This window comes from Pseudoflavonifractor capillosus (genome assembly GCF_016899775.1).
In the GTDB taxonomy this organism is placed as follows: domain Bacteria; phylum Bacillota; class Clostridia; order Oscillospirales; family Oscillospiraceae; genus Lawsonibacter.
This window is the reverse complement of the sequence record NZ_JACJJE010000013.1, coordinates 1-55,184: the sequence shown is the minus strand read 5'-3', so window position 1 is coordinate 55,184 and position 55,184 is coordinate 1. Positions and strand designations below refer to the sequence as shown.

The following is a 55,184-nucleotide window of genomic DNA, read 5'->3' as shown; positions in this document are numbered from 1 at the left end:
CGGGCCAGGGTGCTCTTTCCGGCCCCGGCGGGGCCGTCGATGGCGATGCTTCTCTCTTGCATAACTGTATCCGCTCCGTTTGAGTTGTTCATTCTTTTTCTTGTAAGAAAAAGAATCAAAAAGAACTTTTGGGCGAAACTGCGTTTCGCCGCCTGATCTTATAAGCTTTTTTGTGTGTAGGGCTCCACGACCTCAGCACGCCTTACAAGGTTTCGCCCTGCGGGGCGAGTGACTTTCTGGGCGGCCAGAAAGTCACCAAAGAACCGCCAAGGAGCCGCTCAGGATGGGCGCTCATGCGCCCATATTCGCGGCCCCCTGGACCCCGATTTACGAGGGGCCTCTCCTGTCAAGTCCCATAAAATTTCCGGCGCGCAAAATCAGGAATACCTGCCTGCGCTTCAATCCGGGCCCACTGGGGCCCTAACGCAGAGGAGATGAATTTCGTCTGCGCTTCAAGGACTGCACCTGAGCTCCCCAACCATAGGTCCTGATACAAAACTTGACGCAGGGGATAACACACCGGTCCGCCCATTGTCCCATTCGATCAGAACAGAAGAAACAGAAACGATCTTGCAAAACAAAATTTTGCGTCCCAAAGTTCTTATGGTTACTTTTCTTTCAAGAAAAGCAACGCGCCCTCGCCGGCGGCGCGGCCGGTGGCCCAGGCGATCTGGAGGTTAAAGCCCCCGGTGTAGGCGTCCACGTCGATGAGCTCCCCGGCCAGAAACAGCCCGGGTATTTTCTTAGAGGCCATGGTCTTTGGGTCGATCTCCCCCACCTTGATTCCTCCGGAGGTGATGATGGCCTCGGCGATGGGCCGGGGCCCCTTGATGGGGATGGTGAGCCCCTTTAAGGTCTCCAACAGGCGGCGGCGCTCCCCTTTTGTCACGTCGTGGGCCTTCCGCTCCGGCGGGATGCCGGACAGCTCCAGCACCACCGGAATCATCAGCCGGGGCACCAGCGCCCCCGCCACGTTCTGCATGTCCTTGTTGGCGTTCTCGGACAGCTCCCGCACCAGACGGGCATCCAGCTTCTCCTCATCCAGGGCGGGTTTCAGGTCGATGACCGCCCTGTAGGCGTCCTTCCCAAAGTCCCGCAGGTGGGCGCTGGCGCTGAGCACCAGAGGGCCGGACAGGCCGAAGTGGGTGAACAGCAGCTCCCCTTGTTCCTGAAACTGGACCTTGTTCTTCCGGTTCTTCACTTTCAAAACCACATTTTTCAGGGCGAGTCCCTGCATGCGCGGACACAGATCCCCCTCCGCCTCCAAAGGCACCAGGGAGGGCTTGACGTCCACCACCGTGTGGCCCAGCTCAGCCGCCATGGCGTACCCGTCCCCGGTGGAGCCGGTGGCTGGATAGGAGGCGCCGCCGGTGGCAAGGATTACCGCCTTACAGAGATGCTCCCCCTGCTCTCCGGCCACCCCGCACACCGCGCCATCCTCCACAAGGATGTGCCGGGCCCGGTCTTGAATGACCCGCACCCGGCTGCGGCGGAGGGCATGGAACAGGGCGTCAATGATGTCGGCCGCCCGGTCAGACTCTGGGAACACCCGGTTCCCCCGCTCCACTTTCAGGGGGACTCCCTCCCTTTGAAAGAAGTCCTCCACCCAGGCGGGGGGTGTGCGGGTCATAGCCCCGTAGAGAAAGCGGCTGTTCCGGGGCATGCTGTCCAGCACCTCCTGGACAGAGCAGTGGTTGGTCACATTGCACCGGCCCTTGCCGGTGATATACAATTTCCGCCCCAGCTTCGGGTTGCGCTCCAGCAGCGCCACACTGGCCCCGCCCTGGGCGGCGGTGAGGGCCGCCATCATACCGGCGGCCCCTCCCCCAATGACAATGATATCGGTCATGGTCTGTTATTCCAGCGTCTTTTCGTATACGCCGTACTCCTCCCAGATCTTCTCCAGGGTCTCGAAGGTCTTGGACAGGTCCTCGTTCTTCTTCCGGCTCACCGCCACCAGCAGGGCGTTTACCAGGCTCAGCGGCGCCACCAGGGAGTCCACGAAAGAGGCCATGTCGCTGCGGGCCTTCAAGGTGTACTGGGCGATGGAGGCCAGAGGGGACACCTCGCTGTCGGTGATGGCGATGGTGGTGGCCCCCCGGTCCCGGGCGAAGCTCATGGCCTGGACCGCCCGGCTGGAGTACCGGGGGAAGCTGATGCCGATGACCACGTCCCCCTCCCCAACCCGGAGCAGGCTCTCCAGCACCTCGCTGACGGTGTTGGCGGAGATCATCACCACATTGTCAAAAATCAAATTGAAATAGAAGCCCAAAAAGGTGGCAATGGAGGCCGAGGACCGCAGGCCCACAATGTAGATGCGCCGGGCCGCCACAATGGCGTCGGCCGCCTTGTCAAAGCTCTCCCGGTCAATCTCCTCCAGAGTCAGCCGGATCTTGTCAATGTCCGACTGGAGGACCATATCCAGTACGTCCTGATCCCCCATGCGGTCGTTGGCCACCTCGATGCGCTGTACCGACGTGAGCCGGTTTCGGATCATTTTTTGCAGGGACCGCTGCATGCTGGGATAGCCGTCATATCCCAGCTCGGCGGCAAAACGGACCACGGTGGACTCGCTCACATTGACCCGCTTCCCCAGCTTGCTGGCCGTCATAAAGGCGGCCTTGTCATAGGATTCCAAGATATAGTTGGCGATCCGCTTCTGCCCCTTGGAAAAAGTATCCATGTTTTCGTGGATCAGCGCCAAAATATCCCGATTCATCTGCAATCATCTCCTGACGGAGCTCCCGGAGCGGGAGCCATTCTTTCCTTCCTGCCCTATGATAACGGGTTCCAACAAAAAATGCAAGTCAATTTTGCAGGATTTTCACCATCTCTTGCAAAATCGTCTTGCATTTTCGTTAAATCTTTGGTTTTCCGCCCAGAAGAGCCAGCTCCTCCGCCGTCAGGGGCCGCCACTGGCCCGGCTTCAGGCTTCGGTCCAGCCAGAGGTCTCCCTCCCGGATGCGCTTGAGCCGCGTTACCTCAAGGCCGGCCAGGGCGCACATGCGCCGCACCTGCCGGTTTTTCCCCTGGCGGATGACCACCGACAACTGGGTGACCTCCCCCGAGGTCCGTCCCCGCCGCACCCGGGCGGGGATCAGGGGCTCCCCATCCAGCTCCATGGGACCGGCGAGAATGGGCAGGGCCCGGTCCACATCCCCGGTGACCCACACCAGGTACTCCTTCTCCACCTGGTGCCGGGGGTGGAGCAGCTGGTTGGTCAGCGCCCCGTCGTCGGTCATCAGCAGCAGGCCCTCCGAGTCCAGGTCCAGCCGCCCCACCGGCCACACCCGCCGGCCGCAGCCGGACGCCAGGGCGGCCACCGTCTTTCTCCCCTTTTCATCCGACAGGGTGGTCACATAGCCCCGGGGCTTATAGAGCATCAGGTATGTACGCGCCTCCCCCAGGCGGAGGGGGACGCCGTCCACCTCCACCCGGTCCCGGTCCAGATCTGCCCGGTCTCCCAACTGTGCGGGAACTCCGTTCACCGTCACCCGCCCCGCCGTGATCCAGGCCTCCGCTGTCCGGCGGGAGGCCAGTCCACAGGACGAGATCAGTTTTTGCAGCCGCTCCTCCATGGGACCGCCTCCTTCTCCTATCACACTCTGTTCCAATTCAGTTCAAAAACCAGCCTAGCAGGCGCTGAAGGGGGTTCTGCGGCTCTGCCAGATCGCGGGGCACAGCCGCTGCGCATATCAGGGGGACCTCCCCCACCTGGACACCGTTGACATAGCCCCGCAGGACGCCCACCTGGGTCCCCGCCGCCGCCGGGGCGGTGAGGGACGTCCGGGTCAGCTCCAGCTCCGTCTCCAGCGTCTCCCCCTCCAGCAGGGGCCAGGACAGGTCCTCCGCCGCCTGGACCGGGACCAGGGGGACCAGGCTGCCCGACACGGGCAGGCTCCCCACCGTCTCCCCTGCCTGAACCCCGGCTGCCAGAGTACAGGAGGAGAAGCCATAGTCAAAGAGAGCGGCGTGGTCCGCCCAGTCGTCGGGGTCGTTGAGGGTGACGGCGATGAGGGTCATCCCGTCCCGCCGGGCCGCCGACACCAGGGTCCGCCCGGCCTTCTCCGTAAAGCCGGTCTTCATCCCCACACAGCCCTCGTACCGCCACAACAGCTTGTTGTGGTTGGTAAAGGTGCGCCCCTCCAGGGTGATGGTCCTGGTGGACACCATCTGGGCCAGATACTCGTTGTCCAGACAGACCCGGGCCAGCAGGGCCATATCCCGGGCGGAGGAGTAATGTCCCTCGTCGTTGAGGCCGTTTGGGTTGGCAAAATGGCTGTTGGTCATACCCAGCTCCTGGGCCTTGGCGTTCATGCCGGCCACGAAGTCCTCCACGCTCCCCCCGCAGAAACGGGCGATGGCCAGGGCCGCGTCGTTGCCGGAGTGCAGGAGCAGCCCATACAGTAAAGTCTCCAGCTTTACATGCTCGCCAGGCTTCAGGTAGAGGGCAGAGCCCTCAGTGCGGGTGTCCTCCGCCTGAATGGTCACTACGTCGTCCAGACTCTTTCCGGACTCCAGGGCCACCAGGGCGGTCATCAGCTTGGTGATGCTGGCAATGAGCCTTGGCTCGTCCGCGTTGTGCTCATAGAGCACCCGGCCGCTGCCGGCCTCCATCAAGATGGCGGAGGAGGCCGAAGTCCCCACCGCCTGGGCCGCCGGGATCTGGGTCAATACCAGAAGGAATGCAAGGAAAATCCCTTTCCAGCACTTCAAATTCCCATCGCCTCCTGCATTTCGGAGATATGGGATCAGCTTGCCCGGAAGCAGGAGCTTTCTTGCTCAAAACAGGATGGAAAGTATTTCCGCCTTACGCCAGTTCGTCCTCCTGGGCTTTCTTCTCCTGCTGCTTCTCGATGAAGTCGGTCACCTTGTCCACCACCTCGGGAACTGCGTCCACGATCCGGTCCACCGTGGTGATGGGCCCGGGCGCCACCGGGAGCAGACGCACGCTGTCCCCCCGGATGATCAGGAAGGCCACCGGCTCCAGCCGGGCGCTGGCGCCGCTGCCGCCGCCGAAGTTTTTGGGCTGCTCCGGCTTCTGGCTCTTGGTGACAAAGTCGCTCCCCCCGCTGGCGATGCCGAAGGACAGGCGGGAGACCGGGATCAGGGTCACATCCCCCGTCTGGATGGGGGTGCCGATGATGGTGTTTGCGTCCACCATGGTGCGGATCTTCTCCATAGCGGTGCTCATCAGGTCATTTAACGGGTGCTGCTGTTCCATTGTTTAAGCCGCCTTTCTCTGCCGCGCCTGCGCGGCCTTCTCTTGTTTTCGTACATCCAAAAAGATATTCAGACACCTGGGGCCATACCGCAGGCCCAGCCACAGAAGCTGGCTGGCGGTGAGGGACAGGGAGGCCGTCCCATACAGGGCGGGCTCCCGCCGGTCAAAGTCCAGATCCACGTGGACCCGTCCGTCCCGGATGTGGAGAACCTGCACCGCCGGCTGCCACACCGCCCCCAGCAGGGCGTTGATCTGTCCGTACCGCTCCGCCGCGGATGCCGGGTCCGGTCCCCCCGCCACGATCTCCAGCTGGAGCACGTCCACCTGGAGCCGCCGCCGGAAGGCGTCGGCACCCTCCAGGGCCACGGGGAGCAGCCGCCTGACCAGCCGAAACACCCCGCTCGGGGACAGAATCGGCGGCTTGGGCTCCTCCGGTTTTGAGGGCCTCGGCTGCTGCTTCGCCTCCTTAGGCTTTTCCGGCTTTTTCTCCTTCTTCCAGGGGTAGAGCCGCCACTGAAAGGCCCCCAGGCGGAACCACACGCCCACCTCCTGCCGGGTGTACGTCCCCCGGAAGCCCAGGCGGGTTCGCCCCAGCAGGGCCAGCGCCGCCAGAACGGCCAAGAAAATTCCCCAGATCATGGGGTACCTCCCCCCGCCGCTTCCGGAGGCGTCTCGCCGGCCTCCTCGGCCTTTAGCTTGGCCACCGCCTCCTCCAGCTTCAGGGTCATCTGGTCCCCCTCCTGAGTGCCGCTGGGGAGCTCAGGCAGCTCCTCCAAACTGCTCAACCCGAAGGAGCGCAGGAAGGTCTTGGTGGTCCGGTACAAAATGGGCCGGCCGGGCACCGCCAGGCGGCCGCTCTCCTCAATCAGGTCCCGCTCCAGCAGCAGACCCACGGTGTAAGAGCTGTCCACCCCCCGCACCTGGTCCACATAGGCCCTGGTCACCGGCTGGTAGTAGGCGATGATGGCCAGCACCTCCAGGGCGGGCTGGGACAGCCGGGCGGGCTTCCGGCTCTCCAGGGTTTTCCGCACGTAGTCGGCGTATTCCGGAGCAGAACACAGCTGATAGCTGGCGTCCAGCCGCAGCAGGCGCAGCCCACGGCGCTCATAGCTGTACTGGTCCATGAGCCGCTGGGCCACCGCGTCCAGGGTGGGCCGGTCGGTCTCCAGTCCCAGGCACAGCCGCTCCACCCCCACCGGCTCCCCGGCGGCAAAGAGCACGGCCTCCAGAGCCGCCTCCATCTCTTTGAGTTCCACGCAGCAAACCTCCTCCCGGTTATTCTGCCCCGTTCGAGGGGGCGGTAACCTCCTCCGGTCCGCTCTCCCCTGTACTGGTGACGGTGCAGTCCTCCGCCGTCCCCGCCAGGCGCAGCCGCCTGGCCTTGCACAGCTCCAGCACCGCCAGGAAGGTGGCCACCACCTCCGAGCGGCTGCGGCTGCCCCGGAACAGGCTTCTGAACCGGGTCACCCCCAGATGGAGCAGCCGGTTTAAAATTTCCATGGCCTTCTCCGCCACCGGGTAGGGCTCCCGGCCCACGATGCCCTGGAAGGCGGACACCGGCGGAGGCAGCTTGTGGTCCGACCGGGCCAGCACCGCCAGCATGGCTTTTTTCAGGTCCTCCTTGGGGTGGACGTAGCGGTACTCCTTGTTGGGCTGGAGGGGCTCCGGCTCCTTGGTGAGGAAGTCCCGGCCGTAGGTATACCGCTGGTCCAGCTGTGGGACCACCTCTTTGATCTTCAGGTAATTCTCGTTGCGCTGGTGGGCCTCCAGGGTGGCGATGAGCTGCTCCATCTCGCTCAGCGCCTCCTCGTCGTGGATGGACAGGAGCATCCGGGTCTTGATATACAGCAGCTGGGAGGCCATGGTGACAAACTCACTGGCCACCTCCAGGTCCAGCTCCTTGCGCTGGTCCATCCAGGCCAGATACTGGTCCAGAATCAGGGAGATCTGGATGTCCTTGATCTCCATTTTATTTTTGCTCAGCAGGTGGAGGATCAAGTCCAGAGGACCTGTGAAGTCCTCCAGGTCCTCGGTCCTGGCCTTGACCACCCGCTCCAGATGATAGATGGGACTGTCCAATCTTTCGCCTCCCGGCCTTGATTATCCTCAGAAGAAGTTGTATACGATGAGAGAGAAGGGAAACTGGGTGATCTCGCACATCCCCTGGAGTACCCAGGCCATGGCCCGGTACAGGGGGCCCCCGAAGAAGCCCATCCAGGCCAGCAGCACCACCGCCACAATGAGATAGCGCTCATAGCGGAGCACCCACCGGTAGGCCCGCTCCGGCAGGAACATCTCCACAACCCGGGAGCCGTCCAGCGGCGGAATGGGGATCAGGTTAAAGAGTCCAAGCCCCACATTGAGCACCGAGAGCTGGCAAAGAAACAGCAGGAGATAAGCCACAGGGCGGTTGGCCGGTCCAAAGTGGAACAGCAGGGAGCCAATCCCCAGGGAGACCAGGGCCAGTACAAAGTTGGACAGAGGGCCGGCCAGGGCTGTAATGGCCATTCCCTTCCGCGGCTCCCGGAAATTCCGGGGGTCCACCGGCACCGGCTTGGCCCAGCCCACTCCCACAGCCAGCAGGAGGAACAGACCGATCCAGTCCACATGAGACAGGGGGTTCAGGGTGAGCCGCCCGTTGAGCTTGGCGGTGGGGTCCCCCAGCTTGTAGGCCGCCAGGCCGTGGGAGAGCTCGTGGATGGTGAGGCAGATGAGGCAGGCCACGCCGCTCATCACAAACAGCAGCATGCTCAGCCAATCCATATGGTGTAATAATCCGGTCAGTGCGCCCATAGCGAGGTACCTCTTTGAAATGGAAAAGCTAGGCCTTGTTTGAAAATTGGAAATGTGCCCGACGGTGAGGGATTTTTTCGCCAGACAAGGCGATTTGACGCGGCAATACTTTGTGTATTGCAAGGAAAATCAACGCAGTATGGCGGAAAAAGACCCGCCGTTTGGGTATATTGACATTTTTCAAACATGGCCCAGATGAAAACAGAGCCGTCTCCGGCTGTGCCCCGGGATGACGCCGTGCGCATTGGGACGCGCACCTCGGCTTCTCCGGGGCGATGCAGTAAAATTTATTATACCAAGTTCCATAGGAATTGACAAGTGCGGAGTGGACCTGTCCCGGCGCGGGGAACCTTTTGCGGTCTGAATCGGTCGCCTGCAGGGGCTGTGGGAGGAAAAAACTCATTTCCCCTCTTTTCAAACGGCGGCTTTTCCGGTATAATAATAACCCTGCGATCGAGACACTTTACAGCGTTACCGCGTTAAACAGAGGAACTGGGAAAGGAATGTTATGGAAGAACAACTGACCAAAAAATACGGCCTGCCCACCGCCATTGCCATGGTGATCGGCATTGTCATCGGAAGCGGAATCTTTTTCAAAGCGGAAAAAATCCTCACCGCAACCGGCGGCGATCTGAAGACGGGAATACTGGCCTGGCTGCTGGGCGGGTGCATCGCCATTGCCAGCGCCTGCGCCTTCGCGGTGATGGCCACCCGCTATGAGAAGGTGGGCGGCGTGGTGGACTACGCCGAGGCCACCGTGGGTGAGGACTACGCCTATTACCTGGGCTGGTTCATGGCGGCGGTGTACTTCCCCTGTCTCACCAGCACCCTGTGCTGGGTGTCCGCCCGGTACACCTGCGTCCTGCTGGGCTATGACATTTTGAGCGGCCCCTGTCTGGCCATCACCATGCTCTACATGGCCCTGGTATACTTTATGAACGCCACCGCCCCCAGGCTGGCGGGCAAGTTCCAGGTCTCTCTCACCGTTATCAAGCTGGTGCCCATCCTGCTCATGGCAGTCATCGGCACTGTAGCCGGGCTGCGCTCCGGCCTGATTGTGGAGAACTTCACCGCCGCCGCGGCAGCGGATGCGGTGGAAAGCCCCCTCTTTGCCGCGCTGGCGGCCACCTCTTTCGCCTATGAGGGCTGGGTCATCGCCACCACCATCAACGCGGAGATCAAAAACGCCAAGCGCAACCTGCCCCTGGCCCTGGTGTTCGGCGTGGGCGCCATCATGCTCATCTATCTGTTCTACTACGTGGGCATCGCCGGGGCGGTCCCCAACTCCGTGATGATGGAGAATGGGGAGCAGGGCGCCCGCATCGCCTTCTCCACCATCTTCGGCCCGGTAGCCGGAACGGGGCTGTTTGTGTTTGTGGTTCTCTCCTGCCTGGGCACCTGCAACGGCCTGATGATGGCCTGCACCCGAGGTTTCTACTCCATCGCCGCCCGGGGCCGTGGCCCCAAGGCGGAGCTGCTCGCGCAGGTGGACCGGTACACCAACATGCCCAACAACGCCGCCTCGGCGGGACTGGTCATGTGCGCCTTCTGGTGCTGCTACTTCTACTTCGGCGCCCTTCTCAATGAGCTGGGCCCCTTCCGGTTCGACTCCTCTGAGCTGCCGGTGATCACCCTGTACGCCATGTATATCCCCATCTATCTGCTCTTTATGAAGAAGGCCCGGGACGAGCGCCCCTTCCGCCGCTTCGTCCTCCCCGCTCTGGCGCTGATTGGGGCGGCGTTTATGATCCTGGCCGCCATTTTCTCCTACAAGATGGACTGCGTCTACTATCTGCTGGTGTACGCGGTGGCCATGGCGCTTGGTTGGCTGCTGGACCGAAAGAACCACAAACAATAGAACACATGAAAAAGCCGCGGACTTTGAGTCCGCGGCCTTTTTTACAGTGTATCCTCCTCCGCCCGGTCCAGGGCCTCGTCCACATCGAAGGGCGGGGCGTCGGCGTAGGAGGGCGCCGGATTTTCTTCCGGAGGCGGGGCCTCCGGCTCCGGGGGCTGGGAGACGATGCCCTGGCGGTACTGCATCTCCTGCCACTGCTCCTTGGTGATGAGGAGCTGCCGGGCCTTGGAGCCCTCGAAGGGGCCCACGACCCCCTTCTCCTCCATCTGGTCCACCAGACGGGCGGCCCGGGCGTAGCCCAGCTTCAGCCGCCGCTGGAGCATGGACACGGAGGCCTGGCCGGTCTCCAGCACCACCTCGATGGCGGAGTTGATGAGCTCGTCGTACTCCTCCTCCCCGTCCACGGGGCTGGAGCCGCCCACCCCCTTGGAGGCCTTGTCCTTCTCGGCAGCGTGCTGCTCGATCTCCTGCATGACCTGGTCGTCGTACTGGGCCGAACCGCTGTTCTGCTTCACGTAGTCCACCACGGCGGCCACCTCCTGGTCGGAGATGAGGCAGCCCTGCACCCGGGTGGGCTTTCCGGAGCCCAGGGGGAAGTAGAGCATGTCGCCCCGGCCCACCAGCTTCTCCGCGCCCTGGGTGTCCAGGATGATGCGGGACTCCATGGCGGAGGCCACGGCGAAGGCGATGCGGCTGGGGATATTGGCCTTCATCAGGCCGGTGATCACGTCGGCGGAGGGCCGCTGGGTGGCGATGATCAGGTGCATGCCGCTGGCGCGGCCCATCTGGGCCACCCGGCAGATGGACTCCTCCACCTCCTTGGCGGCCACCAGCATCAGGTCGGCCAGCTCGTCGATGACCACCACCACCTGGGGCATGGTGTCCATCCCCTCGGTCTTGGCGGCCTTGGCGTTGTAGGAGGCCAGGTCCCGGACCCCCACCTCGGCGAACATACGGTAGCGCTTCATCATCTCGGTCACCGCCCACTGAAGGGCGCCGGCCGCCTTCTTGGGGTCGGTGACCACCGGGATGAGCAGATGTGGGATACCGTTGTAGATGCCCAGCTCCACCATCTTGGGGTCCACCATGATGAGGCGGACCTCCTCGGGGCTGGCCTTATAGAGCAGAGAGATAATGAGAGAGTTGGTGCACACCGACTTACCAGAGCCGGTGGTGCCGGCGATGAGCAGATGGGGCAGCTTGGCGATATTGCCCACGATGCACTTGCCTCCGATGTCTTTGCCCACGGCGAAGGACACCTTGCTGGGGCTGTCCTGAAACTCCTGGGAGCTGAGGACGGTGCGGATGTTCACCGGGGAGACCAGCTTGTTGGGCACCTCGATGCCCACCATGGATATCTTTCCCGGGATGGGGGCGATGCGCACTCCCGAGGCCCCCAGGGACAGGGCGATGTCGTCGGACAGGTTGGTGAGCTTATTGAGGCGCACCCCCTGGTCCAGCTCCAGTTCATACCGGGTGACCGAGGGCCCCCGAGTGACGTTGACGATGTTGGCGTCGATGCCGAAGGAGTGGATGGTGTCGGAGAGCCGCTGCTTGTTGGCGTTGAGCTCCACCAGGGCCTCCCCTCCCAGCTCCCCCTTCCCCTCCTGGAGCAGGTCCAGAGGGGGGTAGTGGTAGGGGGGCGGCTCCTGGGCCATTCCCGCCTGAATGTGCTCCGCCATCTCCTGGGCGGCCTGCTCCGCCTCCGCCTTCTCACTCTTGGCACTCTTGGGGACGGCGGGCTCCCGGACGATCTCCGGCATGGGGGGAGGCGGCGCCTCCACAGGGGCGGAGACCGCCGGCGCGGGGGCGGGCTCAGCCGCGGCATAGGCGGAGATGGGATTGGACTCCTGAGGCTCCGGCTGCGGGGCCTGGGCGCTTAAAAAGGCAGGGGTGGGATTGGCCTCCTCCGGCTCGGGCGCGGGCTCCGGCTGAGGGGCGGGAGCGGCGCTCTGGGGCTCCGGGGGCACAGCCGCCCCTCCGGTGAGAATCTGGTCCGGGGTGGGTACCCTGGGCCTGCGGTCGAAGAAGTGCTTCTTCTTCTCCGGGGGCGGAGGGGGCTCCTTGCCCACCAGGGGGCCGTCGTCCACCGGAATGTCAATGTCCGGCGCCTCCGCCCGCCGTCCGGAGGTCCGGGGTGCGGGCTGGGGCACCCGGACCACCGGGCGCTCCGGCGGGTCCTGGGGCTCGTACTCATACCGGGGGCGGCTGAAAAACCAGTCGGCCACGTCCACAATGGTGCGGTTGAAGGCCCCCAGGCCCAGCATCAGCAGGGCCAGCACAAAGACCACCGCCGCCCCCACCCGGCTGAACACCTGGACAAAGGCCTGTCCCAGCACGCCGGAGAGCACGCCGCCGCTGGACAGGGCCTCTCCGCTCTGCCACAGGGTCTGAGCCAGGGAGGCGTCCCAGGGCAGGCTCTCGGCGATCACGCTGTGGACCACGCAGGAGAACATCAGCGGGAGCATCAGGGCGCAGAACACCCGCAGGCGCACCGGGCGGCCCCGGTGAAAGGCCAGGATGAAGCTGGCGAGCAGCAGAGCCGGCGGCATCAGCCAGAAGCCGTAGCCGATCAGGCCCTTGATGAGCCCGCACAGGGCGTCGATGAACAGGGCCTGGATGTGAAAGCAGCCGAAGATGGTGAAGATGGCCAGCAGCAGGCAGATACCCGCCCCCACCTCCCGGCGGAAGGGCCGGTGGGCGGGCGCGGGGGGCTGCTTGCGGCTGCGGGAGGAGCCGCTCTTGGATTTGGATGAGGAGGAGGCCGTCCGCCGCCCTCCCGACGAGGACGAGGCGGAGCGGCTCCCTCCGGTCTTCTTTTGTGACGTTGCCATAGCGTTTGAGATCCTTTCTCAGGAGATCGCGGTCACGCCGCGGGGACCAGGGTGACGTTCAGGAGGCTGAGTATCAGGAACACCCCGCCCGCAATCCAGCAGTAGTAGGCGAAGGCCCCGAATTTGCCCTTGGAGGCCAGCAGGTTCACAAGGCCGATGGAGAAATAGCCCACCACGCCGGCGATGACCATGCCCAGCAGATACTTGGGCAGCAGGGCGGTATCAATGGAGCCGGCCTGGACCACATCCACCACTTCTAAAATGGTGGCCCCCAGCACGGCGGGCAGGGACATGAGGAAGGAGAAGCGGACGGCAAACTTCCGGTCCAGCCCCAGGGCCATTCCGGCGGCGATGGTGCTGCCGGAGCGGGACAGGCCGGGCAGAGTGGCAAAGCCCTGGGCCACGCCGATGAGCAGGGCGTCCAGCAGCGTGGTGTTCCGGGCGTTCTTGCGGCCCTTGGCCATGCGGTCCGAGGTGAAGAGCACAACGCCGGTGAGCAGCAGGATGCAGCTCACCGCCGCCGGGTAGTTGCCCACGGCCTCCACCTTGTCCTTGATGGGCAGCACCAGGAACAGGGGCAGGGTGGCCACGATCAGCAGCAGAATCTGCCGCCGGGCGGCGGGGGGCTCTCCCCGGCTGGGGGTGCGGGAGAACAGATCCCCAAAGAAGCGGAAGAACTCCAGGATCATCTCCCAGATGTCACGCCAGTAGTAGACGCACACCGCAATCAGGGTTGCAAAGTGGAGCAGGATGTTGAACAGGTTGTCCGGCTCGCTCATTCCAAAAAAATGCTGAAACAAGGTCAGGTGCCCGGAGCTGGAGATGGGCAGAAATTCCGCGACGCCCTGGATCACGCCCAGGACGACGACCATGATGTACGACACAGTGCAGGTACCTCCGTTATGGTAGTTTTCAAAAATGGACGCTGTCATATATATTAGCACATCACATCGGAGAATACCAGCATTTTTCGGAAATCTTAAAGAAGGTGCACTCCGGCCGGCCGCCCCTCACCGCTCCCCCGCGGCCCGGTATTCCCGGGGCGTACAGCGGTAGAAGCGCCGGAACTGCTTGGCGAAATTGCTGGGGCTGCCGAACCCGCAGGCCAGGGACAGCTCTGAGACGCTCCGCTCCGGATGGCGCAGCAGCAGCTCCGCCCCCTGCGTCACCCGGTATTTCAGCAGGTACTGGATCGGGGAGCACTGGATGGTCTTTTGAAAGCAGCGCAGGCACTCCCGCTCCCCGATGTCGGCCGCCCGCGCAATGTCCGACAGGGTGAGCTCCCTGGCGTAGTTCTGATGGATGTACTCCAGCATTCTCCGCATGCGCAGGTTGTCCAGGCTCTGCCCCGCCCCGGGGCGGTCCATTTGAGGCTGAAAGGTCTGAATCAGCTGAAAGGTGAGGCGGGACAGGCAGTCCCGTACCAAAAACTCATAGCCGTCCGGCTCGCCCTCCATCGCCTCGAAGGCCCGGCGAAAGCTGTCCGCCGCCTCCCGCTCCCCCTCCTCCGGGAAGAGAAAGCCGGTGAAGGCGGGACAGCGGATCAGCGGGTCTATGTACCGCCGGGCAAATACGGAGTGCTCGCCGCCGGTGAGCAGGGACGGGTGGAACACCAGAGAGCGCAGCTCGCAGAAGTCCGGGGCCCTCCCGGCGTGGAGCATATTGGAGTTGACCGCAAAGAGATCGCCCGTCCGGAGCAGGACGGTCTCCGACGCCGTTCTCCACTCCAGCGCTCCTTCCTGTACATAGAGGAGCTCCAGCTCCTCGTGCCAGTGCCATGGAATCCCGTCCCTCTGCTGTCCGGTGTAGCGGGCGGAGTAACCCGCGCAGGGAAACTCCAGCGTCCCGTGGGGCTGAAGCTCCTTCAGCCCCCGGTCCAGATTCAGCCCGCACTCCTGAAGCGCCATGCGGCACACCCCCGGTCTCCGCCAAACTTGGCGGTTTTCTTATATTATAAGTCCAAAATTGAATTGATTCAAGGCCGCTTTGTCGGTATGATGTGAAAAGCAACATTGACAGGAGGCAATCCGATGTTTCATCTGCTTTTAGGAATCATCTATCTCGCGTTTGTCAGCCTGGGCCTGCCGGACTCCCTGCTGGGCGCGGCGTGGCCCAGCATATATCCGGAGTTCTCCGTCCCGGTCTCCTATATGGGAGGGATCTCCATGATCATCGCGGCGGGCACCATCGTCTCCAGCCTGCAGAGCAGCCGCCTGACCGCCTGCTTTGGCACAGGGCGGGTGACCGCCTTCAGCGTGCTGCTGACGGCGGCGGCCCTCTTCGGCTTCTCCATCAGTCGCTCCTACCTGGAGCTGTGCCTGTGGGCGGTCCCCTACGGCCTGGGGGCGGGCTGTGTGGACGCGTCTTTGAACAACTATGTGGCTCTCCACTACGCCAGCCGCCACATGAGCTGGCTCCACTGCATGTGGGGGGTGGGGGCCTCCCTCGGCCCAGCCATTCTGGGCCTGGCCCTCTCCGGCGGCCAGAGCTGGAGCATGGGGTACCGCTCCATTGCGGCCCTTCAGATCCTTCTGACGGCCGTTCTCTTCCTCAGCCTCCCACTCTGGGGCCGTGCCCCTTCGGCCGGAGACCAGGACGGCCCCTCCCCTGCCCCGGCGGCCCGAGCCCTCTCTCTGTCCCAGATCGTCCGGATTCCCGGGGCAAAGGAGGTTATGCTCACCTTTTTCTGCTACTGCGCGCTGGAGCAGACCACGGGGCTCTGGGCCAGCAGCTATCTGGTGCTGCAGTGGGGGCTCTCCTCTGAGACCGCCGCCCATTTCGCCAGCCTGTTTTTCATCGGGATCACGGTGGGGCGGGCCCTCAGCGGGTTTTTGACCTTAAAGTGCTCAGACGCCCAGATGGTGCGCCTTGGGCAGGGCGTCGTCCTGGGCGGCCTCATCCTGCTGCTTCTGCCTCTGGGGGAGCGGGCCGCACTGCCGGGCCTGATTCTCATTGGGCTGGGCTGCGCTCCCATCTACCCTTCCATCATCCACGCCACCCCCGAGCACTTCGGCCCGGCCTGCTCACAGGCCATGATCGGGGTTCAGATGGCCTCCGCCTACGTGGGCACCTGCCTGATGCCGCCGTTCTTCGGCCTGCTGGCCAATCACATCGGCGTGTCGCTGCTGCCGGGATATCTGCTGGTGATTCTGGCGCTGATGGCCGCCAGCCATGAGGGGCTGCTGCGGCGCACCGCAGGCCGGCCGGCCGAGTCCGCCGCCTGCTGATCCAATCAGAAACCCGCCGCCCGCGGTGAGAGGGGTCCTCCAAAATCGGAGCCCCTCCCCGCGGGCGGCGGGTCTGTATTTCTGTATTGTTGATGCTCAGTCAGACAACAGAATCCGGTCGTTATCCAGGTCCTTCCCGGCCCCGGCCCGGAAACGCTCCAGAAGGTCGTTCACCGTCATGCCGGCGCGCTCCTCCCCCTGGACGTCCAGGACAATGTGCCCGGAGTCCATCATCAGGGTGCGGTTGCCCAGCTCCAGGGCGTTTTTCATATTGTGGGTGACCATGAGGGTGGTGATGCTGTGCTGGGACACCACGTCCCGGGTGATCTTCAGCACCTTCTCCGCCGTCCCCGGGTCCAGCGCCGCCGTGTGCTCGTCCAGCAGCAGCAGCTTGGGGGGATTCATGGTTGCCATGAGCAAGGTCAGGGCCTGGCGCTGTCCGCCGGACAGGAGGCCCACAGGCTGACGCATCCGGTCCTCCAGCCCCATGTCCAGCAGGGCCAGCCGGTCCTGAAACCGCTTCCGGTCCGCCTTCGTCATGGGGGAGAACCACCCGCCGCTGCCCGCGGCCAGGGCCAGATTCTCCTCAATGGTCATGTGGGGGGCTGTGCCCCGCATGGGGTCCTGAAACAGCCGGCCGATCTGGCGGCTGCGCTTGTGGGCGGGCAGATAGGTGATGTCCTGCCCGTCCAGGGCGATGGAGCCCTCGTCCACATAGAAGTCCCCGGCGATGGCGTTGAACAGGGTGGATTTGCCCGCCCCGTTGGAGCCCACGATGGTGACGAAATCCCCCGCCGCCAGCTGGAGAGACAGGCCGCTCAGGGCCTGCTTCTCGTTGACGGTCCCGGGGTTGAAGGTCTTGGCAATGTTCTGGATTACCAGCATATCCATGTCACTCACCTCTCCTTCCCGCCAGCGCGCGGCGCTTCTGCATCTGGAACGCGGCCCACCGGCGCACTGCCGGAGCGGCGATGGCCACCCCCACGATGACGGCGGACACCAGCTTCATGTAGTCCGCGGGCACGTTGAACCGCAGGGCGGCGGCGTAGATGAACCGGTAGATGATGCTGCCGGCCACCACGCCCAGCACCCGCCGGGTCATGGAGCCCTTGCCGATGAGGGTCTCCCCGATGACCAGGGCGGCCAGGGCCAGCACCACCATACCGGTGCCGCTGTTCACGTCGGCGAAGGTGCTGTACTGTGCCACCATGGCGCCGGACAGGCCGGTCATGGCGTTGGCCACGCACAGGCCCACAGTGATGGTGAAGTTGGGGTTGATGGAGGAGGCCCGCACCATGTCCGCATTGTCCCCGGTGGCCCGGATGGACAGGCCCAGCCGGGTGCCCAGAAAGAGGACCATCAGGGCGCACAGGGCCAGCACAATGATGGCGGTCACCGCCAGCTCATACCAGCTCCCAGCGAAGCCGGCGTCCTTGGCCATGGTGTAGATGGTGTCGGTCTGGAACAGGGACTGGTTGCTCTTGCCCATGACCATCAGGTTGATGCTGTACAGGCCGATGTTGGTGACGATGCCAGCCAGGATGGAGGGCACCGCCAGCTTGGTCTGCAAAAAGGCGGTGATGAACCCGGCCGCCGCCGAGGCCGCCATGCCGGCGGGCAGGGCCAGGATGGGGTGTCCCGCCAGACACATCATGGCGGACACGGCGCTGCCCAGCACAAAGGCGCCGTCGGTGGTCATATCGGCAATATTCAAGATGGAAAAGCTGAGAAACAGGGCCAAGGCGATGGGGGCGTAGAGAAATCCCGCCTCCAGCGCGGCCTGAACAATGGTCAGCACAGTGGAACGCTCCTCTCAATCAAAACAGGCCGCTACCCCCCGCCGGCCGGCGAGGGGTAGAGACGGCTTTTTCAAAATCCCAATCAGTCCTGGGTGGTCTGGACCTCCACCACCTGGGAGCCCATGTCCTGGAACAGGGAATAGTCCAGGCCCAGCGTGGCGGCGGTGTCGGTGTTTACGGTGATAATGTCGCCGGACACGGTGACATACTCGGGGAACTCCCCGGTCTGGAGGACCTCCAGGGCCAAATCGGCGGTCTGGGTGCCCAGATCGGTGTAGTTGACGCCGCAGGTGGCGAAAGCGCCGTTGCGCACGAAGGAGTCGGCCCCGGCGTAGTGGGGGATGCCCGCCTCAGCCAGGATGGGGGCGATGGCCAGCTCGGTGGCCTGGACGGCGTTGTCGGTGGGGGTGAACACCGCGTCCACCTGGCCCAGCATGGAGTTGACGGCGGCAATGATCTCGTCGGAGGTGGTGCCCGTCTTCTCCAGATAGGAGACGCCCTTCTCATCCAGATAGGCCTTGGCATCCTCGATGGCGGGGGCGCTGTTCACCTCGGAGGTGGAGTACAGCAGGCCCACCGTCTGGATGTCCGGGTCGGCCGCCAGCATCATGTCCAGCAGCAGCTCTACGTTCAGCGCGTCGCTGGTGCCGGTGACATAGTCGATGCCGGTGAGGTTGGCCACCTCGGGGTAGCTGACGGTGCCGTAGATCACCGGGGTCTGGCTCTCCTCCGCCACGGACACCATCTGCTGGGCGGCCAGGGTGCCGATGGGGATGATGGCGTCATACTGGTCGGCCAGGATCTGAGCGCCGATCTGAGACAGCGTAGAGGTGTCGTTGTTGCCGTTGAAGTCGCCGCACTCAATGGTGATGCCCAGTTCCTCACCCTTGGCGTTCAGCTCGGCGGTGATGGCGTCCCGGATCTCGTTCATGGACGCATGGTCCAGCTGCCGGACGATAGCGACCTTATAGCCGTCCTCTCCCCCGCTGTTGGAGGCGCCGCCGGAGTTGGAGCCGGAGCTGCCGGAACTGCTGGAGCCGCCGGAGCAGGCGGCCAGGGACAGGGCGAGAGACAGGGACAGGGACGCGGCCAAAAGCTTCTTCATCGTGTTCTTTTTCATGGGAATACCTCCATAGTCTGCCCGCTTGGGGCTGAAATTTGTCTGGGTGGGTGATGGAGGGGCCGCTGCCAACGGCCTTGATTTTGGAGTATAAAAAAACAGCCCCTTATCCCCTATGGGACAAGAGCTGCACTCCTGCGATACCACCCAAATTGACGTTTCAAACGTCCGCTCGCTTCACGCGCCATCACGCGTGCCCGATGGATAACGGGTGGGTCCCCGTCGGCATCTACTTGGTCTCCCGTTCAAGCCGCCCTCGAAAGTCCATTCACTCGGCCGCGCCCCGCCCCGATCTCACCACCCGGGACTCTCTTCAGGTTTGCCGCACCGGCTACTACTCTTTCTCGCAGGTTTCATGCTGTTTGGTTGTTGGGGTTATTATAGCCGCCCCTCCCCTGTTTGTCAAGCATCAATTTTTCCGGACGCGGACCTTTTTTCCCCGGCGCAGGCCCCAGGCAGAAAGCCCGCCGCCCGAAAAAAGTGTCTCAGGCGGCGGGCAAAGGCGCAGTTCAACAGCAAGAAAGGGAAACTCCCTTACACCTCGAACATCAGGTCGCCGTAGGTGGGCACCGGCCAGATGGACTTGTCCACCATCAGCTCCAGCTGGTCGATGGGGTAGCGCAGGGCGTCCATGGCGGGGACCACGGCGGTGCGGTAGGCAATGGCCATCTCCTTCACATCCTGGATGGCGTCCACCCGGTCCATGAGGGGCTTGAGCTGCTCCAGGGCGGCGGAGGCCTCGGCCAGGCGGGCGCTCACATCCTTGAGGAGGCCGCGCTGCACGGACAGCTCCGCCTCCGGGCAGGCGGAGGCCACCGCGGTGATGGACTGGGCCAGACGGGTGGTGTAGCCAATCACGGTGGGGATGTAGTGCTTGGCCGCCATGTGGATCATGGTGTTGGCCTCGATCTTGATGGTCTTCACGTATGTCTCATACATGATGTCCGCCCGGGCCTCCAGCTCGGACTGGGTGTAGATGCCGAACTTGGTGAACAGATTCACCGCCTTCTCGGTGGTGAGGGCGGGCACCGCGTCCACCAGAGAGGCCAGGTTGGGCAGGCCCCGGCGGGCGGCCTCGGCCACCCACTCGTCGGAGTAGCCGTCCCCGTTGAAGATGATCCGCTGGTGCTGGGCCATGTTGTCGTGGATGAGCTTGGTGCAGGCGGCGTTGAAGTCGTCGGCCCGCTCCAGCTGATCGGCGGCCTCGCACAGGGCCTCGGCCACAATGGCGTTGAGGGTGGTGTTGGCGTCGGCGATGGAGTCGGAGGAACCCACCATGCGGAACTCAAACTTGTTGCCGGTGAAGGCGAAGGGGGTGGTGCGGTTGCGGTCGGTGGCGTCCTTGTTCAGCACCGGGACGGTGGACACGCCGGAGTCCAGCTTGCCCGAGGCCAGCAGCTTGACGGACTCGGCGTTGGAGATGATCTGATCCACCACGCTCTCCAGCTGGTCCCCCAGGAAGATGGAGATGATGGCGGGAGGGGCCTCCTGGCCGCCCAGGCGCTGGTCGTTGCCCACGCAGGAGGCGGACTGGCGCAGCAGGTCGGCGTGGGTGTCCACCGCCTTCATGATGCAGGAGAGCACCAGCAGGAACTGGAGATTCTCGTTGGGGGTGTCGCCGGGGTCCAGCAGGTTCTCCCCGGTGTCGGTGCCGATGGACCAGTTGTTGTGCTTGCCCGAGCCGTTGACCCCGGCGTAGGGCTTCTCGTGGAGCAGGCACACCAGCCCGTGGCGGGTGGCCACCCGCTTCATGGTCTCCATGGTCAGCTGGTTCTGGTCCACGGCCAGGTTGCACATGGTATAGATGGGGGCCATCTCGTGCTGGGCGGGGGCCACCTCGTTGTGCTGGGTGGTGGCGGGGATGCCCAGCTTCCACAGCTCCTCGTTCAGGTCGGACATGAAGGAGCCCACCCGGTCCCGGATGACGCCGAAGTACTGGTCCTCCAGCTCCTGCCCCTTGGGGGCGGGGGCGCCGAACAGGGTGCGGCCGGTGTAGATCAGGTCCCGGCGCTTCAAATACTTCTCCCGGTCCACCAGGAAGTACTCCTGCTCGGGGCCCACCGAGGGGAACACCTTCTGGGCCTCAGTGTTGCCGAACAGACGCAGGATGCGCAGACCCTGGGTGTTGATGGCCTCCATGGAGCGCAGCAGCGGGGTCTTCTTGTCCAGGGCCTCCCCGGTGTAGGAGACGAAGATGGTGGGGATGCACAGGATGGTACCCGCGGTCATCTCCTTTACAAAGGCGGGAGAGGTCATATCCCAGGCGGTGTAGCCCCGGGCGTAGTGGGTGGAGCGCAGGCCGCCGGAGGGGAAGGAGGAGGCGTCGGACTCGCCCATGATGAGCTGCTTGCCGGTGAGCTGGAGGATGGTCTTTCCGTCCTCCGGCCGGGTGATAAAGGCGTCGTGCTTTTCGGCGGTGATGCCGGTGAGGGGCTGGAACCAATGGGTGTAGTGGGTGGCCCCCTTCTCCACCGCCCAGTCCTTCATGGCGTTGGCCACAATGTCGGCGGTGGCCATGCTGATGTTGCCCCCGTGCTTCATCACGTCCATGACCTCCCGGAACACCCCCTTGGGCAGGCGCTCCCGCATGACGGCGGTGCTGAAGACGTTGGAACCGAAGATCTCTGTCACGTTCACGCTCATACTTTCAAACCCTTTCCTTTACCATACAGACTCCCCGAAACGAAAAGAGGGACAAGCCCGCCCCCTCCGGACACGCTTGTCCCCTCCGCAGACCGGCGCGCGCTCAGCGCCGCGGTCCACTGGGTGCATTGTATTAAGAATACCGTACCGGCGGGCATTTTGCAAGTCTTGAAACCCACAAACTTCAGAAACCTCCGGGAACCGGATGTGGAATTTTCCACGAAAAGAGGCGCAGCGGCGCAAACATCCGCTTGACAGGAGGTTTCAGGCCGTTATACTGTTTTTATCAGCCAAAACCTGCGGAAAGGGGATACAACTATGTCCTACACCAAGGAAGACATCCTCCGGATCGTGGAGGAGGAAGAGATTGAATTCATCCGCATGCAGTTTGTGGACATCTTCGGACAGCTGAAAAACGTGGCCATCACCGCCTCGCAGACCGGCAAGGCGTTAAACAACCAGATCATGTTCGACGGCTCCTCCATCGAGGGCTTTACCCGGGTGAACGAGTCGGACCAGTACCTGTTCCCGGACCGGAGCAGCTTTGCCATTTTCCCCTGGCGGCCCGCCCAGGGGCGGGTGGCCCGGCTCATCTGCGACGTGTACGACACCGACGGCACCCCCTTTGTGGGCGACCCCAGAGGGGTGCTCCGCCGGGTGGTCCGGAAGGCCCGGGACATGGGCTTTGACGCCTTCAACATCGGCCCTGAGCTGGAGTTTTTCCTCTTTGAGACCGACGAGGAGGGCCGGGCCACCACACGCACCGGGGACCAGGCGGGCTACTTTGACCTGGGCCCTCTGGACCAGGGGGAGTCCACCCGCCGGGAGATCTGCCGGATGCTGGAGGAGATGGGCTACGAGATCGAGGCCAGCCACCACGAGAGCGCCGCTGGACAGCATGAGATCGACTTTAAATATGTGGACGCCATGGACGCCGCCGACAAGATCATGACCTTCAAGCTGGCGGTCAAGACCATCGCCCAGAAAAACGGACTCCACGCCACCTTCATGCCCAAGCCCCTCTTTGGGGCGGCGGGCTCCGGCATGCACCTGAATATGTCCCTGTTCCGGGACGGGAAAAATCTGTTTTACGACCCCGACGACCCCCGCGGCCTGTCCCAGATGGCCTACTCCTTCATCGCCGGCCTGCTGGAGCACGTGAAGGGGTTCACTGCCCTGACCAACCCCCTGGTGAACTCCTACAAGCGGCTGGTCTCCGGGTATGAGGCCCCCTGCTACAAGGCCTGGTCGGCCTCCAACCGCTCCGCCCTCATCCGCATCCCCGCCTCCCGGGGGAGCTCCACCCGGGTGGAGCTGCGCAGCCCCGACCCGGCCTGCAACCCCTATCTGGCCATCGCCGCCTGCCTGGCGGCCGGGCTGGACGGCATCGAGCGGGGGCTCACCCCTCCCCCGGAGATCCCCGGGAATATCTATGAGATGGACGCGGCCACCCGCTCCGCCTTCGGCATCGAGACCCTCCCCCGCACCCTGGAGGAGGCCCTGGAGGCCATGAAGCAGGACCGGCTGGTCATGGACGTGCTGGGCGAGCATGTGGCCTCCCACTATCTGGCCGGCAAGCAGCGGGAGTGGGAGGAGTACCAGACCCGGGTGTCCAGCTGGGAGATTGAGAAGTATCTGGTGACCTATTGAGCGCATCCCACGGACAGCGCAGTATAAAAGTAGAACGGCAGGGGCCTGCCTCTGCCCTGCCGGAAAGAGAAAATACCCCCGCCCCGCAGGGCGGTCCCCTGCACCAGATCAGAGACAAAGGAGGGAGACACTTATGGACACCGTCATTGTGGCCTTTGAAAACGCCAAATTTGTCCGCCAGCTCCGGGAGCTGCTGGAGAGCGCCGGGGTGGCCGAGTGTCTCCCCTGCTCCTCCGGGGATCAGGTGCGCCGCCTGCTCCAGCGGCAGGGGGCCTGCTGCGTCATCTGCGGCCCCCACCTCACCGACGGCCCGTCGGAGTGGCTCTTTGACGACCTCCCCCCCTCCTGCCTGATGCTGATGGTCGGGCCCAAGCACCAGCTGGATTTGTGCGGCAGCCCTGACATCTTCAAGCTCCCTACCCCCCTGCGCCGGGAGGAGACCGTCCTCACCGTGCGGCTGCTCATCCAGTTCAGCCACCGGATGGAGCGCTTTGCCCGCAGCAGCCGCAGCTCTGCCGAGCAGCGGGACATCGACCGGGCCAAGCGGGCCCTGATGGAGAAAAAGGGCCTCACCGAGGAGGAGGCCCACCACCGGCTCCAGAAGCGGAGCATGGACGAGGGCCGCCGGCTGGTCCAGACCGCCCGGCAGGTGCTGGCGGAGCTGGAGGAACCGGCGTCCGAAAGATAGAGCGAGCTCCGGCCCTGAATTGGGGCCGGAGCTCGTACTGTTTTAAGTGTGTTTTTCCTGGCTCAGGAAGCGGGGGTGGGAATGACGAACAGCATGTCGTTGCCGCCCTCCTCCTGGGGGAACTGGTTGTACATGGTGAAGTTGTAGTAGAACCGCTCGGCGGGATAGATGCCGTAGCCGTCCTGGTTGTGGTCGGTGGTGTCATAGGGGTCGGCCACGATGATCACATCGTCCTGGGTGGTCTCGGTGCCCAGGGTGTCGTAGCCGATGATCACCTGCCAGTGTCCGCCCCAGTCGTTCCAGGCGATCAGAATGGGCTTGCCTTCCGCCAGGGTGGACTGGATGGTGTCCAGGGTAAATTCGCTGTACACGTCCTGGCAGTCCAGCGTAGAGGTGTATGTAAAGCCGCCGACTCCGTCCAGCATGTCCAGCGCCTGCACCAGTGTGGTGCCTGGATACCCCTCCAGCTCGGTGCCGTCCAGGGAGTGGCGCAGGGCAGCCAGAGACTCCTCGTTCCAGTCTCCCATCCGGTCGTACCAGTTGAGCGTCATCAGTACACAGGCGACGCCGCAGCTCCACTCACTGGTCTGCTGGATGGTCTGGAAATTGGTGAGGATGGTGAGGGTGTCGTTGGACTCCATGTTGTAGAAGTCCGGGTGGGCAAAGTAGATGGAGTCGGCGTGGTCGCCCTGCCGCTCCACCGAGTCGGACCCGTCCTCCGGGGACAGATCGACGGCATAGGGAATTTTCATCTCGTCGGAAAAGTTTCCGGTTTCCGTGGTCTCCACGGTGTGCTTTGTGGCATCCGCAAGGGATGTGTCCGCCGCCCCGGCCGACTGGCTACCGCTCTGTGTGGTGGCGCATCCGGCCATCAGGCCCAGCACCAAGGTGGACGCCAGTGTCAGAGTGACTGTTTTTTTCATTTCTCGATCTCCCTTCGCCGCATCTGCGGCTTGTTTGGTATTCTGCGCCGCAAAGTGCAGTGGGCTTAATTATAGGGGAATTGGGGAGAAATTGCAACTATAAATTTCTGTCCCGATGCTCTAATTTTTCCCCCTCCCCCCTTCTCCAGTTCGTCGGTGTGACGAACCACAGTTTATTTGGTAAACAAAACTTAGTTTTTGTTGATCGGTCTGATCGTTCTGTCCGGCGCATAAGCTTTAACAGCGGCGCTGGAAAGGAGCGATGACATGCACATCACCAAAATGCAGGGGCTGGGCAACGACTACATTTACTTGAACTGTCTGGAGACGGTCCCGGAGGACCTGCCGGGGCTGGCGGTGCGGCTGTCCGACCGGCACTTCGGGGTGGGGGGCGACGGCCTCATCGCCATCCGGCCCGGCGTGACCGGGGACTTCTCCATGGACATGTACAACGCCGACGGCTCCCGGGGGACCATGTGCGGCAACGGCATCCGGTGCGTGGGCAAGTACGTGTACGACAAGGGACTCACCCGTAAAACCTGCCTCACCATCGACACCGGGGCGGGCCCCCGTGCTCTGGAGCTCCACCTGCGCCGGGGCCGGGTGGACCAGGTGACCGTGGACATGGGGGAGCCCAGGGTCCTCCCCTCGGTGGAGCTGGCGGCGGAGGACGAGGTGTTCTCCGCCTGGCCGGTGGAGGTGGGCAACCCCCACGCGGTCATCTTCTGTCCGGACCCAAAAGTGGTCCCCCTGGAGAAGGTGGGGCCGATTCTGGAGCGCTCTCCCCTGTTCCCCGGCCGGGTGAACGTGGAGTTCGCCGCCCCCCGGGACGGGGACCGGCTGGACGTGCGGGTGTGGGAGCGGGGCAGCGGCATCACCCTGGCCTGCGGCACCGGGGCCTGCGCCGTGCTGGCGGCGGGGGTCAAGACCGGCCGATGCGGCCGGAGGGCCTCCGTCCACCTGCCGGGGGGCGTGCTGGAGCTGGACTGGCGGCGGGAGGACGGGCACATCCGGATGACCGGCCCGGCGGTCACCGTATTTGAGGCGGATGTGGAGGAATCCCTTTAATCCAGTAACCGAACAGTATTTTTCCTTTACAGGATTTTGTCGCAAAAAATGGCCGCGTGACGCGGCCATTTTTCGTGTCGTCTGTGGTTATCGAAGCTCCGCGCCGCCCATCACAGCGGCGACGGATTCGTCCAGGTAGTCCAGCGGGTCCACCCGGGTCCCGTCCAGGGCTACCTCGAAGTGGAGGTGGTCCCCGGTGGCCATCCCCGTCCGGCCCACCAGGCCGATCTGGTCCCCGGCGAAAACGGTCTCCCCCGGCTCCACGGCGTACTCCCGCAGGTGGGCGTACTTGGTAGTCATGTCCCCGTGCCGGAGCAGGACGTAGTTGCCGTCCGACGTGTCAAACGCCGCCTCCAGCACCGTCCCGTCCGCCGCCGCCAGCACTGGAGTTCCCCCGGCCCGGGGGAGGTCGATGCCCTCGTGGGAGGTGATCTTCCCGGTGATGGGGTGGACGCGGGTCGCAAAGTTCATGGACAGCTCTATCGTGTTCCCGGCCTCAATGGGCCAGTCCAGCATGACAGGCGTGGCCTCCACGCCGGCTTCTTTCAGCTGTTCCTCCACTACCGCCGGGCCGGTGTAGGCCCCCAGGGCGGTGGTGGCCAGCGCCAGGGTCAGGCAGGCGGCCGCCCCCAGGGCAAATGCCTTCTTTCCATAGGTCTTTGCATTCATCATAGCAGTCAAGCGCTCCTCTAATCGCTGTTTCTGGGAAAACAGGGCGGTGGATGGGGCCCCCTTCCCGCCCGCGGCCAGGCGGAGCAGCAGCTCCCCGTACCGGGCTCGCCGGGGGCGGTCCCAATCCCGGGCCACCGTCTGGTCGCAGTACAGCTCACAGTCCCGGTCCAGCCGCTCCGCCAGGAGCCGGGCCGCCGGGTTGAACCAGTGGACGCACACCGCCAGGGCGGCCAGCCACTTGCCCCACAGGTCCCGGTGCCGCCAGTGGGTGAGCTCATGGGAGAGCACCCCTTCCAGTTCCTCCTGGGACAGCTCCAGCTCCGGCAGGATCAGCTGGGGCCGCAGCAGCCCCACCAGCATGGGGGTGGGCGCCGCAGGGCTGACCCGCAGGGCGGGCGGTCTCTTCTCCCCCTGGGTCAGGCGGGCGAACACGGCCCGCTCCCCCGGCCCGGCGGGCCGCAGGGTGTGTCTCAGCTCTCGGCACATCCGGCCGTAGGCAACTCCCCGGCGCGCCAGCGCCGTGAGGAAGCCCGCCGCCCACAGGGCGGTGAGGCCCGCCGCCAGGTCGATCTGTCTTCCCGTTTCCTCGTGTTCCAAAATCTCATAGGACGGCGCGGTGTGGGAGGGGACCTCCTCCAGCGCCTGGGTGGAATGCTCGGGGGCCGCCGCCTGGCGCAGCTCCGCCGTCCCCCGGTCCAGCAGTCCTCCAGAGATGCTCCAGGGGCACAGCAGCCGGAACAACACCAGCAGCCACATGAGCCGCCGGACGCCGGGCGGGATTCTGCCCCGCAGCAGGCGGGCCAGCACCTCCGCCAGCCCCATCAGGCAGGCGCCTGACAGGGACAGGGAGAGCAGGGCGGCCAAAAACTCCTCACCCATGGCCTTCCTCCTCCGGGTACAGGATGGACCGCAGGTCCTCCAGGTCCTGGGCGCTGAGCTGGGACCGCTCCACCAGAGCGGCCACCAGGTCCTTGGCGCTCCCCCGGTACACCTTGTCAATGAGGGAGCTGGTGGACCACGCCTGGTACTCCTGCCGGGTGAGAACGGGGCGGTAGTAGAACACCTCCCGCTTCTCCGCCTCCACCGCGCCCTTCTCGCACAGACGGCGCAGCAGGGTTTTGACGGTGGAGGCGTCCCATTGGTGGCCCCCCTCCAGGGCGGCGCGGATGGCGGCGATGGGCATGGGCGCGTCCGCCTGCCACAGCACCTCCAGCACCTCCACCTCCGAGGCGGAGATTTTCGCGGCCAATTCATTCATGTGGAATCCCTCCCAAGATAGGGTACAGCTGTAACCTGTCTATAGGTTACACTCGTAACCTCTCTTTGTCAAGAGGCTTTCAGCGTTTTTTATGATTTGCGGCCCTGTACGATAAGAGGTAAAAAAGCGGGCGGCTGCCCCCTCGAGCTCCCCCACCCTGTCTCAGGCGGATTTTATTCTGCACAGGGTTTTCGACACGCTGCGGGCGGCCGCAAGGGCTGCCCCTACAGGGATCAATTCGGTCATTTCATTTCCCACCGCGACAGCTCCACCGCGGCGGTGGCCACGTGCTCCCGGAAGGTCCGGTCATGCTCCACAAAGACCATGGTGGGCCGGTACTGGAGGATCAGCTCCTCCAGCTGGATGCGGGAGAACAGGTCGATATAGTTCAGCGGCTCGTCCCAGATATACAGGTGGGCGCTCTGGCACAGGCTGGCCGCCAGGAGCACCTTTTTCTTCTGGCCCGCGCTGTACCCCGCCATGTCCCGCTCCAGCAGGGCCCGGGAGAAGTCCAGCTTCCGCAGGATGGTGAAAAATTGGGTGCGGTCCACCCCCTGCGCCCGGGCGAAGTCCGCCGGGAGGCCGGACAGGTGGTCGGCGCGCTGGGGCACATAGGAGATCACCAGCCCCGAGCCCCGCCGCAGCAGTCCGGTGTGCTCCAGTTCCTCCCCCATGAGCAGCCGCAGCAGGCTGGTCTTGCCCGAGCCGTTGCCCCCCAGCAGGGCGATCCGGTCCCCCTCCTCCACCTGGAAGGTGCAGGGGGCACATACCGGGCGGCCGCCGTAGCACACGGACACCTCCCGCCCCTCCAGCAGGCGGCCACCGGGGAAGGACTTGGGCGCCAGCTTCAGGGCGTCGGCGTGCTCCACGTCCCTCAGCAGGGCAGATTTCTCCTGAATGGCGCTGCGCTGCCGGTTTTCCAGACTCTTGGAGCGCTTCATCATCTTGGCGGACTTGTGGCCCACAAAGCCCCGGTCCACCTTCAATCCGGAGTTCTCGCTGCCGTACTTGCTCCGCTCCACCCGGTCGGACCAGCTCTCGGTGCGCCGGGCGGCCTGCTCCAGCCGCCGGATCTCCCCTTTCAGCTTCTCGTTCTGGGCCTCCTCCCGCCGGTCCCGGGCCTCCTTCTCCCGGAACCACACGGAGAAGTTCCCCTGGATCAGCTCCTGCCCCGCCGGGTTCAGGGCCAGAATGTGGTCCACGCACCCGTCCAGAAAGGCCCGGTCGTGGGAGACCAGAAGGAACCCCCGGCGCAGTCCCCGGAGATACCGGGCGGTCAGCGCCCGCCCCGCCTCGTCCAGGTGGTTGGTGGGCTCGTCGATCATGGGGTAGCCGTCCTCCTGGAGGAACAGGGCGGCCAGCCGGGCCCTGGTCTGCTCCCCGCCGCTGAGGCGGTCAAAGGGCCGGTCCAGCAGCTCCTCCCCCAGCCCCAGCTTGTTCAGCTCCCGCAGGAGCTTCCACTCGTCCTCCTCCGGCACTCCGTCCATCAGCACGTCCCGGGCGGGCCGCTGAGGGTCCCGGACGGGCTTCGGCACATAGAGGGGCCGCTCCGGCCGTATCATGGTTCCCTTCCCTTCCAGACTGCCCTCCAGCAGCCGCAGCAGAGTGGTCTTGCCCCGTCCGTTCCGCCCCACCAGGCCCAGCTTCCAATCGGTGTCCCACTGGAGGTTCAGGCGTTCAAAGACTGGGGTGTGGTCCCCGTCGTGGGTGAAATCCAGGTTCTGGATCAAAATTTGAGACATGGTCATGCCCTCCTTTGTCGGTGAAAATCAAAAACCGCGAGCTGGGTCCTCCCCACACTCGCGGCACACCGACAGGGTCCCGGCGCGCACAGGCGCACCAGGACCAAATATAAAACAGCCGGAGGCAGAGCAGGCAAACAAGACCCTCTCGCATACGGCATGACAAAGCCGGGACCGTCTCCGGTCCTCTCTCGCTCTATCACGCTCAGCGATGGGAATTGCGCATGCTCCCGCCTCCTGTCCTATCTCAAGTCGGGACGATGATACCACAGTCGTCCCGGGCTGTCAATCACTTTTTCCGGGGGCGCGGCAGAAGCCGCGCCCCTCCTCTGACCATTTCCTTCTTCTTGGCCTCACGGCTGCCTCTCCTCCGGAGGGCCGCCTTTCCGGCCCCGGCGCACCCGCCGCCAGTAGAACAGCCCGCCCCCGGCAGCGCCCAGCACCACAATCACCAGGAATAGGTGGTAGGACAGCCACACCAGCAGGTCCTGGACCCCCTGGACCAGTCCCGCCGCGCTGGCGGACAGGCCGGCGGCCATCCGCTCTCCCAGTCCGGCGGTCTCTCCCGGCGTCTGGCTGAGACTGAGGACCTCCGTCAGGGACAGGTCCACGGTGGCGTAATCGATGAGGTCGTCGTAGTGTTCCAGATCGGTGGTCAGGCTCTGGATCTCGTACTCCGTCTCGCTCAGGGCGTTCTCCAGCTCAATGATGCTCTCCATGGTGTCCGCCTGGGCCAGCAGGTCCAGCAGCCGCTCCTGCTTGGTGCGCTGGGCGGCCAGCCGGGTCTCGGTGTCGTAGTAGGCCTGGCTCACGTTCTCGCTGCTCTCGGAGCGGCGGACCACATAGCCCAGGGTGCCGGACTGATCCAGAAAGGCGCTGAAATTCTCCTCGGGCAGCCGGATCACATAGTTTCCGTACCGGGCCGCGTTCTGGTCCCGGAGGCTGCCCCCCTCCACCTGGGCGGACTGGAAGTATCCGCCGGCTTCCGCCACCAGCGCCTCCAGGGAGGCCGCCGCCGTGTCAAAGGCCTCGGTCTGGATCTCCAGCTCCGCCCGGCGGATCAGCTTGGCGTTCTGCCCCGCCTGGGGGGAGGCCTCCTCCCCGTTTGCCGCGCCCGGCTCGCCGGGGGCGCTGTTCTGGGAGTCCTCCGCGGAGAAGGAGAGGCTCTCCCCTCCCTCGGCGCTGCTGGAGGCGTCGGCCTCCCCTCCTCCGCTGGCTCCCCCGCCGCAGGCGGTGAGGGAGAGGACCAGCAGAGCCGCCAGCCACATGGTCACTGCTCGTTTCATCTCGCTTCGCTCCTTTCTTCCGATCCAAATGCGGGAATTGCTTCTCTAACCATTCAGACGGAAACGGGAGGGGCCAGTTGCGTTGAAATTACATTTTCGAGGAAAATTTTTCATCAGGGTCGGCAAAAGACTTTAAAGCCGGGTAAAATCACCTTCCCTCCGCCCCCCGCATAGGATGGGAAAAAACAGGAGGTAACGCCCTATGCCCATCATCTATCTCTCCCCCTCCACCCAGGAGGGCAACTACTACGTCAACGGCGGCACCGAGGAGGAGTACATGAACCTGCTGGCGGACAAAATGGTCCCCTATTTGGACGCCTCCGGCATCCGGTACACCCGGAACACCCCGGACATGACCGCCGCATCCTCCATCGCCGCCTCCAACGCGGGGAACTATGACCTGCATCTGGCCCTCCACTCCAACGCCGCCCCGGAGGGAAAATACGGCCAGGTGCGGGGAATCATCGTCTTCTACTACCCCACCAGCCAGCCCGGCCAGCGGGCCTCCACCATCATCGCCAACAATTTAAAAGCCATCTACCCCCTGCCCAGCCTGGTGCGGGCTCAGGGAACCACAACCATCGGGGAGGTGCGCCGGGTGCGGGCCCCCTCCGCCTTCCTGGAACTTGGCTACCACGACAACCTGGAGGACGCCAACTGGATCAAGGAGAATCTGGATGCGGTAGCCCGGAATCTGGTTATGTCCCTCACCGACTTCTTTGATATCCCCTTTCTCACCCCGGAGCCCATCCGGTCCGGCCGGGTGGATGTGGACTGGGGGGTACTGAACATCCGCGCCCGCCCTAATCTGAACGCATCCATCCTGGCCCAGGCTCCAGACGGCGCCCCCCTTGCCATCCTCAATCACTCCGGCGGCTGGTACCTGGTCAACTACAAGGGGACCATCGGCTACGCCAAGGACGACTTCGTCACCCTAAACGGCTGAGGAGGCACGCCATGGACATTCATGTGGTGCAGCCCGGGGACACCCTCTACCGGATCGCCCAGCAGTACGGCGTCCCCATGTCCCGCCTGCTGCTGGATAACCGGCCCCCAGACCCTAACCGTCTGGCGGTGGGGCAGTCACTGGTGGTCCAGTACCCCCGGGAGACCCTGATCCTCCGGCCGGAGGAAACTCTGGCCCAGGCCGCCCAGCGGGGCGGGATCTCCCTGCGCCAGCTTTTGCGGAACAACCCCCAGCTGGAGGGCGGAGAAAACGCCCTCTCTGGCCAGGAGCTGGTCCTCTCCTTCCAGCAGGAGAAGGAGGGGACCCTCTCGGTGGGCGGCTACGCCTACCCGGAGATCGACCCGGCCCTCCTGCGCCAGACCCTCCCTTTCCTCACCACCATGGCCCCCTTCACCTACGGCATCACCCCCCAGGGCGGGCTCGTCCCCCTGGACGACCAGGCCCTCATCGACGCCGCCAAATCCATGCGGGTACGGCCCATCCTTCACCTGTCCACTCTCACCCAGGAGGGCACCTTCTCCAACGAACTGGCCCACACCGTCCTCACCGACGGGGCGGTGCAGAACCGCTTGGCGGCCAGCCTGCTGGAGACCATCCAGCAGAAGGGGTACCGGGGGCTGGACGTGGACTTCGAGTTCGTCTACCCGGAGGACGCCTCGGCCTACGCCGCCTTCATCGCCCGCATGCGGGAGAGCCTGTCCCCCCTGGGCCTCCCGGTCTTTGTAGCCCTGGCCCCCAAGACCTCCGCCAACCAGCGGGGGGATCTGTACGAGGGACACGACTACCGCATGCTGGGGGAGGCGGCGGACTTCGTATTTTTAATGACCTATGAGTGGGGCTATACTTACGGCCCACCCATGGCGGTGGCCCCCCTGCGCAATGTGGAGCTGGTGGTGGACTACGCCCTGAACGAGATCCCGGCGGAGAAGATCTGGATGGGCATTCCCAACTACGGCTACGACTGGACCCTCCCCTTCCGCCAGGGGGACCGGGCCCAGTCCATCTCCAACCAGGAGGCGGTGGCTCTGGCCGTCCAAAACCGGGCGGCCATCCGCTTCGACCAGGCGGCCCAGTCCCCCTGGTTCCGGTACGTGGATGGCCAGGGCCGGGAGCACGAGGTGTGGTTCGAGGACGCCCGGAGCATCCGCGCCAAGTTGGAGCTGGCCCACTCCCGCGGCCTGTACGGGGTGGGCTACTGGAATCTCATGAGCCCCTTCCCCCAGAACTGGGCCCTGCTGAACAGCTTATATGAAATTCCGCCGGGAGACGAACCCCTGTTCTGAGGCCGGCAGGCAACCCCAAAGGGCGGGCCGTTTCCCAATTTTCAAACAGGGCCTAGATTTTTCCCGAAACTTGGGGTAAAATGCAGTATGCAAGCCAGGCCCCTGGGTGCAATGGCGCTTCAGCGCCCCCAGGGGCCGGAACACTGGATACAAAGGAGAAATCACCCATGTCCATTGAAATTGGAATCAAGGGCCGGGCCGAAGACATGGTCCGGGAGGAAAACACCGCCCAGGCGGTGGGCTCCGGTACCCTGCCCGTCTTTGCCACCCCCGCCATGACCGCCCTCATGGAGAAGGCCGCCTGGACCTCCCTGGCCCCCTATCTCAGCGAGGGGGAGAGCACCGTGGGCACCAAGCTGGAGATCACCCACGACTCCGCCTCCCCCCTGGGGATCAAGGTGTGGGCCGAGAGCGAGGTCACCCAGGTGGACGGAAAGCGCATCGTCCTGAAGGTGGCCGCCTACGACGAGAAGGGCCTCATCGGTCAGGGCGTGCACGAGCGCTTCATCATCACCAACGACCGCTTCCTGGCCAAAGCCGGACGGAAGCTGGAGGGCTGAGCCATGTCCATTGAGCGTGTCCGCGCCTACTTCCAAGAGCTGGGTCGTGAGGGGGACATTCTGGAGTTCCCCGTCTCCAGCGCCACCGTGGAGCTGGCCGCCCAGGCAGTGGGCGTCATCCCCGCCCGCATTGCCAAGACCCTGTCCTTCCTGGTGGACGACGGCTGCGTCCTCATCGTGGCCGCCGGGGACGCCAAGATCGACAACCCCAAGTACAAGGCTATGTTCCACACCAAGGCCAAGATGCTCACCCCGGAGCAGGCCCAGGAGATGACCGGCCACGCCGTGGGCGGCGTGTGCCCCTTCGCCAACCCCGAGGGGGTCAAGACCTACCTGGACGTGTCTCTCAAGCGCTTTGACACCGTTTTCCCCGCCGCCGGCAGCTCCAACTCCGCCATTGAGCTCACCTGCGGCGAGCTGGAGGAGTATTCCCACAGCCTGGGCTGGATCGACGTGTGCAAGGGCTGGCAGGAGGAGGCCTGACCCTCCCCCTATGCAGCTTCGCCCCTCCGCCGTTTTCTTCGGCGGAGGGGTTTCCTTTTCTCCTCAAAGCCCGCCTCCCGGAGCAGATTGAAGCACAGCCACGCCGCGGTGAGGAGCAGCGTGGGCCCTGCCCCCGCCCCCACCAGGACCAGCCCCAGGGCGGCCAGCGCCCCCGTCAGTAGCCGGTCCAGCCACCAGCCCGCCCGCCAGGCCGCCTCCGGCCCCAGCAGCCAGGCCAGAACGCACCGGAGCACCCGCCCACCGTCCAGCCGCCCCACCGGCAGCAGGTTGAAGCAGCACAGCGCCAGATTCAGCCCGGCAAACACCCAGCCCCGGGAGAACCGGCAGAACGTCAGAGCTAGGGCCAGATTGACCAGGGGGCCTGCCAGGGCGGCCAGGACCTCCCCGCCGTAGGACAGGGAGCGGTCGATCTCCATCTCCGCCCCCACGGCGGTGATGGACAGCCTTCGCACCCGTACTCCCAGCAGGAGGAGGACCAGCAGGTGGCCCAGCTCATGGAGGGTGCAGGAGAGCAGCGCCAGAGGGACGATCCCCTGGCGGTCCAGGTAGTTGAGCCAGGCGGCCAGCAGAAGAAAGCCCCCGGTGACCTCCACCCTTCCCGGCCTCAGCCGGTCAAAAATTCCACGTAGTAGGCGGGATTGAGATGCAGTCCGTTCCATTTCAGCTCCAGATGCAGGTGGGGGCCGGTGGACACCCCGGTAGAACCCACTTCAGCCACCTTCTCCCCTGCCGCCACCACCTGCCCCTGGGAGACACACAGTTTGCTGCAGTGGGCATAAAATGATTTGATGCCGTTGCCGTGGTCAATCTGAAGGTAGAGTCCGTGGTCGTCGTTCTCCCCGATGTAGTCCACGGTGCCCGCCGCGAAGGCCCCGATGGGGTCTCCAATCTGGCCGCCGATGTCCACCCCGTTGTGGAACTTGTATTCCCCGTCCACCGGGTGGTCCCGATAGCCGTACTCCGAGCGCAGATGGCCCAGCACCGGGGTCACCGTCTGCAGATTTCCCAGGGAGATACAGTCCATGGTGTAGTTCTCCGGCAGGGGCTCGCCGCTGTAATCCGCCTGCCACACCACGGTGCCTACCGCTGGAACAGTCTCCTCCGCCGCCGGCTCAGGAATCGGTTCCTCTGCCTGGACCTCCGTCTGAAACCACTCCTCGGGCACCTGGTCCAGGTGCAGGTAGTAGGCCGCCTGCTCCGCCGTCCCTGCCTGCTGGTTCAAAAAGTCCTGGGCCGCCTGAACCTGTACCGACGGGTCCAGAAGTTCCTCCTCCTGGGAAGGGCCGAACACCTGGACGCAGAAGTCCCCCAGCTCCCCTAAAATCGGCCCCTTTCCGGCCAGGTTCTCCCCCAGGTCCGCCAGAGCCGCCCGGAAATCGGTATCCGAGGACAGAAGGGCCTGCAGATCCCCCTGAAGCTGGGTCAGGCGCTGGGGAAAGACACCCTTGCCGATAAAGACCACCGCGAACAGGGCGGCACACACCGCCAGCTGCGTCAGACGCACCCGTTCCCGGGCCAAAGTCCTCTGCCGCCGGCTCCCTTCCCGGACGTTGTGGCCGTATGCCCTCCGGCTGGACCGCTGGACCGTTTTGTACATCTGCATCCCCTCCCGTGCAACGCTTCAGATAGGGTAAGGATATTCCAGACAAGTTTGGGATATTCCTCTTGACAGGAGAAGGGAAAATCACTATAATTAGATAGCTGTCACAATCGGGGTGTGGCGAAGCTTGGTATCGCGCTTGGTTCGGGTCCAAGAGGCCCCGGGTTCGAATCCCGGCACTCCGACCAAAAAGTGCTGTTTTCTGATGAAAACAGCACTTTTTCTTTTCTTTTGGTGTAAAAATATCATTGAAAATGAGCTCCAATTCCGTCAAGGTTCAGTTCCATTATTTTTACTTCATGACACTGCCGCCCCGAGCAATACTCGGGGCTCAGTCAGCTTGTCGAAAAACCTCTGTTTAGATGAATCCGCCTGAGTATTGGCGGGGGAGCTCAAGGGGGCGGCAGCCCGCCTCGAGTGGGATCAAATGCCCTGAAGGCCTTGCTTGGCAAGGCGTTCAGCAAGCGCAGCGAGGACTTTTCCTCCGTTGAACGTCGGGAAAGTAACGGCATTTTGTTTTGATTCAATTTCAGTCCCAAGTGTTAAATATGATCTCACCGACCGTCTGCGGGTTCCAATAGCGGATCTGTTCCAGTTCTTCCGAACCCAGTTCACCGCACAGACCACGCCAGTCCTGATTCAGCTCGGCAATGCTCAGAAACCGCACCGGAATTTCCGGCAGCTGGAGCCATTCCGGCCGCTGGGTCAGAACAAATCTGCCGGAAGTATCCCGCTGAGCAAAGGCCGCATAGGAATAATGGATGTTCTGCAAAAGGAAGACGGACTGGCCAAATCTGCTGAGTCCGGCAAGATAGAAGTTTCTCGCAGCTGTGTTCGTATCTATTTCTGTCACAGCTCCGTCGCTTTTCCGGGCCAGTGTATGACACATCCGACGGAACTCTCTCTCATCCAGGAACGGAGGCGCGCCTGTTTTCACGCTCCAAAATCCAGTGATTCCTTTTGGAAGCATTATGTCATTACTTTTTGTTTTCATTGCTTATTTAGATGCCCCCTAGACGAGCCTCTTTGTGATGGCCTCATCCACCGGTTCCAGTTCTTTCTCCAACACACACTGCAAATCCCACAGCAGGCGTGTTTCTTCCCCGACGCTGACAGTTAATTTCCCGGTGGCCTCCCAGCGGCAAAGAATTCGGTAGAGGGCGATTGCCTGTTGTTCATTCAATTCTATCTTCATAATTCTATCTCCATCAGGCCGTCAGTTGGTCGTCAAAGCAGTTGCCGATAAAGTCAAAAAATGCGGTGCAAATTGCCACATAATCGCCCTCACCGCAAGATATCTATACTGACCGAGATGCAGCGCTGCAGTGGTTCAAACATATAATTTTGACTGAATGCAGCAAATTTACGATCCCGGATTACATGGTTTCCTCATATATTTTATACGTTTCGAGGTATGCGTCAAACGGCATTCCTTTCAGCAAAATCTCGCTCATGGCGGGTGACCTCTAGTCTTCAAGCATTACAGACAAAATCGCTTCTGGGCTTTTACCAACTGCCGCAAAACTCTGATACTTTCTCTGCTCTTGATACGAAACGTTTCTATTCTGGGGTGAAGATCCGAACAAAGCCCTCTGTCCAGTCACACTGGCCGACCCGGTAGGTATCCAGACTCCACTCCTGTCTATTCAGTTGCCGTCTGGCAACTGCAAGTGCTCTCTGAGCATCTGCCCAGTCCGCGTAGCAGTCGCTGCTCCAGATGTCTGCCTCGTTCCCGCCTTCGTCCTCATCCCAGCCCCAGATCATATGGACCTTCCCGCACGGACCGATTTTACCGATCACTGTCTTTTCTGTGATCTCATAGGTACAGGGATAGTCCCGGAACCCAGGGATAGAAGATAAGTAGTGTTCAGCCTCCTGCCGTGCCTTTTTGTGTGATTTAAACAGGCCGATAAAAAAAGCTTCCTGCCGCTCATTGAACAGAGACAAGCTATACAACATACCGTTTCATCCTCCCTTTCCTTTTTGTAATTTTTTGGAGCGGCAAAATGGAGCGCCGCCACAGGATAGGCCACCTTGACCTTGACGCAGTAGTTCCGGCAGTAGGCACAGTCACGGATGCTCTCAGGCCCAAGATTCCTGTAATAGGTACCTCCTCACACCAAAAGCCAGTTCTGGCCGTCTGGCATGGGCCAGACGCTCCCTAGCATCCGCTCCAGAACTCTGCCTGTCTTAAAATCCCGTACAAGAACCTCCTCCCGATAGTCCGGGTCCTCGTACCATTTCTCCGTATACATCCTGCCTCCCTCCAGAAGAACAAAACTCTCACGGGCCTCCAACTCAAACTCCCGGCGCTCCGGCCAGAGGACATAAAACCGGTTGCCCTGGGGCGCTCTGGTCAAGAGTAAGGGCGAGGCCTTCAGCATCAGATTGTAGCAGTCCTCCGCCAAGGAAAGGGGCAGCACCGCCAGCGTGCTGGCCGCTCCTGCTGTCTCATCGAAAGTCAGAATATGGATCTCCTCTTTGGAAAAGTCCACCATCAGTAAAACCACATGGCCATCACAGTACACCGGCTTTCCAAGATACTGACCGGGCTTCGTGCGGACGGGCTCATATACGGTTCCATTGGGATAACGAACCAGGATACCCCGGCTGCACTTAGCAGGGTGTCCGTCCCGGTAGAGTTCTCCCGCCTCATACAGGTCTCCTCCTGTGCAGTCCATGCCCCAGTACCATTGGTTGCTGCCCGGCACTGGTTCCAGATAGGTGATCCCTTTTGTGAGAATGCGTTTCATTTTCTGCCCTCCCCTGCCGTATCTCAATTGGATTCTGAGATTATATCACGGCAAATGGGGGAATCTTTTAAACTTTCTCTTAAAACTTTCTTAATACCCGGGAGCGGTGTATCCGGTCAGGACTCATGGGTGTTTCCCTATCTTCCAGAGAACAATCCCTACCAGCCGATACAAAAAAACGCTCCCCCGCCCTGTCGGTAAAAGGTGACGGCATGGGCAGGGGAGCATTTTTGAACATAGATCTATGCATCTTGTTTTTGAGCGCTTCAACCGCGCTGCATCTATAAATCCGGACAGATTTATCACCGGTTCCAGCCGCCCGCTGCCGCCTCGACCATAACAGCCACAGTACGGTCCAGTCCCTCCAGAAGTCCCGCTCCGGACTCCACCTGTCCCAGGGGGATCAAGGAGCTGGACGGGCGAAAATCCCGGTAGAAAAAGCAGAGATTGCCCCAGGGAATGTAGTAGCATAGGCTGCCCACATCCGGGTCGCACTGGTCCGGAGAACCGTCGCTAGGAATTTCTTCCGTCAGATAGGCTATTTTTTCGGTACTGTTAAAATCTTCAAAGGACAGCTCTATCGGCAGCATTTCGTACAGGGCTTCCGCCGCCGGGTTGTCGTTCAGCTGAACGATGATCTCAGAGCCATCATCCAGTGAAAACCGAATTCTTCGGGTACTCTCCATGGTATTTGTTTCCTCCTTTTGCGTTTGGCCGTTTCCGCCCTGGGGCAGTTCCAAATCCAGTCCCGCGATCCACTCCTGTACTGCGGACTGGGAAGCATCCACCTCCGGGCGGTAAACGCCGATGGGCTCCAGGATGGTCACATCCTCCGGCAGAGCGGCGGTCAGATCCCGGATGGTACTGGACAGTCCGCCGGTCCCGTGGGTAACAAAGGGCACCACCGTCTTTCCGCTCCAGTCGTATTCCTCCACAAAGGTCAGCACCGGCATGGGCAGGGTGTACCACCAGTTGGGGAAGCCCAGGAACACGATGTCGTAGTCCTCCATGTTGTCCACATGGGAGGCCAGGGCCGGCCGTGCGTTTTCCGCTTTTTCGTCGGCGGCACGGTCCAGACACTCGTCGTAGTCGCTGGAGTAAGGCTCCTCCACCACGATGGAGTGGAGGTCGCCGCCCACCTCCTGCTGGATCCAGGATGCCAGCTTGGCCGCGTTGCCGGGAGCCAGTACACTGGCGGAGGTAGTGGCGTCCACATCCACTCTGCTTGGGTCTTCCACCACGGTGTTGTCCGCCCAGGTGAAATAAGCAATCAAAATATTGCTGTTTCCAGTTTCCCCAGGAGATTGGGACGCCGACGGATCGGTATCCAGAGGAGTATCCGTTATCTCCTCCGCATTTTGACTGCTCTCCGGCACATCAGAGATGCTCTGTGTTGTGGGATTTCCGCCGCAGGCTGTTAGGGAGCAGAGCAAAGTAAGAAGCACCAGCAGTGCAACGGGGCGTTTCATGGCTTATCCTCCTCCGAGATTTGACTTTGGTGAGAGGTGTGTCCCGTCCGGCTCCGAAGTGCTTTGCCCAAGTAGTAAGACAATGCGATCCAAAGGCCCGTCATGGCCAGCAGATCCAGGAAGTACAGGACGGGCGGCTGCTCGTAGTCAAAGAATACAAAATGGCTTCTTAAAAAGAGATAGTCGGCAATTTGATGCTTGAAGAAGGCGTACACACCATAACCGGAGATCACGGCGGCCAGCACCCGGAGGACCGCAGTGCGGAGGGCAGAGGGCTTCCTGTTCCCGACCGCCTTCCGCGCCGCGCCCAGCATGATCCCCCAGTGGAGGCCCAGGTGGGCCGACAGCAGGAGAAATCCCCAATAGGCGCACAGCAGGTGCGCTGTCCTGGCCAGCCCCATATGACCCTGTGTGGGAAGGAAGTCGAATACATACTGGCTCATCCAGATCCCGCTGAGCATGGAGCCCAGCATACACAGAAGGACCAGCGGAGCGAGGGCGGTCTGCAAGACCCGGTAGGGCGTGTACTTCCCACGGTTCAGGGCCTTGAGCCATTTGAAGTTTAGAATGTGGTGAATGACGAACAGCACCAGCATCCCCGCCCCCAGCCACTCGTGGATTTCCTGTTCCGTGAGGAAGTAGGCCATCAGCAAGATCAGTACCACGGTCATCAGCAGGTCCACCATGTGGCGCACAGCTGTCTTATTTCCCACAGGCGGCCTCCTCTGTCCCAATCAGGCAGCCCGTCCGAGATCAAGGCCCAGGGAGTCCACCCACTGAGAGATAGTCTCCTGGGAGGCAGTTCCGCTGAACCGCTGACCCTCCAGCCAGGTTGCCCCATCTGTCAGGGCCTCCAGGTCGGACACGCTCCCACCGATGGAACTGCTGCCGGAGGTGCAGAAGGGCACGATGGTCTTGCCGTCGAAGTCGTAGGTCTCCAGGAAGGTGGAGATAATTTTGGGCGCGTCACCCCACCAGATGGGGTAGCCCAGGAAGACCACCTCGTAATCCTCCATATTCTCCACGCCGCCGGAGATGGCCGGGCGGGCCGCGGGATCATTCTGCTCCTGATTGGCGCGGCAATCCGAATTGCTGTAATCCAGATCTTCGGAGGTATAGGGTACTTCGGGTACGATCTCATAGAGGTCAGCGTCCAGAATGCTGGTCAGATGCTCCGCGATGTTCTCTGTATTGCCAGTGGCTGAGAAATAGGCCACCAGCACATCTGTGCCCGCCTCGGGGGTGGGTTCGGGAGCAGGTTCCGGCGACGGCTCCTCTGTCTGGGCCTGGTCATAGCGCATGAGGATCACGGCCACCTGGGCGCGGGTGGCCGTACCGTCCGGATCAAAGCGATTTCCGCCCACCCCGCTGATATAGCCGCTCTCCTGGGCCCAATTCACAGCGGAGGCCGCCCAGGACGCAATGTCGCTCTCGTCGGCAAAACTGGCGCTGCCTGCGACGGCAGGGCTCCCCGCATAGCGCCACAGGATGGCGGCCAGCTGCTCCCGTGTGAGAGGATCGTTGGGACCAAAGGCACTGTCGCTGTATCCGCTGACCACGCCGTTCAGCCGGGCCCAGTAGACCCCGTCGGCGTACCAGCTGTCCCCGGATACATCCGCGAAGGGATAGCCCAGGTTTTCATTCTCCAGAGAGGGGGACCCGGCCAGGCGGTAGAGCACCGTGACCAGCATCCCGCGGGTCATGGGGGTATCGGGAGAGAACGTGCTCCCGCCGGTGCCGGACATCAGACCGTTGTCCCGGCAGTAGGCGGCAGCCTCGGCATACCAGTCTCCGGCGTCTACATCGGAAAAGCCGGTGTCCGACTCAGCGGCAAGGGCCGTCACAGACAGCCCCAGGCATAGAATCAGGGCCGTCAGAAATGCGGCCATTCGTCTCAGTTTTTTCATGGGTGCACCATTCCCTTTCGTTTGATCAAAATCAGGGCGAAAATAAAATGCGGGTGTTTAACTCTCACTGAGCTTCATACATCTGCCCAGAACCTCGCCGGTTCTGAGATATTCATAGGTGGGCATCTCAAACAGCACCGGCTTGAGAGCCCAATAGTTGATTCTGCCGTCCTCTGTCAGCACGCTCTCATCGGCATAGGTTGCGGTAATTTTACAGATGAAGCTCTCAAACCCAGGGGTCTCATAGGTATCCTCCACCGTACAGGCCATGGCTACCGGGGCCTCGCCGATGATGGGTGCGCCGCCCGCCCCGATGGAGCAGGCAAATACCTGGCTCTTGTCCTCTTTATTTCCGCTGACACAGCCCACATGGTCGGCCTTTTTCAGCATGGCCTCATCCACGATATTGATGGACAGCGCCTTGTTCTCCCGAATGCCTCTGTTGCTGTAATGGGGAGCCGCCATACTGACCATCACCCGGTCATGCCCGATGATCCCCAGGTGGCCCACCAGGGTCCAGTTGGGTTTGCCGTCCACCATAGCTCCCACAACCACAAGGGGCGTGGGGTACAGGGCAAGCACCGGTCCGATATTCTTCTTCATAACAGATACCGCCTCTCTCCGGTCACACGCCGGGTTTTACATACATAATGTCATCCGGGAACTGCTCCATGGACTTCTGCTAGTCCTCCATGGGGATGTCCTGGATGGATACCGACACAAACTTGGGGTCGATCCCCAGCTCGCCCACCAGAAATTCCTGCGTCTTCTTGGCCAGGGCCAGTTTGGTCTCCTCGTCCCGTCCCGGGATCATCGTGATTGCTACATGCGGCATACTCACCGCCTCCTTTCTATTGTTCAAATTTGATTCCGTGCAGCCGGTAGATCTCATGGACACTAGGTACGTCCAGAATGAGGCTGTGCCCCAGGTCCAGAGCCTGGATCTGCACCATGTCCGCCGGGGAGAGCTGGAACCCGTCCACTGCAAAATTTTCCTGGATGCGCTGGGCGTGGATTGACTTTGGAATGGCTATGATCCCCTCTTGCCGCAGCCATCTAAGGACAACCTGAGCGGGCGTCTTGCCGTACTGCGCCCCGATGGCCAATAGAACCGGATGCTGAAAGATATTGTTCCGTCCCTCTGCAAAGGGCGCCCAGGCCATGGGCTGGATGTGATACTGTCCCATAAGATTCCGAAGCGCCCTCTGCTGACAGAAGGGGTGCAGTTCGATCTGGTTCACCGCCGGCAGGATTTCGTGGCTGAGGATCAAATCGCAGAGCCGGTCGGGCAGGAAGTTACACACCCCGATGGCCCTGACTCTTCCAGCACGAAAAAGTTCCTCCATGGCCCGCCAGCTGCCGTGGTAGTCTCCGTAGGGCATGTGGATCAGGTAGAGATCCAGGTAATCCGTTCCCAGATTCTTCAGTGTTCGGTCAAACGAACGCAGAGTTTTGTCATACCCCGCGTCCTGAATCCAAACCTTGGAGGTGAGGAATAGATCCTCCCGGACGATTCCGCTCTCCTGAACGGCCGCTCCCACAGCCGCCTCATTTCCATAGCAGGCCGCCGTGTCGATCAGCCGGTACCCGATCTGCAGAGCGGTCAGAACGCACTCTCTGCAGATGGCCGGGTCGGTTACCTGGAATACACCCAGTCCCTGCTGAGGAATTGCGGCTCCATGGTTCAACTGAATGGTATCCATGAAAATCACTCCTTCTGTCCCTGTCTCTTGTTTCTCCTGCATTCCGTCGCCATTCGGCCCCCTCTGGTTCCGGCGGGAGCGATTGTATGCCTACCGTCCCGCCGGGATGCGGCACGGGCGTGCAGATAAAATGTGTGCTCCGGAATACCTATATTTTAATAACTGGCTATTTAAAATGTCCAATACCTATGTTGGATGGAAAAACATGCACTTTTTGTATTTTTAAGCTTTGCCGCCGGAGGGCAGGAACACTCCGGACCTCCCCGCTCTCCTATGCCAGTCCACCTTCTGTATCAACAGAACTTGAGGTGTACACGCCGCCTTTGGGATAAAATGGCGCCCCCAAACGCGGTCCTTCTCAGCTTCCACGTTCGGGGGCATTCTATCGGCAGTTCAGTTTTTAGAATTTTATTTCAAGTATCCCGGCTGTTTTTTCCGCAGGCCTAAGCATCTCCGGCTTTTTATCGGCACCGGCTGAGCAAGTGCCTGGGGTTCCCGCTCTTATCGTCATGTTCCCTGCATAATTCTGGGGGCAAAAGAAAATCCTAGCAGGCAGGAAGGTGATACGATGCGGATTCCAAAGCACATCGGAATTATCCCGGACGGAAACCGGCGCTGGGCCAGGCGGGCCGGGCTGCCCAAGCAGGACGGCTACGCACACGGCCTGGAGCCGGGGCTGGAGCTGCTGCGGCTGGCCAGAGACGCAGGAGTCCAGGAGCTCACGTTTTATGGATTCACCACCGACAACTGCGGGCGGCCCCCGGAGCAGGTCCAGGCCTTCTCCCGGGCGTGCGTCCAGGCGGTGGAGCAGATCGCGTCGGAGCCGGTCTCCCTTCTGGTGACCGGCAACCGGGACGTGCCCGCGTTTCCCCAGGCGCTGCTCCCCTACACAACCCGGCGGGATTTGAACGGCGGGGGCATTCGGGTCAATTTTCTGGTCAACTACGGCTGGGAGTGGGACCTGGCCCGTCTGAACAACCCCGGCGTCCGCCGCGGAACCATCTGTGCCCAGCTCAATTCCCGGGATATCTCCCGGGTGGATCTGGTGATCCGCTGGGGTGGAATGCGGCGCCTGTCCGGCTTTCTGCCGGTACAGTCGGTCTACGCAGATTTCTTTGTGGTGGACCGGCTCTGGCCCGATTTTCAGCCGGAGGATTTCTTCCAGGCCCTTCAGTGGTACCAGAAGCAGGATGTGACCCTGGGCGGATAGCCGCCAGCTCACTGGCGCTTCTTATTGCAGGACCCGCCGCATGTTTTCCTGGATCTTTCCGGACAGGTCGGAGTACCGCTCCAGATCCTCCCGGCTGAAGCCGGCGAAGCGGGCCTGGTCGTAGTCCTCCAGCCCCTGGGCAATGTCATCCAGAATGGGCTGGGCAGCGGGGAGCAGGGAGACCCTCAGCCGCTTCCCCTTTCCGGAGTCATCCTCCCCCTCTACGCTCCCCTCCGCCTGGATCAGGCCCCGGAGCGCCAGCTTCTGAAGCGGCAGAATCAGACCCACCCGGTTCACACCGGCAAAGTCGGCCAGTTCCTTCCGGCTGTTCATCTCCCCCGCGCACCAGAGGCACAGCAGCACCCGCACCTCCACTCCGGTGAGATCGTGCTTTTGAGCCGCCGGCTCCAGATAGTGCTCCAGCAGCTTCCGGCTCCGGTAGGCATCGGCTGCCGCCCCCTGGGCGGACACCGCCCGGGCGCAGACGGTGGGCCGCTCGTCCCCCAGCTTCTTCAGGCTGGGCAGCAGGCTCTCGTCCCCCGCCGCATCCACCAGAAAGCGGTACACCTTCAGCCGGTTTTTCTCATAATCCCTCTCGTCCAGTACATGCTTGTAGAAGTCGTTGTAGTATTCAAACACCCTCAGCTTCATGCGGATGACGTTGGGCAGGTTCATGCTCTGGGACACCAGGGACCCCTTGGTTTTCACATAGTAATAGATGGGGGCGCGGAGGGCCGCAAAGGTCTCGGCGTGGAGAATATACTCCAGATTGAACAGGAAATCCTCACACCAGCGCAGGTCCTCATTCATGCGGAGACGGTACTCCTCCACGATTTTCCGGCGGAAGAGCTTATTCCACAGCACCCCATAGTAGTAGTCGGCGGGGTTTTCCATCATATAGGAGGCAAAGGTCTCCCGGGACATGACCCCCTCCTCGTCAATCTCCCCCTTGTGGGAGACCCGTTCCCCGGACACCCGGTAAAAATCCGCAATCACCAGGTCGCACTGGGTCTCCTGGGCGGTGCGGACCAGCAGCCGGGTGGCGTCCGGGCTGAGCCAGTCGTCGCTGTCCAAAAACTGAAGGTATTCCCCCCGCGCCTGATCCAGCGCATCGTTGCGGGCGGCGGAGACTCCGGCGTTGGCCTTGTGGATCACGCGGACCCGCGGGTCCTTCCCGGCGTACTCGTCACAGATGGTCCCGGAGTCGTCCTGGCTGCCGTCGTCCACTAAAAACAGCTCAAAATCGGCATACTCCTGCTTCAGAACGCTGTCCACACAGCGGCGGAGGGTTTTAGATGCGTTATAGACAGGGATGATGATGCTCACCATAGGGGTTTTCGACAAGGGAAAGCGCCTCCTTACAGAACAAATCATGGAAATATCATGGGGATCAAAACCGCCCGCCCCGGCAGGTCGGACGGTAAAATTGTAGCATGATTTTTCCCCCATGGCAAGGCGGCGCGGTCTTAGGGCCGTTTTCCCCAGGGCAGGCCGTAGTGAAGGCGTAAAGTCTTAACGCTTTTCACCATACATACCACCGCGGCCAGCAGCCCCAGCAAGATTTCCCACCCTCCGGGGACCCACGCAAGGAGGTAGGGCAGTGCAAAAGCGCAGGCCATCACCAGCAGGTCGGATTCCAGCAGAGCCCGTCTCTCTCCTCCCTCCTGGATGTAACGCCAATTCAATCTCCAGGTCCAGACCGCCAGAGCCAGCGCCGGGACCAGCAGCCACGGTATCGGCACCGTAGACCCGCCGGTCTCCAGCTGCTCCAGGCGGTACTGGTGGAACAGGGCAAACAGCGTCAGCCAGAGCACCCGGCACAGGACTCCCTTCCCCACCGCCGCCTGCCGCTCCTGCAGGCTCCGCTCCGCCCGGCGTACCGCCGGGGTATCCGCCTCCTGTTCACACTCGTCCCGGAGCAGATAGTCGGTGGACACCCCGAACAGGCGGCTGGCCGCCAGCACGTTCCCGGTATCCGGCGCCACCTCTTCCAGCTCCCAGCGGGAGATGGCCTGCCGGGACACCCCCAGTTCCTGGGCCAGGGCCTCCTGGCTCATCCCCCGCTCCTTTCGCAGCCGGTACAGCTTTTCTCCAAATGTCATGGCTCATCGCCTCCTTGTCCTCACATTTTAGCCGAAAAGCGGAAACTTGGCCACCACACAGAGGTGGAACTGCCGCAACCAGAAGTGGAATCTGCTTTTCCCACAAAAAAGGAGCGCCCGAGGGCGCTCCTTGAAGGCCGTCGAAAAAGTGGCAGAGCCACTTTTTCGAGTTAGGCTGCACGAAATTTTTACCTCGATTTCTTACGAAATTGTCGGCAAAAATTTCGTGAAAGGTGTCATTTCCGAGGCGCATGTCCTCGGAAATGACAGGATTTCATCTTATTCCGTCGTCTGCGGACGACGAAACTCCTTGCAGGAGGGCTTTTCGACAAGCTGAAAGGAGCGCCCGAAGGCGCTCCTTGAAAGTCATACTGGATAAAATTATGCCTTGCCGTCGCAGCCCAGCACGTCCACGATCTTGTGGGCGACCAGCTCCTTAATGGCGGCCCGGGCGGGCTTGAGGTACTCGCGGGGGTCGAACTTGTCGGGGTGGTCGTTGAAGAACTGACGGATGGTGCCGGTCATGGCCAGACGCAGGTCGGAGTCGATGTTGATCTTACACACCGCGCTCCGGGCGGCCTGACGCAGCTGCTCCTCGGGGATGCCCACGGCGTCGGGCATCTTGCCGCCGTTCTCGTTGATCATCTTCACGAAGTTCTGAGGCACGGAGGAGGAGCCGTGGAGCACGATGGGGAAGCCGGGCAGGCGCTTGGTGACCTCCTCCAGGATGTCGAAGCGCAGCGGAGGGGGAACCAGCTCGCCCTTCTCATTGCGGGTGCACTGATCGGCGGTGAACTTGTAGGCGCCGTGGCTGGTGCCGATGGCGATGGCCAGAGAGTCGCAGCCGGTCTTGGACACGAACTCCTCCACCTCCTCGGGGTGGGTGTAGTGGGACTCCTCGGCGGAGACCTTCACGTCGTCCTCGATGCCGGCCAGAGCGCCCAGCTCGGCCTCTACCACCACGCCGTGGTCGTGGGCGTACTCCACAACCTTCTTGGTGATCTCGATGTTCTCCTGGAAGGGCTTGGAGGAGGCGTCGATCATGACGGAGGTAAAGCCGCCGTCAATGCAGGACTTGCAGGTCTCAAAGTCGGGGCCGTGGTCCAGATGCAGCACGATGGGGATGTTGGGGCACTCGATGGCAGCGGCCTCCACCAGCTTCACCAGGTAGGTGTGGTTGGCGTAGGCACGGGCGCCCTTGGACACCTGAAGGATCAGGGGAGCATTCAGGTCCCGGGCGGCCTCGGTGATGCCCTGGACGATCTCCATATTGTTGACGTTGAAGGCGCCGATGGCGTAGCCGCCGTCATAGGCCTTCTTGAACATTTCAGTGGAGGTAACTAATGGCATAGTGACCATCTCCTTGTAAGTTTTTTACGTCTCATATTGTACCATTGTGGATTGAAAAATACAAGGGTACGTGGTATGATTTGTAAGAGAAATTTAGGTAAAACTAATTTTGGGTATCTCAACAACACTTTAGGAGGAACTAAACATGGAAAAACTCACCGGCGCATGCATCATTGGCCAGTCCGGAGGCCCCACTGCCGTCATTAACGCCAGCGCTCAGGGCGTCATCCAGACCGCTTTGAAGGCGGACTGCATCACCCGGGTGCTGGGCGCCGCCCACGGCATCAAGGGCGTTCTGGAGGACAAGCTGTACGACATGTCCCAGGAGGACCCCGCGGAGCTGGACCTGCTCCAGTACACCCCCTCCTCCGCCCTGGGCTCCTGCCGCTATAAGCTGGCCGACCCCGATGTGGACGATACCGATTATAAGCGCATTCTGGAGATTTTTGAGAAGTACAATGTGCGCTACTTCTTCTACAACGGCGGCAACGACTCCATGGACACCTGCAACAAGATCTCCAAGTATATGCAGAAGGTGGGCTATGAGTGCCGCATCATGGGCGTGCCCAAGACCATCGACAACGACCTGAACGGCACCGACCACTGCCCCGGCTTCGCCTCTGCCGCCAAGTATATCGCCACCTCCTGCGCCGAGGTCTGGCAGGATGCCCACGTATACGACACCGGCATGATCACCATTATCGAGATCATGGGCCGCCACGCCGGCTGGCTGGCCGGTTCCGCCGCCCTGGCCTCCCTCACCGGCTGCGGCCCCGACCTGGTGTATCTGCCCGAGACCGACTTCGACATGGACAAGTTCCTCTCCGACGTGAAGGCCGTCTATGATAAGACCGGCAAGTGCATGGTGGCCGTGTCCGAGGGCATCCACTACGCCGACGGCACCTTCGTGTCCGAGGCCAAGACCTCCGCCACCGACGGCTTCGGCCACGCCCAGCTGGGCGGCCTGGCCGCTCACCTGGCTGAGACCGTGAAGCAGGCCACCGGCGCCAAGGTCCGCGGCATCGAGCTCTCCCTGCTCCAGCGCTGCGGCTCTCACCTGGCTTCCAAGACCGATGTGAAGGAGGCCTGGCAGGCCGGCGCCGCCGCCGTCAACGCCGCCGTGGAGGGCGTCACCGACAAGATGGTGGCCTTCAAGTGCACCCGCGAGGGCGGCTACACCTGCGAGACCACCCTGGAGCCCCTGGACATCGTGGCCAACTTCGAGAAGAAGGTCCCCCGCGAGTGGATCAACGAGGCCGGCAACGGCGTGAAGCAGGAGTTCATCGACTACGTCCTGCCCCTCATCCAGGGCGAGACCGACGCCCCCAAGGAGAACGGCCTGCCCCGGTTTGCCCGGCTGAAGAAGGTTCTCACCACCGAGATGTAATTTTCTCCCTCGATTGCAAAAGACGGAGCGCTGCGGCGCTCCGTCTTTTTGTTTTATGTTTCAGGGGGGATTTTGCCTCTGCCTCGTCTTTTCGCATCCCCGCCGCCCTTGTTTCGTTCGCAGGGGAGTTTCGCCGCCTGCGGGCGGCGAGTTACTTTGCCCATGGCGGCAAAGTAACCAAAACGCCACCGGGGACGGCTCCGATGAGCACTTCGTGCTCATAGTCGCCTTTCCCCGGACCCCATTACGGGGGACGCGTACTTGACAGTCTCAGGAGCATTTCCGGCGCGCAAAATCTGAGTGGCGGTTTGCGTATCCTCCCGGCCCACTGGGGCCTGACTGTTCCAAAATTGTAGTCAGTTCGGTTCTCGTTCCGCGCCTGGCTTTGCCTAGCTAACGCCGGTAAAACTAGCCTTCCCCTGGGGGAAGGTGGCTGGCCGAAGGCCAGACGGATGAGGGGAAAGGTCTCCTCGCCCTCGCTTGTAGGGGCGGCACACCGGCCTACCCGAAAGCCTTCTCCCTCCCAGGGAGAAGGTGCCGAGCGCATGCGAGGCGGATGAGGGTGGGTTCCGAAATAGCAAAATCCCTCCCGCGGGCCGGCCAGTGTCCGGCCCCTACGAAAGGACAGGATGCTTCCGCATCCGCAGTAGGGGCGGGTGTCCTCACCCGCCCGCTCTGGAGGGATTCTCCCTTTGTAGGGCGCGGCCTCCCGGACGCGCCGTTCTGAATCGCCGCCGAGAAACGCCGTAGGGGCGACCCTTGCGGTCGCCCACTGTGGGAGAAGCCGTTCCACCCGTAGGGGCGGCACACCTGGGCCGCCCGCACCTCATCCGTCACGGCCTTTGGCCGTGCCACCTTCCCCTAAAGGGGAAGGCCGGGGATACGCATTTTCAAAAGCCTTCCCCTTTAGGGGAAGGTGCCCCAGTGCGCACACTGGGGCGGATGAGGGGACATATACCCGCCAGCTCCATAATGAAAGAGGACGGACCCACAGGTCCGTCCCTACAAATTTCAATCCTCAAATAGTTTGGACACCGGTACCTCCAAAACCTCAGCCATTTTAAACAAAGTCTCCATAGAAACCCCGAAAGCCCGGGTCGGACTTTCAATCTTGGCTACAAAGGACCAGGATTTCCCGATTCTATCCGCAAAATCCTCCTGCGTCATGCCACGCAGTTTTCGATAATATTGGATTTTAAGACCAAAACGAATATATTGCTCGTAATACTGCGTTTCCATGCACACACCTCTTTGTGTTAAAGGTTAGCATGTACTTGTCAAAATATTTATGGATTTATATTGTTATTTACAGCAATATAATGATATAATTAGATATTCTTCTTGTATGCACGAGAGAGTTAGGGGGACTTTTAATGGGACACACCTGCTTTTTCATCGGCCACCGGGAGACCCGCGATTCCATCTTCCCCGCCCTGGTTCAGGCGGTGGAGCGGCACATCGCCGAGTATGGGGTAACCGAGTTTGTGGTGGGACACTACGGGAATTTTGACCGTCTGGCCGCCCGGGCGGTTTTACAAGCAAAAGAGCGCCACCCGCAGGTGACGCTCTTTCTGCTTCTCCCCTACCATCCCGCCGGCCGGCCCACCCCCGCCCCAGAGGGCTTCGACGGCACCTTTTATCCCCCCGGCATGGAGCGTGTGCCCAAGCGGGCGGCCATCGTCCGGGCCAACCGGTACATGGCGGACCACTGCGACTTTCTCATCGCCTATGCCTGGCATCCGGCCAGCAGCGCCCGGGAGCTGGTGGACTATGCCAAACGGCGGTCCTCCGTCCGCATCTGCAACTTGGCCAGTTCGGCCCGCTGACCGGACAGAATTCGCTCCGGGACAGCAACCCGGGGAAAGGACCTCTCATCCTTCCCCCGGCTATGTACCGCACCTGAAGATTTAAATTTTCTCCGCCAGGGCCGCCGCCTGCTTACAGCCGTCGGTCTTGTCGATGGCCCCCGCCTCCAGCACGCCGGGGACCAGCACCTCCCCTACCATGTTCCACTTTAAGAGGGCGGCGGTGCGCTCCATGGGCACCCGGACCCCGTCCAGCACGGTCATATCCTCCTCCTCACAGCAGGCGATGAGGGCGCACTCCTTGCCGGCATAATCCATGCCGCCCACCACCAGGGAGTACAGCTTGTCGATCACCGCCTTGATCTGGGACGGGATGGAGTACCAGTACACCGGCGTGGCGAAAACCACCGCGTCGGCCTCCAGAATGGCCGGGGCGATGGTGTTGAAGTCATCGTCAAAGGAGCAGGCCTTCCCGGTCTTGAAGCAGGTCTCGCAGGCATGGCAGCCGGCGAGCTTCTTGTCCGCCGCGTCAAAGCGGGTGACGGTGTGTCCTTTGGCTTTGGCAGCCTGGATAAAGGCGTCCACCATAGCGAAGCTGTTGCCGTTTTTCCGGGGACTGCCGGTAATCACTACAATTTTCTTACTCATAAAAAGTCCTCCCTTGCGGATTAAGATGGCGATTGACTTTCTTCCCGTCATCACTATAATCATAATCAGGATAAAATCAAAATACAAGTACGCACATTTAGGTACAATACTTACCTGGAGGAAAGCTTATGGACAATCCCTGTATTTCCGGCGCATACCTAGGGACCACTGGATTTAGTTATACTCTCTCCCTCATCAACGGCAAATACAAGATGCCGGTGCTCTATACCTTGATGAACTATGGGACGGTGCGCTTCAATGAAATCAAGCGGTATATCGGCACCATTTCCTATAAAACGCTCAGCACCACATTGAAGGAGCTGGAGGCTGACCAGCTGGTCCACCGGGAAGAGTATCCCCAGATTCCGCCCAAGGTGGAGTACAGCCTGACGGAGCGCGGAAAGTCTCTCATTCCCATTCTGGAGGGAATGTGCGCCTGGGGCGGCGAACACCGCTTGCCGTCCCTGGAAACCCCAGAGGAGCAGCTATGAGCACCGACATTTTAGTAGTAGACGACGAGGCGGCCATCGCCGACCTGGTGGAGATCTGCCTGAAAAACGAGGGCTACACCGTCCACAAGTTCTATACTGGAAAGGAGGCCCTCTCCTGTGTGGAGAGCACCCACCTGGACCTGGCCATTCTGGACGTGATGCTCCCGGACGTGGACGGGTTCACCCTGTGCCAGAAGATCCGGGAGGACCACCTGTTCCCCATCCTCATGCTCACCGCCAAGATGGAGGACATGGACAAGATCATGGGGCTGACCCTGGGGGCGGACGACTACCTCACAAAGCCCTTCAACCCCCTGGAGCTGGTGGCCCGGGTGAAAACTCAGCTGCGGCGGTACACCCGCTACAACCCCTCCGCCCCCGCTGAGAGGGGTGATCCCCAGGAGTATGACTTCCGGGGGCTTCAAATTTCCAAACCAACCCACAAGTGCGTCCTCTTTGGGGAGGAGCTCTCCCTCACCCCGCTGGAGTTCTCCATCCTCTGGTACCTGTGTCAGCACCGGGGGCAGGTGGTGTCCAGCGAATCCCTCTTTGAGGCGGTGTGGGGGGAGCGGTACTTTGAGAGCAACAACACCGTGATGAGCCACATCGCCCGGCTGCGGGAGAAGATGCACGAGCCCAGCCGGAAGCCGAAATTCATCAAGACCGTTTGGGGGGTGGGGTATACCATTGAGTAAGCAAAGACAAATGGGCGGCGGCCAGAGGCGCTTCCGCCGCTCCACCCTCCAGGCCTGGGGCTACTACCTGCTGGCCCTGACGGCCTGGGTGACCATTGTGCTGGTGGTCAGCGTGCTGGGCTTTATTATCTGCCGCAGCCTGATCTGGTACGAGACCAACCCCCTCTACCATCTGCTCAACTGGGTGCGGGACTATTACTTCTTTGTGTTTGCCTTTGTCATTCTGGTGGGGTGGGTGGTCATCAGCTACTACTTCATCGCCCGGCCCAACCAGCAGCTCCAGGCCCTCATTGAGGCCTCTGGTCAGCTCTCCCAGCCGACGGAGGAGCCCATCCGCCTCCCTCCTGCCATGAAGAGCGTGGAGGACCAGCTGAATCTGGCCCGGGAGGAGGCCCTCCATGCCCAGCGGACCGCCCGGGAGGCGGAGCAGCGGAAAAACGATCTGGTGGTCTATCTGGCCCACGACCTGAAAACGCCCCTCACCAGCGTCATCGGCTATCTGACCCTCCTGCGGGACGAGCCTCAGATCTCCCCGGAGCTGCGGGCGCGGTACACCGGCATCGCCCTGGACAAGGCGGAGCGGCTGGAGGACCTGATCAACGAATTTTTCGACATCACTCGCTTCAACCTGAGCCACCTGGAGCTGGAGAAGCAGACGGTGGATTTAAGCCGGATGCTCCAGCAGGTGGTCAGCGAGTTTGAACCCATGCTCGCGGAGGAACAGCTCACCTGCACCCTGGACCTGCCGGCCCGGATGGACTACCCCTGCGACCCGGACAAGCTGGCAAGGGTGTTTGACAACCTGCTGCGCAACGCCTGTCACTACAGCACGCCGGGGACGGAGGTTCAGATCTCCGGGGCGGAAACCGACACATCTATCGTTCTCACCTTCCACAACGAGGGGAGGACCATCCCCCCGGAGAAGCTGGAGCGCATCTTCGACCAGTTCTTCCGCCTGGACAGCTCCCGCGCCACCCGCACGGGGGGCGCGGGCCTTGGCTTGGCCATCGCCAAGGAGATCGTGGAGCTCCACGGGGGGACCATCTCCGCCCGGAGCTGGGACAACCAGGTGGAGTTCCAGGTCACCCTGCCCAAGGCGGGACGGGAGGGGGATTTCCATGGATAGCGCCGCCCCCCTGTTCGCCGGGTGGAGGGAGACCATGGTGTGGACCTGCCTCCAGGGCCATATGGGCTCGGTGGCCACCGACGGGCGCACGCCCCCGGAGAGCGCCCTGTGCGCGGTGGGGGACTTCTGTTTTCTGGCTGGGAAGCCCGACCCGGAGCTGGCCCGCCAGGCCGACCGCCCCATCCTGGTCCCCCGCACCCCGGACTGGGAGCCTGTGCTCCGGTCTGTTTTTGGTGAAAAGGTGTCTCCCTTTACCCGCTATGCCATGGATGGGCCGGGGGAGTTTGACCGGGAGCGGCTGGCCGCATACGCCGCCGCCCTGCCGGAGGGGTACGCCCTCTCCCCTATCCTGCCTCAGCACTACCCCGTTCTCATGGGACAGGCGTGGTCCAAGGACCTGTGCGGCAACTTCCGGGACGGGGACGACTTTGTCCGCCGGGGGCTGGGGGTAATCGCCCTGCAAGATGGGATTCCGGTGGCCGGAGCCTCCTCCTATACCATCCACGACGGGGGCGTCGAAATTGAGATCGACACCCGGCCCGACCAGCGGCGGAAGAGGCTGGCCCTCTCCTGCGGGGCGCGGCTGATTCTGGACTGTCTGGACCGGGGGCTCGTCCCCAGCTGGGACGCCCACAATCTGCCCTCGGTCGCCCTGGCGGAGAAGCTGGGGTACCGGCTGCGCACCCCCTATCAGGCATATCTTCTGAATTTGTATTAGGCTTAACACAGAAACCGGCCCGCCGAATCGGCGGGCCGGTTTCTCAGTCTGTCAAAGAACTCCTGTTTTCAAGAGATGAAAACAGGGATTTTGTAAGAAAAAGGGAAAAGAAAAGTGAAGG

Annotated in this window: 55 protein-coding genes, 1 tRNA gene and 1 other annotated feature (1 of these 57 running past the window's edge); of the genes, 17 read left to right on the top strand and 39 right to left on the bottom strand. The window is 62.3% G+C overall.

From position 1 onward, the window contains the following. The 10 genes from cmk to H6B31_RS06045 form a co-directional block, all read right to left on the bottom strand. Window positions 1-62, bottom strand: partial view of a (d)CMP kinase gene (cmk, locus tag H6B31_RS06090; RefSeq protein ID WP_204897732.1) — the beginning only. The gene continues 616 nt to the left of window position 1, outside the view; the window shows 62 of its 678 coding nt (coding positions 1-62); the start codon lies at window positions 60-62; its stop codon lies off the left edge, out of view. A 545-nt stretch (window positions 63-607) separates the two neighbouring features. After that, window positions 608-1,849 (bottom strand): BaiN/RdsA family NAD(P)/FAD-dependent oxidoreductase, encoded by a 1,242-nt coding sequence (locus H6B31_RS06085; protein ID WP_204897731.1) that lies wholly within the window; start codon window positions 1,847-1,849, stop codon window positions 608-610. Between the two features lie 6 nt (window positions 1,850-1,855). After that, complete coding sequence (locus H6B31_RS06080) at window positions 1,856-2,719, bottom strand: MurR/RpiR family transcriptional regulator (protein WP_087289576.1); 864 nt, start codon at window positions 2,717-2,719, stop codon at window positions 1,856-1,858. Window positions 2,720-2,858: 139 nt separating this feature from the next. Then, the gene (locus H6B31_RS06075; protein WP_204897730.1) at window positions 2,859-3,578 is read right to left on the bottom strand and encodes a pseudouridine synthase; all 720 of its coding nucleotides are present in this window, start codon (window positions 3,576-3,578) and stop codon (window positions 2,859-2,861) included. Window positions 3,579-3,615: 37 nt separating this feature from the next. Continuing rightward, window positions 3,616-4,716 (bottom strand): D-alanyl-D-alanine carboxypeptidase family protein, encoded by a 1,101-nt coding sequence (locus H6B31_RS06070; protein WP_243418878.1) that lies wholly within the window; start codon window positions 4,714-4,716, stop codon window positions 3,616-3,618. Between the two features lie 94 nt (window positions 4,717-4,810). After that, entirely contained in the window at window positions 4,811-5,224 is a 414-nt protein-coding gene (gene ytfJ / locus H6B31_RS06065; protein WP_204897729.1) for a GerW family sporulation protein, read from the bottom strand. Between the two features lie 3 nt (window positions 5,225-5,227). Beyond that, the gene (locus tag H6B31_RS06060) at window positions 5,228-5,863 is read right to left on the bottom strand and encodes a DUF2953 domain-containing protein (RefSeq protein WP_204897728.1); all 636 of its coding nucleotides are present in this window, start codon (window positions 5,861-5,863) and stop codon (window positions 5,228-5,230) included. After that, complete coding sequence (scpB, locus tag H6B31_RS06055) at window positions 5,860-6,480, bottom strand: SMC-Scp complex subunit ScpB (RefSeq protein WP_204897727.1); 621 nt, start codon at window positions 6,478-6,480, stop codon at window positions 5,860-5,862. Before scpB ends, H6B31_RS06060 begins: the two co-directional genes overlap by 4 nt. 19 nt (window positions 6,481-6,499) lie before the next feature. Continuing rightward, the gene (locus tag H6B31_RS06050; protein ID WP_204897726.1) at window positions 6,500-7,303 is read right to left on the bottom strand and encodes a segregation and condensation protein A; all 804 of its coding nucleotides are present in this window, start codon (window positions 7,301-7,303) and stop codon (window positions 6,500-6,502) included. Window positions 7,304-7,330: 27 nt separating this feature from the next. Further along, a complete protein-coding gene (locus tag H6B31_RS06045; protein ID WP_243418877.1) occupies window positions 7,331-7,987 on the bottom strand; it encodes a site-2 protease family protein in 657 nt (218 codons plus the stop codon). Window positions 7,988-8,525: 538 nt separating this feature from the next. Between H6B31_RS06045 and H6B31_RS06040 the strand changes: the two genes are divergently transcribed. Then, on the top strand, window positions 8,526-9,875 hold the full coding sequence (locus H6B31_RS06040) for an APC family permease (protein WP_204897724.1): 1,350 nt from the start codon (window positions 8,526-8,528) through the stop codon (window positions 9,873-9,875). A 41-nt stretch (window positions 9,876-9,916) separates the two neighbouring features. On the opposite strand, the gene H6B31_RS06035 is transcribed toward H6B31_RS06040, so the two are convergent. From H6B31_RS06035 to H6B31_RS06025, 3 genes are all read right to left on the bottom strand, one after another. Next, window positions 9,917-12,709: an FtsK/SpoIIIE family DNA translocase gene (locus tag H6B31_RS06035; RefSeq protein ID WP_204897723.1), complete on the bottom strand. Its 2,793-nt coding sequence runs from the start codon at window positions 12,707-12,709 to the stop codon at window positions 9,917-9,919. Window positions 12,710-12,741: 32 nt separating this feature from the next. Further along, window positions 12,742-13,641, bottom strand: coding sequence for an undecaprenyl-diphosphate phosphatase (locus H6B31_RS06030; protein ID WP_243418876.1), 900 nt, complete (start codon window positions 13,639-13,641; stop codon window positions 12,742-12,744). A 78-nt stretch (window positions 13,642-13,719) separates the two neighbouring features. Continuing rightward, window positions 13,720-14,616 carry a helix-turn-helix domain-containing protein gene (locus H6B31_RS06025; RefSeq protein ID WP_204897722.1) on the bottom strand — a complete coding sequence of 299 codons (897 nt, stop codon included), beginning with the start codon at window positions 14,614-14,616 and terminating at the stop codon, window positions 13,720-13,722. 123 nt (window positions 14,617-14,739) lie between these two features. Between H6B31_RS06025 and H6B31_RS06020 the strand changes: the two genes are divergently transcribed. Beyond that, on the top strand, window positions 14,740-15,936 hold the full coding sequence (locus H6B31_RS06020; protein WP_204897721.1) for an MFS transporter: 1,197 nt from the start codon (window positions 14,740-14,742) through the stop codon (window positions 15,934-15,936). A gap of 96 nt (window positions 15,937-16,032) precedes the next feature. On the opposite strand, the gene H6B31_RS06015 is transcribed toward H6B31_RS06020, so the two are convergent. The 4 genes from H6B31_RS06015 to H6B31_RS06000 form a co-directional block, all read right to left on the bottom strand. Beyond that, window positions 16,033-16,821, bottom strand: coding sequence for an ABC transporter ATP-binding protein (locus H6B31_RS06015; protein ID WP_204897745.1), 789 nt, complete (start codon window positions 16,819-16,821; stop codon window positions 16,033-16,035). 7 nt (window positions 16,822-16,828) lie between these two features. Beyond that, complete coding sequence (locus tag H6B31_RS06010) at window positions 16,829-17,734, bottom strand: ABC transporter permease subunit (RefSeq protein WP_204897720.1); 906 nt, start codon at window positions 17,732-17,734, stop codon at window positions 16,829-16,831. Window positions 17,735-17,817: 83 nt separating this feature from the next. Beyond that, window positions 17,818-18,855, bottom strand: a complete 1,038-nt coding sequence (locus H6B31_RS06005; protein WP_204897719.1) for an ABC transporter substrate-binding protein — start codon at window positions 18,853-18,855, stop codon at window positions 17,818-17,820. A 113-nt stretch (window positions 18,856-18,968) separates the two neighbouring features. Further along, window positions 18,969-19,212 (bottom strand) — a binding site (T-box leader). 177 nt (window positions 19,213-19,389) lie between these two features. Continuing rightward, window positions 19,390-21,498 (bottom strand): glutamine synthetase III family protein, encoded by a 2,109-nt coding sequence (locus tag H6B31_RS06000; RefSeq protein WP_204897718.1) that lies wholly within the window; start codon window positions 21,496-21,498, stop codon window positions 19,390-19,392. Window positions 21,499-21,816: 318 nt separating this feature from the next. Here H6B31_RS06000 and glnA point away from each other — a divergent pair, with 318 nt between their 5' ends. Further along, on the top strand, window positions 21,817-23,148 hold the full coding sequence (gene glnA / locus H6B31_RS05995) for a type I glutamate--ammonia ligase (protein ID WP_204897717.1): 1,332 nt from the start codon (window positions 21,817-21,819) through the stop codon (window positions 23,146-23,148). Between the two features lie 133 nt (window positions 23,149-23,281). Further along, a complete protein-coding gene (locus tag H6B31_RS05990) occupies window positions 23,282-23,836 on the top strand; it encodes an ANTAR domain-containing response regulator (RefSeq protein ID WP_204897716.1) in 555 nt (184 codons plus the stop codon). A gap of 62 nt (window positions 23,837-23,898) precedes the next feature. Here the strand turns inward: H6B31_RS05990 and H6B31_RS05985 are convergent, their stop codons facing one another. Then, the gene (locus tag H6B31_RS05985) at window positions 23,899-24,759 is read right to left on the bottom strand and encodes a C39 family peptidase (RefSeq protein ID WP_204897715.1); all 861 of its coding nucleotides are present in this window, start codon (window positions 24,757-24,759) and stop codon (window positions 23,899-23,901) included. Window positions 24,760-25,026: 267 nt separating this feature from the next. Between H6B31_RS05985 and dapF the strand changes: the two genes are divergently transcribed. Further along, the gene (gene dapF / locus H6B31_RS05980) at window positions 25,027-25,827 is read left to right on the top strand and encodes a diaminopimelate epimerase (protein WP_204897714.1); all 801 of its coding nucleotides are present in this window, start codon (window positions 25,027-25,029) and stop codon (window positions 25,825-25,827) included. Window positions 25,828-25,914: 87 nt separating this feature from the next. Here dapF and H6B31_RS05975 read toward each other — a convergent pair whose 3' ends face one another. The 4 genes from H6B31_RS05975 to H6B31_RS05960 all read right to left on the bottom strand — a co-directional run bounded on the left by H6B31_RS05975 (window position 25,915) and on the right by H6B31_RS05960 (window position 30,785). Further along, window positions 25,915-27,378, bottom strand: coding sequence for a M23/M56 family metallopeptidase (locus H6B31_RS05975; RefSeq protein WP_204897713.1), 1,464 nt, complete (start codon window positions 27,376-27,378; stop codon window positions 25,915-25,917). Beyond that, window positions 27,371-27,757: a BlaI/MecI/CopY family transcriptional regulator gene (locus H6B31_RS05970; RefSeq protein WP_204897712.1), complete on the bottom strand. Its 387-nt coding sequence runs from the start codon at window positions 27,755-27,757 to the stop codon at window positions 27,371-27,373. Before H6B31_RS05970 ends, H6B31_RS05975 begins: the two co-directional genes overlap by 8 nt. Window positions 27,758-27,999: 242 nt before the next feature. Then, a complete protein-coding gene (abc-f, locus tag H6B31_RS05965) occupies window positions 28,000-29,499 on the bottom strand; it encodes a ribosomal protection-like ABC-F family protein (RefSeq protein ID WP_204897711.1) in 1,500 nt (499 codons plus the stop codon). Between the two features lie 353 nt (window positions 29,500-29,852). After that, a complete protein-coding gene (locus tag H6B31_RS05960) occupies window positions 29,853-30,785 on the bottom strand; it encodes a DUF4349 domain-containing protein (RefSeq protein ID WP_204897710.1) in 933 nt (310 codons plus the stop codon). 202 nt (window positions 30,786-30,987) lie between these two features. Between H6B31_RS05960 and H6B31_RS05955 the strand changes: the two genes are divergently transcribed. The 4 genes from H6B31_RS05955 (at window position 30,988) to H6B31_RS05940 (ending at window position 34,078) form a co-directional block, all read left to right on the top strand. Beyond that, a complete protein-coding gene (locus tag H6B31_RS05955; RefSeq protein WP_204897709.1) occupies window positions 30,988-31,731 on the top strand; it encodes an N-acetylmuramoyl-L-alanine amidase in 744 nt (247 codons plus the stop codon). A gap of 11 nt (window positions 31,732-31,742) precedes the next feature. Further along, a complete protein-coding gene (locus H6B31_RS05950; RefSeq protein WP_204897708.1) occupies window positions 31,743-33,035 on the top strand; it encodes a glycosyl hydrolase family 18 protein in 1,293 nt (430 codons plus the stop codon). Between the two features lie 167 nt (window positions 33,036-33,202). After that, window positions 33,203-33,595, top strand: a complete 393-nt coding sequence (locus tag H6B31_RS05945) for a thioesterase family protein (protein WP_204897707.1) — start codon at window positions 33,203-33,205, stop codon at window positions 33,593-33,595. A 3-nt stretch (window positions 33,596-33,598) separates the two neighbouring features. Next, window positions 33,599-34,078 carry a YbaK/EbsC family protein gene (locus H6B31_RS05940; protein ID WP_204897706.1) on the top strand — a complete coding sequence of 160 codons (480 nt, stop codon included), beginning with the start codon at window positions 33,599-33,601 and terminating at the stop codon, window positions 34,076-34,078. A gap of 8 nt (window positions 34,079-34,086) precedes the next feature. Here the strand turns inward: H6B31_RS05940 and H6B31_RS05935 are convergent, their stop codons facing one another. Together H6B31_RS05935 and H6B31_RS17500 are read right to left on the bottom strand one after the other, a co-directional pair. Then, complete coding sequence (locus tag H6B31_RS05935; RefSeq protein WP_204897705.1) at window positions 34,087-34,692, bottom strand: zinc metalloprotease; 606 nt, start codon at window positions 34,690-34,692, stop codon at window positions 34,087-34,089. 11 nt (window positions 34,693-34,703) lie between these two features. Beyond that, on the bottom strand, window positions 34,704-35,696 hold the full coding sequence (locus tag H6B31_RS17500; protein WP_204897704.1) for a M23 family metallopeptidase: 993 nt from the start codon (window positions 35,694-35,696) through the stop codon (window positions 34,704-34,706). A gap of 114 nt (window positions 35,697-35,810) precedes the next feature. Here H6B31_RS17500 and H6B31_RS05925 point away from each other — a divergent pair. Then, window positions 35,811-35,887 (top strand) — tRNA-Pro (locus H6B31_RS05925). A 341-nt stretch (window positions 35,888-36,228) separates the two neighbouring features. On the opposite strand, the gene H6B31_RS05920 is transcribed toward H6B31_RS05925, so the two are convergent. From H6B31_RS05920 to H6B31_RS05875, 10 genes are all read right to left on the bottom strand, one after another. Next, the gene (locus H6B31_RS05920; protein ID WP_204897703.1) at window positions 36,229-36,693 is read right to left on the bottom strand and encodes a hypothetical protein; all 465 of its coding nucleotides are present in this window, start codon (window positions 36,691-36,693) and stop codon (window positions 36,229-36,231) included. An 18-nt stretch (window positions 36,694-36,711) separates the two neighbouring features. Continuing rightward, complete coding sequence (locus H6B31_RS05915; RefSeq protein WP_204897702.1) at window positions 36,712-36,894, bottom strand: hypothetical protein; 183 nt, start codon at window positions 36,892-36,894, stop codon at window positions 36,712-36,714. Between the two features lie 365 nt (window positions 36,895-37,259). After that, complete coding sequence (locus tag H6B31_RS05910) at window positions 37,260-37,658, bottom strand: hypothetical protein (protein WP_204897701.1); 399 nt, start codon at window positions 37,656-37,658, stop codon at window positions 37,260-37,262. A gap of 155 nt (window positions 37,659-37,813) precedes the next feature. Further along, window positions 37,814-38,452 carry a hypothetical protein gene (locus tag H6B31_RS05905; RefSeq protein WP_204897700.1) on the bottom strand — a complete coding sequence of 213 codons (639 nt, stop codon included), beginning with the start codon at window positions 38,450-38,452 and terminating at the stop codon, window positions 37,814-37,816. Window positions 38,453-38,754: 302 nt separating this feature from the next. Beyond that, window positions 38,755-39,921 (bottom strand): cyclophilin-like fold protein, encoded by a 1,167-nt coding sequence (locus H6B31_RS05900; protein ID WP_204897699.1) that lies wholly within the window; start codon window positions 39,919-39,921, stop codon window positions 38,755-38,757. Beyond that, the gene (locus tag H6B31_RS05895; protein WP_346014040.1) at window positions 39,918-40,634 is read right to left on the bottom strand and encodes a DUF4405 domain-containing protein; all 717 of its coding nucleotides are present in this window, start codon (window positions 40,632-40,634) and stop codon (window positions 39,918-39,920) included. Before H6B31_RS05895 ends, H6B31_RS05900 begins: the two co-directional genes overlap by 4 nt. A gap of 21 nt (window positions 40,635-40,655) precedes the next feature. Beyond that, window positions 40,656-41,828 carry a flavodoxin gene (locus tag H6B31_RS17680; RefSeq protein WP_204897698.1) on the bottom strand — a complete coding sequence of 391 codons (1,173 nt, stop codon included), beginning with the start codon at window positions 41,826-41,828 and terminating at the stop codon, window positions 40,656-40,658. Window positions 41,829-41,885: 57 nt separating this feature from the next. Beyond that, window positions 41,886-42,431 carry a flavin reductase family protein gene (locus H6B31_RS05885; RefSeq protein ID WP_204897697.1) on the bottom strand — a complete coding sequence of 182 codons (546 nt, stop codon included), beginning with the start codon at window positions 42,429-42,431 and terminating at the stop codon, window positions 41,886-41,888. A 79-nt stretch (window positions 42,432-42,510) separates the two neighbouring features. After that, window positions 42,511-42,663 carry a tautomerase family protein gene (locus H6B31_RS05880; RefSeq protein ID WP_204897696.1) on the bottom strand — a complete coding sequence of 51 codons (153 nt, stop codon included), beginning with the start codon at window positions 42,661-42,663 and terminating at the stop codon, window positions 42,511-42,513. 16 nt (window positions 42,664-42,679) lie between these two features. Beyond that, window positions 42,680-43,531 carry an aldo/keto reductase gene (locus tag H6B31_RS05875; protein ID WP_204897695.1) on the bottom strand — a complete coding sequence of 284 codons (852 nt, stop codon included), beginning with the start codon at window positions 43,529-43,531 and terminating at the stop codon, window positions 42,680-42,682. 568 nt (window positions 43,532-44,099) lie between these two features. Between H6B31_RS05875 and H6B31_RS05870 the strand changes: the two genes are divergently transcribed. Further along, window positions 44,100-44,741: an undecaprenyl diphosphate synthase family protein gene (locus tag H6B31_RS05870; protein ID WP_204897694.1), complete on the top strand. Its 642-nt coding sequence runs from the start codon at window positions 44,100-44,102 to the stop codon at window positions 44,739-44,741. A 21-nt stretch (window positions 44,742-44,762) separates the two neighbouring features. On the opposite strand, the gene H6B31_RS05865 is transcribed toward H6B31_RS05870, so the two are convergent. From H6B31_RS05865 to fba, 3 genes are all read right to left on the bottom strand, one after another. Continuing rightward, window positions 44,763-46,085, bottom strand: coding sequence for a glycosyltransferase (locus tag H6B31_RS05865; protein WP_243418874.1), 1,323 nt, complete (start codon window positions 46,083-46,085; stop codon window positions 44,763-44,765). A gap of 122 nt (window positions 46,086-46,207) precedes the next feature. Continuing rightward, the gene (locus H6B31_RS05860) at window positions 46,208-46,843 is read right to left on the bottom strand and encodes a helix-turn-helix domain-containing protein (protein ID WP_204897692.1); all 636 of its coding nucleotides are present in this window, start codon (window positions 46,841-46,843) and stop codon (window positions 46,208-46,210) included. 381 nt (window positions 46,844-47,224) lie between these two features. Next, window positions 47,225-48,193 carry a class II fructose-1,6-bisphosphate aldolase gene (gene fba / locus H6B31_RS05855; protein WP_204897691.1) on the bottom strand — a complete coding sequence of 323 codons (969 nt, stop codon included), beginning with the start codon at window positions 48,191-48,193 and terminating at the stop codon, window positions 47,225-47,227. Between the two features lie 145 nt (window positions 48,194-48,338). Between fba and H6B31_RS05850 the strand changes: the two genes are divergently transcribed. Beyond that, the gene (locus H6B31_RS05850; RefSeq protein WP_204897690.1) at window positions 48,339-49,580 is read left to right on the top strand and encodes a 6-phosphofructokinase; all 1,242 of its coding nucleotides are present in this window, start codon (window positions 48,339-48,341) and stop codon (window positions 49,578-49,580) included. A 1,011-nt stretch (window positions 49,581-50,591) separates the two neighbouring features. On the opposite strand, the gene H6B31_RS05845 is transcribed toward H6B31_RS05850, so the two are convergent. Then, entirely contained in the window at window positions 50,592-50,819 is a 228-nt protein-coding gene (locus H6B31_RS05845; protein ID WP_204897689.1) for a helix-turn-helix domain-containing protein, read from the bottom strand. Between the two features lie 134 nt (window positions 50,820-50,953). Between H6B31_RS05845 and H6B31_RS05840 the strand changes: the two genes are divergently transcribed. Further along, on the top strand, window positions 50,954-51,406 hold the full coding sequence (locus H6B31_RS05840; protein WP_204897688.1) for a hypothetical protein: 453 nt from the start codon (window positions 50,954-50,956) through the stop codon (window positions 51,404-51,406). An 81-nt stretch (window positions 51,407-51,487) separates the two neighbouring features. Here H6B31_RS05840 and H6B31_RS05835 read toward each other — a convergent pair whose 3' ends face one another. Continuing rightward, complete coding sequence (locus H6B31_RS05835) at window positions 51,488-52,033, bottom strand: flavodoxin family protein (RefSeq protein ID WP_204897687.1); 546 nt, start codon at window positions 52,031-52,033, stop codon at window positions 51,488-51,490. 128 nt (window positions 52,034-52,161) lie between these two features. Here H6B31_RS05835 and H6B31_RS05830 point away from each other — a divergent pair, with 128 nt between their 5' ends. The 4 genes from H6B31_RS05830 to H6B31_RS05815 are packed head-to-tail and all read left to right on the top strand — an operon-like array spanning window position 52,162 to window position 55,063. Beyond that, complete coding sequence (locus tag H6B31_RS05830; protein ID WP_204897686.1) at window positions 52,162-52,524, top strand: winged helix-turn-helix transcriptional regulator; 363 nt, start codon at window positions 52,162-52,164, stop codon at window positions 52,522-52,524. Next, window positions 52,521-53,219: a VanR-ABDEGLN family response regulator transcription factor gene (gene vanR / locus H6B31_RS05825; protein ID WP_204897685.1), complete on the top strand. Its 699-nt coding sequence runs from the start codon at window positions 52,521-52,523 to the stop codon at window positions 53,217-53,219. The genes H6B31_RS05830 and vanR overlap by 4 nt, the downstream gene beginning before the upstream one ends. Continuing rightward, the gene (locus tag H6B31_RS17675) at window positions 53,212-54,345 is read left to right on the top strand and encodes a sensor histidine kinase (protein WP_346014039.1); all 1,134 of its coding nucleotides are present in this window, start codon (window positions 53,212-53,214) and stop codon (window positions 54,343-54,345) included. The genes vanR and H6B31_RS17675 overlap by 8 nt, the downstream gene beginning before the upstream one ends. Further along, a complete protein-coding gene (locus tag H6B31_RS05815; protein ID WP_204897684.1) occupies window positions 54,338-55,063 on the top strand; it encodes a GNAT family N-acetyltransferase in 726 nt (241 codons plus the stop codon). Before H6B31_RS17675 ends, H6B31_RS05815 begins: the two co-directional genes overlap by 8 nt. The last annotated feature ends 121 nt before the right edge of the window (window positions 55,064-55,184 follow it).

What these genes read in the sequence shown, in the direction of transcription:
- H6B31_RS06085 (WP_204897731.1), bottom strand. Translation starts at nt 1,849, where the DNA reads ATGACCGATATCATTGTCATTGGGGGAGGGGCCGCCGGTATGATGGCG.
- H6B31_RS06080 (WP_087289576.1), bottom strand. Translation starts at nt 2,719, where the DNA reads ATGAATCGGGATATTTTGGCGCTGATCCACGAAAACATGGATACTTTT.
- H6B31_RS06075 (WP_204897730.1), bottom strand. Translation starts at nt 3,578, where the DNA reads ATGGAGGAGCGGCTGCAAAAACTGATCTCGTCCTGTGGACTGGCCTCC.
- ytfJ (WP_204897729.1), bottom strand. Translation starts at nt 5,224, where the DNA reads ATGGAACAGCAGCACCCGTTAAATGACCTGATGAGCACCGCTATGGAG.
- H6B31_RS06060 (WP_204897728.1), bottom strand. Translation starts at nt 5,863, where the DNA reads ATGATCTGGGGAATTTTCTTGGCCGTTCTGGCGGCGCTGGCCCTGCTG.
- H6B31_RS06045 (WP_243418877.1), bottom strand. Translation starts at nt 7,987, where the DNA reads ATGGATTGGCTGAGCATGCTGCTGTTTGTGATGAGCGGCGTGGCCTGC.
- H6B31_RS06040 (WP_204897724.1), top strand. Translation starts at nt 8,526, where the DNA reads ATGGAAGAACAACTGACCAAAAAATACGGCCTGCCCACCGCCATTGCC.
- H6B31_RS06035 (WP_204897723.1), bottom strand. Translation starts at nt 12,709, where the DNA reads ATGGCAACGTCACAAAAGAAGACCGGAGGGAGCCGCTCCGCCTCGTCC.
- H6B31_RS06030 (WP_243418876.1), bottom strand. Translation starts at nt 13,641, where the DNA reads ATGACAGCGTCCATTTTTGAAAACTACCATAACGGAGGTACCTGCACT.
- H6B31_RS06025 (WP_204897722.1), bottom strand. Translation starts at nt 14,616, where the DNA reads ATGGCGCTTCAGGAGTGCGGGCTGAATCTGGACCGGGGGCTGAAGGAG.
- H6B31_RS06020 (WP_204897721.1), top strand. Translation starts at nt 14,740, where the DNA reads ATGTTTCATCTGCTTTTAGGAATCATCTATCTCGCGTTTGTCAGCCTG.
- H6B31_RS06015 (WP_204897745.1), bottom strand. Translation starts at nt 16,821, where the DNA reads ATGCTGGTAATCCAGAACATTGCCAAGACCTTCAACCCCGGGACCGTC.
- H6B31_RS06005 (WP_204897719.1), bottom strand. Translation starts at nt 18,855, where the DNA reads ATGAAAAAGAACACGATGAAGAAGCTTTTGGCCGCGTCCCTGTCCCTG.
- H6B31_RS06000 (WP_204897718.1), bottom strand. Translation starts at nt 21,498, where the DNA reads ATGAGCGTGAACGTGACAGAGATCTTCGGTTCCAACGTCTTCAGCACC.
- glnA (WP_204897717.1), top strand. Translation starts at nt 21,817, where the DNA reads ATGTCCTACACCAAGGAAGACATCCTCCGGATCGTGGAGGAGGAAGAG.
- H6B31_RS05990 (WP_204897716.1), top strand. Translation starts at nt 23,282, where the DNA reads ATGGACACCGTCATTGTGGCCTTTGAAAACGCCAAATTTGTCCGCCAG.
- H6B31_RS05985 (WP_204897715.1), bottom strand. Translation starts at nt 24,759, where the DNA reads ATGAAAAAAACAGTCACTCTGACACTGGCGTCCACCTTGGTGCTGGGC.
- dapF (WP_204897714.1), top strand. Translation starts at nt 25,027, where the DNA reads ATGCACATCACCAAAATGCAGGGGCTGGGCAACGACTACATTTACTTG.
- H6B31_RS05975 (WP_204897713.1), bottom strand. Translation starts at nt 27,378, where the DNA reads ATGGGTGAGGAGTTTTTGGCCGCCCTGCTCTCCCTGTCCCTGTCAGGC.
- H6B31_RS05970 (WP_204897712.1), bottom strand. Translation starts at nt 27,757, where the DNA reads ATGAATGAATTGGCCGCGAAAATCTCCGCCTCGGAGGTGGAGGTGCTG.
- abc-f (WP_204897711.1), bottom strand. Translation starts at nt 29,499, where the DNA reads ATGTCTCAAATTTTGATCCAGAACCTGGATTTCACCCACGACGGGGAC.
- H6B31_RS05960 (WP_204897710.1), bottom strand. Translation starts at nt 30,785, where the DNA reads ATGAAACGAGCAGTGACCATGTGGCTGGCGGCTCTGCTGGTCCTCTCC.
- H6B31_RS05955 (WP_204897709.1), top strand. Translation starts at nt 30,988, where the DNA reads ATGCCCATCATCTATCTCTCCCCCTCCACCCAGGAGGGCAACTACTAC.
- H6B31_RS05950 (WP_204897708.1), top strand. Translation starts at nt 31,743, where the DNA reads ATGGACATTCATGTGGTGCAGCCCGGGGACACCCTCTACCGGATCGCC.
- H6B31_RS05945 (WP_204897707.1), top strand. Translation starts at nt 33,203, where the DNA reads ATGTCCATTGAAATTGGAATCAAGGGCCGGGCCGAAGACATGGTCCGG.
- H6B31_RS05940 (WP_204897706.1), top strand. Translation starts at nt 33,599, where the DNA reads ATGTCCATTGAGCGTGTCCGCGCCTACTTCCAAGAGCTGGGTCGTGAG.
- H6B31_RS17500 (WP_204897704.1), bottom strand. Translation starts at nt 35,696, where the DNA reads ATGTACAAAACGGTCCAGCGGTCCAGCCGGAGGGCATACGGCCACAAC.
- H6B31_RS05920 (WP_204897703.1), bottom strand. Translation starts at nt 36,693, where the DNA reads ATGAAAACAAAAAGTAATGACATAATGCTTCCAAAAGGAATCACTGGA.
- H6B31_RS05915 (WP_204897702.1), bottom strand. Translation starts at nt 36,894, where the DNA reads ATGAAGATAGAATTGAATGAACAACAGGCAATCGCCCTCTACCGAATT.
- H6B31_RS05910 (WP_204897701.1), bottom strand. Translation starts at nt 37,658, where the DNA reads ATGTTGTATAGCTTGTCTCTGTTCAATGAGCGGCAGGAAGCTTTTTTT.
- H6B31_RS05905 (WP_204897700.1), bottom strand. Translation starts at nt 38,452, where the DNA reads ATGAAACGCATTCTCACAAAAGGGATCACCTATCTGGAACCAGTGCCG.
- H6B31_RS05900 (WP_204897699.1), bottom strand. Translation starts at nt 39,921, where the DNA reads ATGAAACGCCCCGTTGCACTGCTGGTGCTTCTTACTTTGCTCTGCTCC.
- H6B31_RS17680 (WP_204897698.1), bottom strand. Translation starts at nt 41,828, where the DNA reads ATGAAAAAACTGAGACGAATGGCCGCATTTCTGACGGCCCTGATTCTA.
- H6B31_RS05885 (WP_204897697.1), bottom strand. Translation starts at nt 42,431, where the DNA reads ATGAAGAAGAATATCGGACCGGTGCTTGCCCTGTACCCCACGCCCCTT.
- H6B31_RS05880 (WP_204897696.1), bottom strand. Translation starts at nt 42,663, where the DNA reads ATGCCGCATGTAGCAATCACGATGATCCCGGGACGGGACGAGGAGACC.
- H6B31_RS05875 (WP_204897695.1), bottom strand. Translation starts at nt 43,531, where the DNA reads ATGGATACCATTCAGTTGAACCATGGAGCCGCAATTCCTCAGCAGGGA.
- H6B31_RS05870 (WP_204897694.1), top strand. Translation starts at nt 44,100, where the DNA reads ATGCGGATTCCAAAGCACATCGGAATTATCCCGGACGGAAACCGGCGC.
- H6B31_RS05860 (WP_204897692.1), bottom strand. Translation starts at nt 46,843, where the DNA reads ATGACATTTGGAGAAAAGCTGTACCGGCTGCGAAAGGAGCGGGGGATG.
- fba (WP_204897691.1), bottom strand. Translation starts at nt 48,193, where the DNA reads ATGCCATTAGTTACCTCCACTGAAATGTTCAAGAAGGCCTATGACGGC.
- H6B31_RS05850 (WP_204897690.1), top strand. Translation starts at nt 48,339, where the DNA reads ATGGAAAAACTCACCGGCGCATGCATCATTGGCCAGTCCGGAGGCCCC.
- H6B31_RS05845 (WP_204897689.1), bottom strand. Translation starts at nt 50,819, where the DNA reads ATGGAAACGCAGTATTACGAGCAATATATTCGTTTTGGTCTTAAAATC.
- H6B31_RS05840 (WP_204897688.1), top strand. Translation starts at nt 50,954, where the DNA reads ATGGGACACACCTGCTTTTTCATCGGCCACCGGGAGACCCGCGATTCC.
- H6B31_RS05835 (WP_204897687.1), bottom strand. Translation starts at nt 52,033, where the DNA reads ATGAGTAAGAAAATTGTAGTGATTACCGGCAGTCCCCGGAAAAACGGC.
- H6B31_RS05830 (WP_204897686.1), top strand. Translation starts at nt 52,162, where the DNA reads ATGGACAATCCCTGTATTTCCGGCGCATACCTAGGGACCACTGGATTT.
- vanR (WP_204897685.1), top strand. Translation starts at nt 52,521, where the DNA reads ATGAGCACCGACATTTTAGTAGTAGACGACGAGGCGGCCATCGCCGAC.
- H6B31_RS05815 (WP_204897684.1), top strand. Translation starts at nt 54,338, where the DNA reads ATGGATAGCGCCGCCCCCCTGTTCGCCGGGTGGAGGGAGACCATGGTG.